A 57,671-nucleotide genomic window follows, 5' to 3' on the forward strand; every position below is an offset into this window, starting at 1 on the left:
TCCGGCTCGATGGCCAGCGCCCGGGCCAGCGCCACGCGCTGCTGCTGGCCGCCGGAGAGCTGCGCCGGGTACTTGTCCATGTGCGCGCTCAGCCCGACCAGCTCGAGCAGCTCCTGGGCGCGGGTGGTGCGGGCGGAGCGGTCCCGGCCCCGGATCTTCAGGCCGTAGGCCACGTTCTCGGTGGCGGTCAGGTGCGGGAACAGCGAGTACGCCTGGAAGACGATGCCCATGTTGCGCTCCCGGGTCGGCCTGGCGGAGACGTCCCGGCCGTCGATGAGGATCTGCCCGCCGTCGGCGGACTCGAGTCCCGCCAGCACGCGCAGCGCCGTGGACTTGCCGCCGCCGGAGGGGCCGAGCAGGGAGACCAGCTCGCCCTGGTCGATGGTGAGGTTCATGCGGTCCAGGACGGTGTTCTCGCCGTAGATCTTGGTGATGTCACGCAGTTGTACGTGGGGTGTGGACATTAGTTGTTCCTCTTCCCGGTGCGGCTGGTCTGGGCACGTCCCAGCTGGGAAATGACCACGAGCAACAGCCAGGTGATGATGGTGACGATGAAGGACAGGGCTGCGACGCCCTTCGGGGAGGCCGAGGAGACCTCGACCATGTACACGGGGAACGTGTAATGGAGCAGGAGAGAGGCCATGGCGAACTCGCCCAGGACCCCGGCGACGCACAGCAGCGAGGCCGAGAGCATGCCCACGCGCAGGTTCGGCAGGATGACCTCCCTCAGCGTGGTCCAGGTGCTGGCGCCCAGCGAAGAGGACGCCGCGAACAGGGTGTTGAGGTCGAGCGCCTTGACGCCGGCGTCGATGGCCCGGTAGCACAGCGGCATGACCAGCACGACGTACATCGGGACCAGCGACCAGATGGAGGTGAGGAAGGACGGGACGATGGCCCGGTAGAACTCGGAGACGCCGGAGACCAGCGCGACGGCCGGGACGACCATCGGCAGGATGGACAGCAGCTCCGCGATCTTCGCCAGCTGGGGCGCCCGCAGGTTGAGGAAGACGATCGTCGGCACCAGCAGCACGAGCATGAGGATGGTCGTGGCGAAGGTGAGCAGCAGCGTGTTGAGGATCGCCTCCCCGGCGCGGCCCTTGGCGAGGACCTCGATCAGGGGGTCGAGGGTGAAGGGCTGATCCGGGCGGGAGAAGCCGTACTGGGCGGCGGCCAGCCACGGCACCAGGAAGTACACCAGGGCGACGCCGAGGATCGCGACGGAGGCCCAGGGGGTGCCGCTCTTCCGGGTGGCCGGGGCGGTTGCGCCCGGGACCGGGGTCGGGGGAGTGGTCAGTTGTTGAGCCATCGGTCACTCTTTCGCGTCAGGTAGAAGCGGATGCCCATGGCGGCCAGGATGATGATCATCATCCAGGTCACCAGCGCCGCCGCGAGACCCGGGTTGAGCAGGACGTTGCCCGAGATGTAGAAGCCGATGAGGATCGGCACGAGGTTCAGCGACCCGCCGGCCAGGGCGTAGGCGGTGGCGTAGGCGGCGAAGGCGTTGGCGAACAGCAGCAGGAAGGAACCGATGATCGACGGCCACAGCACCGGGACGACCACGTCGCGCACGTACTGCAGGCGGGTGGCGCCGAGCGAGGAGGCGGCCTCCAGCCAGGAGCGCTTCAGTCCGCCCATCGCAGGCAGCATGAGCACGGCCATCAGCGGAATCTGGAAGTACAGGTAGACGATGACCACGCCCCAGAAACCGGTGATGGAGAAGCCGTCGAGCATGCCCGGGAACAGGCGGTTGAGCAGCTGGGTGAGAATCCCCTGCACGCCCAGCAGCGCGATGAAGGCGTAGGCCAGGTTGACGCCGCCGGACTGGGAGGCCAGCGCCGCGAAGCTGCCGACCAGGTTGTTGAGCCAGGCGGGCTTGCGCGCGCTCTCCAGCGCCCAGGCCACGAACACCCCGAAGAAGGCGCCGACGGCCGCGGTCAGGAAGGACAGCCAGGCGGTGAGCAGGAAGGCGTCCCGGTTGGCGGAGTCCATGGCCTCGGCCATGGTGGCGAAGGAGAATCCCCCGCGTGGGCCGGTGAACGCGGTCACCAGGTTGGCCAGGATGGGCAGGACGAGGAACAGGGCGACAAACACGAAAAAGGGCAAAGCGCCCAACCACGAGCCGGTGGACACCGACCGGAGGTTCAGACGCTTCCTCTTCGGTTCCGTCGCCTCAGCCTGGCCGGCAGGATGAGCGACAGTCATGCTTAACCGACCTTCTTGGCCCATTCAGCGGCGATGACCTTGTTGGCGGCGTCGCCCTGCTCCGGGGTCGGCAGCTCGACCTTGGCCACGACCTCCGGATCCGGCAGGGAGGCCAGGGCCTTGTCGGAGAGCTTGCCCTCCTCGACCAGCTGGGTGAAGCGCGCCGGGATGGCGCCGCCGAGCGCGTACTGCTCGGCGCCCTCGTCGGAGGTCAGCCAGTCGACCCACAGGCGGGCGGCGTTGGGCTGCGGGGAGCCGGCGGTGACCGGCTGGGCGTAGTAGTTGCCGAACACGCCGTCCTCGAGGGTGACGTACTCGAAGTCAACGCCGTCGGCCTTGAGCTGCTCGGCGCGGCCGAGCCAGTTGTAGTTCCAGTCGAAGATGATCGCGGCCTCGCCGGTGGTCATGCCGGAGGCGGCGTCGGAGACGGTGGTGAGGTTGCCCAGTTCCTTCAGCTCCGCGAAGTAGTCGATGCCCGGCTGGATGTCGTCGAGGCTGCCGCCGTTGGCCAGCGACGCGGCGAAGACGGTGCCGATGGAGGAGGCGCCCTGGCGCGGGTCACCCGGCAGGGCGATCTTGCCGGCGTACTCCGGCTTCTTCAGGTCCTCGAAGGTGGTCGGGATGTTGTCGACCAGGTCCTTGTTCACGCCGATGGTGATGACGCCGTAGTAGGCGCCGACCCAGTTGCCCTCGGGATCCTTGAGGTTGTCCGGGATGTCCTCGAAGGTGGTCGGCTTGTAGGGCTCGATCAGGCCCTGGTTGATGGCGGTGTTGGTGAAGGAGTAGCCGATGTCGAGGACGTCCGGCTGGGTGTCCTGGCCCTTGAGGTTCTGGACGGCCTGGAGTTCCTCGGCGGAGGAGGCGTCCGGGGAGTCGACGACGACGTCGACGCCGTACTTCTCCTCGAAACCGGCGAAGTGGCCGGCGTAGTTGGCCCAGGTCTCGGGGTAGGCGATGAGGCGGACCTGGCCCTCCTCCTTGGCGTTGGCGGCGATCTCCTCGATGGTGGAGCCGATGGCCGACGGGTCGGTCTCGCCGGCGCCGGTGCTGCCGCAGGCGGCGGCGAGGGGGACGATCAGCGCCATGACGGCGCTGAGGCCGGCGGCCTTGAGGCCGGTGCGGCGGGAGAAACGGGCGGTGGAGGTCATGATGTCCTTTCAGGGGGATTCCCGGACGAAGCGAACGGGGCTCCGAGTGCCGACTGGTCCGGACCGGGTGTCCGGGCCGGCGGTCGACGCCGGGAGGGAACTGCAGAGCAACTGCCGCTAGTAGATTCCCAGGCCGGGGTATTTCCCGGGTTTACCCTGTGTGAACTATTGCGGAATAGTGCCGTAGACCTTTAGGAAAATCCCTGGTCCACCAGTTTTCGGGGGCTACGTTGGGGTTTCAACCGACCGAACCCCGAGCACAGTGAGGTACGCACCCATGCAGACGACGGACACTATTCTGGCGGGCCGAACCGCCATCCTCTTCGACTACAACGGCACACTCGCCGATGACGAGAACCTCCTGGAAATCGCCTACGGCCAGTCACTGGTCAAGCTCGGCCTCGCGCCGCTCGCGGAGGGGGAGTACTGGGCCCTGCTGGGCAAGTCCGACCCGGACATCTCCGCCGCGCTCCTGGCGGCCCGCTCGGCGGCGGTCAGCGTGGACGAGCTGCTGGCCGTCGTCAGCGAGGTCTACCTTGAGGCCTACCGCCGGGATCCGCGGATCGGGGAATCGACGGTGGAAATGGTGGAGAAGCTGCACGCCGAGGGCGTGCGCATGGGCGTGGTCACCGGCACGCTGCGCGCGCTGATCGAGCCGGCGCTGGTGGAGGCCGGCATCCGCCACCTCCTCGACCCGATCGTCACCATCGAGGACGTCAGCGTCGGCAAGCCGGATCCGGCCGGATTCCTCCTCGGCGCTGAACTCATGGGCCGGGACCCGGCGGGAATCCTCGTCTTCGAGGATTCCCGGGCCGGGGTCGCCGCGGCGCACGCCGCCGGCATGACCCCGCGGGGCGTGGGGGCCGCCACCGGTCTTGACGACGCCTTTACCTCGATGGAGCAGGTGGCGACCCTGGTTCTCGGGCGAGAGTCCTAGGGGAGATCAGCCCCGGCGGGTCCCCGGCGACGTCGCCCGAGGACACGATGACCCGGGCCGTGTCGGAACGGAGGACGTCCCGGGAATACTCCACCACCGTGCCCGACCGGTCCTCGGCGATCCGCGTCAGCTGCAGCAGCAGGGTGGCGCGGGTGACGCCGAGGAGATCCTGCTGCTCCTCCGTCGGCGTCACCGGCGTGATGAGATCCCATTTCCGGACCGGGCGGCGGTGGTACGCGTCCAGGAGCTCGTAGAGCGACTGGGTGAGGTCCTGCTCGACCAGGAAGGGAAGACCCTCCCGCGGGAAATAGGAGTTCTCGATCAGCGTGGGCAGGCCCCCGATGAGGCGGAGCCGGGAGATGTTGAAGACCGGATCCCCCTCCCCGATCCGCAGCGCCTGGGCCACCTCCGGATCAGCGGCGATTTCGCCGGCGGCCAGGATGCGGGACTGGATGTCCCACCCCCGTTCCCGGAGCTGGGGCAGGTACCCGTCCATGCGGGTGACCTCCACGGTCGGAGGAATGTGGCGGACGAAGGTGCCGCCCGCGCGGCCGCGCCGTCGCTCGATGACCCCCTCGGCGTGGAGAATGTCCAGGGCCTTGCGCACGGTCATCCGGGCGACGCCGAACTGCTCGCACAATTCGCGCTCGCTGGGCAGACGGTCACCCGGAAGGAACTGCCCGGCGGCGAGGCTCTCGCGGAGCTGGTTGGCGATCGTCACGTAGACGAAGGCGTGCGGGGGAGTGGGTTTGGCGGGCACGGTCATGCGGTTACCTGCTTTCGGCAGTCTCAGGGCGGCCCATCCGGTGGGCGCCTGGCATGCCTTGACGACGCCAAGATTAGCACCGCACGCCCCCCGCCCCGGCACCGGAAAGGTCGCCGCCGCTGACGGGCGGCGGCCTCCCGGGAAACGTCGGAACCCGCCTCCTCGGCGGAGGCGGGTTCCCCAATGCGGCTAGGCGGTGACCTTCGCCTTTTCGTGATTCGGCGTGGACTTCCGACGAACGAACCAGCCGAGGCCGACGATCACGGCGAGGATGGCGCCGGCGCCGACCACGACGGTGTTCCACGGCGCAGGCAGCTCCTGGAAGAGGACGATGAAGCCCATCACCAGGACGAAGACGCCGAATCCCTTGCGCAGCGCCTTCTCCGGCACCACCGAGGTCAGGCGGGCGCCGATCACGGCGCCGACCAGGGCGGCGGCGGTGACGCCGAGCACCAGCGGCCAGTCCAGGCTGACGGTGGTCAGGTAGCCGGCCAGCCCGGCGAAGGACTTCATGGTGATGACCACCAGGGAGGTGCCCACCGCGGCCGGCATCGACAGGCCGCCGAGCAGCGCCAGCGCCGGGACCACCAGGAATCCGCCGCCCGCGCCGACCAGACCGGTGACCAGGCCGACGACCAGGCCCTCGAGGAGGATCTTGCCTAGGGGAAGTTTCCTGGGTTCGCCGGCGCCCCCCTTGTTGGAGCGGCCCCGCAGCATGGCCGCGGCCGTGGCGATCATCATGACGGCGAAGGCAACCATGAGAATCATGCCGGGGATGTGGCCACCGGCCAGGCCGCCGAGGAAGGCGCCGACCATCGAGGCGGCGCCGAAGGTCAGGCCGGTGCGCCAGCGGACGTTGCCCTGCCGGGCATGCGCCAGGGCGCTGACCGCGGAGGTGGCGCCGACCACGAAGAGGGAGGCCGCGATGGCTTCCTTCGGGTCCATCCCGGCGACGTAGGTCAGCAGTGGGACGGTGAGGATGGATCCGCCGCCGCCCATCAGCCCCAGGCTGAGGCCGACCACGACGGACAGAAGGACTACTGCGACGAGAGTGACGCTCATTGTTTCTGCCTCAGGGCTGGTGGGTGGTTAGGAGACGGTGACGGAGCCGGTGGCGGTCGGAATGTTGCGGACGGTGGCCTCGAGGGTCGGGTTCACGCTCGCCTTGTTCCAGGGGGCCTTGGACAGGACGGTCGCCATCATGCAGGAGTTGCTGACGGCGGACCAGACCAGGCCCGCGCCGACGGCGGCGGAGAGGAATCCGACCGGGCGGGAGACCACGCGGGAGCCGACGAAACCTGCCAGCACCAGGGATCCCGCGCCCATGCGGACCTGCCGGTTCATGTCCCACCGCTGGTTGCCGCGGACGACGTCGCCGCCGGCCTTCTCGTAGGCGTCGGTGCCGCCGGCGAGGATGGTGGTGGTTTCCAGGCCGACCGCGGCGAGGCGCTCGCGGGCCTGCTCGGCGCGGGCGCCGGACTGGCAGACCAGGACGGCGCCGTCGGCGAAGCGGCCGGCGAACTCCTTGGTGTGCTCGGAGAGCATCGAGAGCGGGACGTTGTAGGCGCCCTTGATGTGGACGGTCTCGAACTCGGCCGGCGTACGGACGTCGATCACCATGATCTTTTCGTCGTTGGCGAGACGCTCCTTGAGGTCGGCGGGCTGCAGTGCGGTGATGGCCGGGTTAGTCATGTAGCGGAAAATCCTTCAGCGTTGGTTGGTTGGTTGATCGATTGGTTACTTGTTGTTGTGGTTGAGCCAGCCGAGGTAGCTGCCCTCGAGCTCGACGACGTCGTAGCCCTTGCGGCGCAGCGCGGAGGCGGCGACGGAGTTGCGGACACCGGACTGGCAGTAGCTGACGATGGTCTCGTCCTTGGCGGGCAGTTCGCCCAGGTTCCACAGGACGCGGCCGCCGGAGAGCTGGTGGGCGCCCGGGATGTGGCCGTCGGCGAACTCGGTCTTGTTGCGCAGGTCCAGGAGCATCGCGCGCTCGTGGCCCTCGAGCTCGTCCTGGGAGATGACGGCGGGCTGGTAGGTCGGCAGGCCGTCGAAGGAGGTGACGAAGCCGACGGTCTCGTCGACCCCGACGCGGATGAAGTGGTCGCGGTACTGCGCGGCCTCCGCCTCGTCGCGGGCCAGGACGACCAGGCCGGCGTCGGCGTCAGTGGTCTCCGGGTCGAAGACCCAGGCGACGTAGCTGGCGGCCTTGCCCAGGCCCGGGACGTTGACGGAGCCGACGACGGTGCCCTGGTGGACCTCGCTGTGGTGGCGGGTGTCGACGATGATCTTCTCGCCGGACTCGACCTCGGCGGCGATGTCGGCGCCGGTGAACTCCGGCAGCGGGGCCAGCGGGTAGCCGAGCACGGCCGGGCCGGTCTTGTTCTGGCGCTTCATGCGGCCGAAGTAGGCGTGGGCGTCCGGCTGGCCGTCGAGAAGCTCGTCGACGAAGCCCTGCTCGTCGTCGTTCTTCAGGTACTCCGCCCACCAGGCGTAGGCGCGCTCGTAGCCGACGGTGGTCGAGGGCAGTGCGCCCAGCGCCTTGCCGCAGGCGGAACCGGCGCCGTGGGCGGGGTAGACCTGGACGTGATCCGGGAGCTCGAGGAAGACCTCCTTGAGGCTCCGGAAGATCTGCTTCGCGCCGCCGAAGCGGGTGTCGACGCCGCCGGCGGCCTCGTCGAGCAGGTCCGGGCGGCCGAGGTCACCGGAGAAGACGAAATCGCCGGAGAGCATGTAGCCCGGCTCGTCCGCGAAGGCGCCGTCGGTGATGAGGAAGGAGAGGTGCTCCGGGGTATGGCCCGGGGTGTGGCGCGCCTGGATGGTGATGTTGCCGATGGTGATGGTGTCACGGTCGTGGAGGCGCTCACCCTCGAAGCCGTACTGCCAGTCCTCGTCGCCCTCGCCGGAGACGTAGATCGTGGCGCCGGTGGCGGCGGCCAGCTCGCGGGTGCCGGAGAGGTAGTCCGCGTGAATGTGGGTCTCGGTGACGGCGACGATCTTCATGCCGTGGTGCTCCGCGAGCTCCAGGTAGTCGGTGATGTCGCGCCGGGGGTCGACGACGACGGCGGTGTTCTGGGCCTGGCAGCCAATGAAGTAGCTGGCCTGGGCAAGGTCCTCGTCATAGAAACGGTGCAGCAGCAAGGTCTTCTCCTCGTTGGTGTGTGCGGTGTGGAACCGACACTACACATACCCCAGGGGGTATGCAAGTAATCCCCCAGGGGTATTGCGCGGGGGCCGAAATGCCTGCTCCAGGACGTGCCCGCTTGCCGACGTCCACAGCCGGCGGGGGCTTTTCCGTGGGAGTGAGGTTCCGCCGAAAAACCCCCCGGAGTTAGGTGGGTCACTCACGAAAGGTGATACCGTCGGCTATAGTTTTGGTAATCCCAAATTTAAGACTGGTGAGCGGCTGTGCGCCGGTGCGTGCCCTCCGGCCGCCTCGGCCCTCTCCCGGACCGACCCAAGGACGGATGACACATGTGGACCATTTCCGGATTTGCCGATGAAATCTCCCGCGACCTCGACGAACAGATCGCCCTCCTGAATGCGCTGAACATCAGGTTCGTCGAGTTCCGCAGCGCCTGGGGGACCAAGGTTCTCGACCTCTCCGAGGAGCAGCTCGCCACCGCCAAGGCCAAGCTCGACGAGGCCGGGATCCGGCTCTCCTCCGTCGGCTCCGACCTGGGCAAGATCCAGATCACCGACCCCTTCGAGGGGCACCTGGAGCGCACCCGTCACGGCGTGAAGGTGGCCAAGTTCTTCGGCGCGAAGTACATCCGCCTGTTCTCCTTCTTCATCCCGGAAGGGGAGGACGCCGACCAGTACCGCGACGAGGTGCTGCGCCGCACCCGCGAGATGGTCGCCCTGGCCGAGGCCGGTGGCGTCACCCTCCTGCACGAGAACGAGAAGGGCATCTACGGCGACATTCCGCGCCGCGTCGCCGACCTCATGTCCTCCGTCGACTCCCCGCACTACCGCGCGATCTTCGATCCGGCCAACTACGTCCAGTCCGGAGCCAAGCCGGTCGACGAGGCCTACCCGCTGGTCAAGGAGTACGTCGACTACATCCACGTCAAGGACGCCACCACCCCCACCGCCGAACACCCGATCGGCCTGATCACCCCGGCCGGCCAGGGCGACGGCCAGTTCCAGGAACTCTTCGCCACGCTCAAGGAGGACGGCTTCGACGGCTTCTTCTCCATCGAGCCACACCTCGGCGACTTCGACGAGTTCGGCGGCCTGTGCGGCCCGGATCTGTGGACCGACGCCCACACCGCGCTGATCGACCTGTTCACCCAGACCGACGTCGAGTGGGCGTAACCCCATGACCAGAGCAGCCATCGTCGGATGCGGCGACGTCTCCGTCGTCCATGTTGAAGCGCTCGAAGCACTGTCCGAGCCGCTGGGCATCGAGCTCGTCGCCGTCGCCGACACCGACCCGGCCGCGGCGCAGAAGCTCGCCGAGCGCGCCGGGGTTCCGGCCTACGCCAGCCTGACCGAACTTCTTGAGCGGGCCCGACCGGACGTCGTCCACATCACCACCCCCCATGACCGGCACATCGACCTCGCCCTCGAGGCCCTGGCCGCCGGCGTCCACGTCGTGCTGGAGAAGCCGCTGGCCAACGAGATCGCCGAGGCCGAGCGCCTGATCGAGTGGCTGGACGCGCACCCCGGACACCCGAAGATCGCGGTCTGCTACCAGAACCGCTACAACGCCTCCGCGCAGGCGCTGCGCGGCCTCCTCGATTCCGGCGAGCTCGGCGACGTCCACGGCGCCTACGCCTCGGTGGTGTGGACCCGCACCCCCGGCTACTACACCGACAAACCCTGGCGCGGGCAGCAGGTCCGCTCCGGCGGCGGACTGCTAATGAACCAGGCCATCCACACCCTGGACCTCATTCAGTGGTTCCTCGGCGAGGTCACCGCCGTGCAGGGCCGGGTCAGCACCGACAAGTACGGCGACGTCGTCGACGTGGAGGACACCGCGCACGCCTACCTCACCCACGGCACCGGGCCGACCACCACGTTCTACGGCACGCTGACCGCGCCGCGCCATCGCCCGGTGGAGCTCGAGCTGGAATGCGAGAACGCCCGCGTCATCCTGTGCGACGGGTTGCAGGTGCTGTGGCCCGACGGACGGGTCGACACGTACCCCGAGCGCACCGCCGCCTCCGGGGGGCGCAGCTACTGGGGAGTGAGCCACGAGCTGCTCATCCGCGACTTCTACGAACGCCTCGGGGAGCCGGAACCCTTCTGGATTTCGCCCCGGGAGGCGATGGCCTCGTTGTCCATCGCGAAATCGATCTACGACTCCTCTGCCCTGGCCATGGCGCCGGGGCGGGGCACAACTGCATAAACACCCCATTCAGCCGTCAACAGCGCAAGGAGCAACATGAGCGACAAGGTTCGTCTCGGAATCATCGGCCTCGGTGCGGAGGGCACCATGTACGCGGACTTCCTCAAGGAGGAGCGCGTCGGGAACATGGAGATCGGCGCCATCTGCGACATCCTCCCGGAGAAGAAGACCGCCGCCGAGGAGTACGGCGTCCCCTTCTACGAGGACTACCAGGAGATGATCACCTCCGGTGACGTCGACGCGATCGTCACCACCGTCCCGCACTATCTCCACCCGGAGATGGGCATCTACGCCCTGGACAACGGCGTCCACGCCCTCGTCGAGAAGCCCGTCGGCGTCTACACGAAGCAGGCCACTGAACTCATCGAGTTCGCCAAGTCCACGCCGGAGCTGAAGTTCGGCGTCTTCTTCAACCAGCGCACCAACCAGCTCTACAAGGACATCAAGGCCATCATGGACTCCGGCGAGCTGGGCAAGCTGCGCCACACCTCCTGGCTCATCACCAACTGGTGGCGCCCCCAGGGCTACTACAACCAGTCCGACTGGCGCGCCACCTGGGGCGGCGAGGGCGGCGGCGTCCTGGTCAACCAGGCCCCGCACCAGCTCGACCTGTGGCAGTGGATCTGCGGCGTCCCGGAGTCCGTCTTCGCCAAGGCGCAGTACGGCTTCCGCCGCGACATCGTCGTCGAGGACGAGGTCAACGCCCTGGTCTCCTTCGCCGACGGCGCCACCGGCACCTTCATCACCGCCACCCATGACATGGTCGGCACCGACCGTCTCGAGATCCTCTGCGACAAGGGCAAGATCGTCGTCGAGAACTCCAAGGACGTCACCATCTGGCGCCTCCACGAGGACGAGCAGGTGCTGTCCAATGACATGGACATGGACATGGTCAAGAAGCTGTTCACCGGCAAGGTCGACCTCAACGACTACATGAGCACCGAGACCAAGAGCTACGAATCCGTCTGGGGCGAGCAGCACTGCGAAGTCATGCGCAACTTCGCGGCCGCCGTCCAGGGCGAGGAGGAGCTGCTGGCTCCGGGCGGCGACGGCATCAACGGCGTCCGCCTGGCCAACGGCATCCACCTGTCCTCCTGGACCGGCCAGGAAGTCTCGCTGAGCGATTTCGACGAGGAGACCTACCTCGCGGAGCTGAACAAGCGCATCCGTGAAGAGGGCAAGTTTGAGGAGCGTAACTAATGGCTGACATCGGCGTGCAGTTGATGATGCTCAAGGACCAGGTCGCCGCCGACGGCATGTACCCGGTTCTGGAGAAGCTCAAGGACATGAACATCGCCTCCGTCGAGGTGTCCCAGATCCCGATGACCGAGGAGAACACGGCCGCCCTCGAGCGCGGCGTCACGGAGTTGGGCATCAAGGTCGGCGCCCTCTCCGTCGCCCTGGAAGCCGGCGCCCTCAGCGGCGCAGACTCCTTGGAGGCGGACTACGACAAGATCCTCGCCGATTGCCGACGCCTCGACGTCCGCTTCCTGCGCATCGGCATGATGCCCTTCGAGGCGATGGTCTCCCAGGAAGCCACCGAAGCCTGGGCCGCCAAGGTCGAGCCCTACGCCGCCCGCCTCAAGGAGGACGGCGTCACCCTGTGCTACCACAACCACCACGTCGACCTGCACAAGTATGACAACGGCGAGCGGATCTTCGACGTCGTCCGCCGGGTGGCCCCCAACCTCCACTTCGAGGTCGACCTCCATTGGGTCCAGCGCGGCGGGATGGCCCCGCTGGACATGCTCAAAGCCTATGCGGGCGTGTGCAAGCTCATCCACGTGAAGGACTATCGCGTGACCTCCCTGCCGCAGGAGGCCATCGACCTGATGACCGCCGGCAAGATCATGGAAGGTTACGAGAAGTTCGTCAACATCATCGAATTCGCCGAGGTCGGCCAGGGCAACATGAACTGGCCCGATCTGCTGCCCGCCTCCGTCGAGGCCGGCGCCGAGTTCTTCTTCATCGAGCAGGACATGACCTACGGCCGCGACCCCTACGACTGCATCCGCGACTCCCGCGAGTACCTGACGTCGATCGGCTGGTAATCCCCGGCTGAACCCCTGACGGCCCCGCCTCTTCCCGGAGAGGCGGGGCCGTTGTGGTGCCCGGCCACCCCGACGATGCCCGGTCGGCGGCCGCCGGAGCATCGTCGGGGGGCAGGAAACAGGCCCCACGCTCAAGAGCCGGTGGTCCGCTCTTCCCGAGGGAGCGGACCACCGGTTCTGGGCGGTGGGTGGCGTCCTAGCGGACTGACTCCGGGACCTCTTCGCCACGGCGGGCGGCGAGGAGGGCGACGTTCTTCTCGACCAGACCCTTCTTCAGCGGGTACAGGAAGATCAGGGACAGGGCGACGAGGATGCAGCCGACGCCGGGAAGGACGTTGACCAGCATGTAGATTCCGTCGATGGCCTCCTGCGGCTGGGCGCCTCCGTCGGCGGCGATCGCGGAGTCGAAGCCGATCCAGCCCAGGGCGACGCCGATCAGGCCGCCGGCCGCTGCCTGGCCGAGCTTGCGGGCCCAGGAGTAGACCGCGTAGACGGTGCCGTCATCGCGGGTGCCGGTGCGGACTTCCTGGTAGTCGATGACGTCGGTGATGAATGCCCAGACCAGGTAGTTGAAGACGCTGATGGCGAACATGGCGACCGCGTAGAAACCGATCCACACCCACGGGTTCTCGATCTTCAGGAAGTAGGCGACCAGCAGGACGGCGCCGCCGATGAACATGGCGACGGCGGCTGTCTCGGCCTTGCCGAAACGCTTGGCCAGCCACGGGGCCAGCACGATCAGGGTCAGCGCGGGCAGCATGCCGGCCAGGGAGGCGGGGGACTGGAGGCGGCCCTCACCGAACCAGGTGAGGAAGACGTAGCCCAGCATTCCCATGAGGAACATCATCGACAACAGCAGCAGCAGGGCGGCGGCGATGAGGCCGAGCAGGGCACGGTTGGAGAACACGGACTGGAGCATCTTGCCCAGGCCGACGGTTTCCTTCTGCACCTTCGGGTCTTCCACGATGCGCTCCTCGACGCTGACGTAGAGGATGGCGTAGCAGATGACGGCCAGGACGGAGCAGACGACCGCCGCGATGGTCATGCGGGGGCCGGAGAGAATGGAGACGCCGGCCTCGTTGGTGACGTAGACGAACAGGGGCAGAAGCGTGGAAATGGCCAGGTTGGCGAGGGTGCCGCCGGTGGAGCGCCAGACGGAGAGCTGGGAACGCTCGGTCGGGTCGTTGGAGATGACCGAGGCCATGGAGCCGTAGGGGATGTTGATCGCGGTGTAGCAGAGGGAGCCCCACAGGAAGTAGGTGGCGATCATCCAGGCCATCTTCGCGCCGTAGCTGTCGAAGTCGGAGACGAAGGACATGTACATCAGGGCGGAGGCGACGGCGACGGGGATGGCGATCCACTTCACCCAGCGCTTGAACTTCTGACCGACCTTGTTGTTGGGCAGACGGTCGACCAGGATGCCCATGCCCACGTCCGTGAAACCGTCGATGACGCGCGCGCCGAGGAGGAGGGCGCCGACGTGAGCGGGCTGGATGCCCACCACGTTGGTGTAGAAGATCATGAAGAAGCTGGACTGCAGGATGAAGGTGAAGTCGTTGCCGAAGTCACCGAACATGTAGCCGACGCGGTCGCGCATGCCGAATGGCCGCACGCTGCGGGGGGAGGTCGTCGGGGACTCCGGGCTCTTGATGGACATGGCGTTTCCTTAGGGTGTGATGGTCGTCTCAAAGGATCGAAAAGTGTGATCTATCACCTAGGTAAAAAATATACGGTATGACCTTTGTTGGGAAGGGCTTCCCCAAATCCGGGGGTGGAGAATATCCCGTCTTAAATACGGCGTTGCGCCAGCCACTTATTCCGTTTCCGCGGGTAAATCTGCTGATCAGGAGGGGTCCCGGGCGGTTCGTGACAATTCCGCCGTCCCGCCGGTATGGGCTGGTGGGCGCTAGGCTGGGCATGAATGTCACCCCACCTTGCAAAAGTCACACCATTTTGGGTTTCCGTGTCCGGGTGGGGTGGGTCGCCGGCCGGCCGACGAACCCGGCCCTCCCCCGGGCGGTCGCGGTGGCGGGATCGCCACCGCTGCGGGCGACGTTCCGTCTCGCTGGCAAACGCCGTAGGATGCTGATGTCTGGTAATCACCGCAGCAATCAAGGAGACATCGCGGCAACATGGCTGGTAAACGGCGTAACGAAGAAGAAAATCTCATCGAGGCCGTCGCCTACGCAGACACCGCCCACGACAAACTCCGGGCTGCGGAGGAGGTGTTGGCCCAGCGCATCGACGCGGTCGAGGGGGAGACCGTCAGCCTCGTCGAGCTGGAACTCATCGATGAGGAGATCAAGTGGATCGACCTCCAGGTCGGTCACGCCCTGACCGGAACGAGCGTCGAGGAGCTCCTTGCCGCCCACCCGCGGATGGTGCTGGCCTCCCTGGCCGGCGCCGCCATGCGCGCCGACACCGACGCCACCTTCTGGGCCGACTGGCTGCGCCGGACCGGCATCACGGATCCGGACTTTGACACCGACAAGGTCGACCGGCAGATTCCGGCGATGATGCGGGCCGCCCGCCTCAAGGCCTACGGCGTCGCCGACACCGCCGACAGCAACGTCAACCAGATCCGCCTGCACGTGGGCATCACCGCCTCCGGCATGCAGGCGCTGGTGGAGGCCTACCTGGACGAGGAGGTCAGCGCGACCCGCCTGGCCCTGGCCATCCAGAAGGACGAGACCGCGCCGTGGACGCTGCGCGAGTTCCTTCGTCTGGAACCGACGCTGGCCGCGTACCTCATCACGAGCGTCACCGAGTTCATCGACTACACCCTCGACACCCCGGACTGGTACGCCGCCGAGCGCCGGGACGTCTTCGAGGGCCACGCCGACCTGCCCTCGCTGATGTTCGCCGAGCTCGTCCACGTCCTGGCCCACCGCGACGAATATGGCCGCGAGGGCACCCCGACCGAGCGCGTCTTCACCCGTCCCCGCATCTGGCTGGACGACGCCCTGGGCACCGTCCACCTGCGCCTCACCCTCCCCACCGGCGAGCACGAGGCCGACTGGGTCCTGTCCTCGCCCTCGGGCGTGCGTCGGGTCCGCCAGGCCGCCGACGAGACGACGGTCGACCAGCCCGCCCACGACGTCGCGCTCCAGGAATCCGCGCCCGCGTTCACGGTGTCGCTGCCCGCCCACGGCCGTGAATGGGACATGGATCTGTTCCACCCGGACAAGCCGGTCATCTTCTTCAACGTCGACACCGGCCGCCGCGTCGGCCGCATCCGCCGACTGCGCGCCACCGAGGTCCTGGCCGTGGCCCCGGCCCAGACCACCTTCACCGGCGATGACGGCGTGCCCGTGCACGACCCGGCCCAGGCCACGGAGCTGCGCTCCTGGGCGGGATGGCAGATGTACCGGCTGGATTTGTCGTCGACAAGCTCCGTCGACGTCGCTTTCGACCAGATCTCCACCAGGCTCAACGTCCAGCTTGACCGCCGATCCAAGATGCGCTTCGGCACCTCCGACCCGATCCCGGGCATGGTCGGACCCGACGGGCGCCCCGTCTTCGGCTCTTCGCCGACCATCACCGTCCCCGCCAGCGAGACCGGCGAGTGGACCCGTCGCATCTTCTTCATCGACGGGGAGGAGCGCCAGGACGTCTTCGGCGTGCCGCTGATCTGCGAGATCGGCGCCACCACCCCGATCTTCGGCGACTCCTCCGACGTGTGGATCGGCCGCTTCGACGTGCATGTCTTCCACAACGGGCGGTTCGTCGCCAGCCGCATCTACAACATGGCCGAGTCCATGGCCGTGACCTTCGAGTACGAGGCCTCCTACCCGCTGGACTTCCGCTACCCGGAGGCCACCCCCACCGCCGCCGGCCTGACGGTCGCGCACTACCAGCTCAACTATGTCGGCGAGAAGGACTTCGAGGTCTCCGACGAGTGGGGCGAACTGGATTCGGACCATCTCACCTCCCCCGAGGTCCTCGAATCTGGCGAAGGCTACACCCTCGAGCCGATCATCGTGCCCCAGCGCCTCACTTTCCGCATCGACCGCGTCGACCGCGCCGGCACCTGGCGCAGTTTCCCCGAGGCCATCGACACCGACGTCCTCGACCCCGACGGCGACGTCGTCATCCGCCTCCCGGAGAAGGCCAACTCCGCCGAGCTCACCCTCGTAGACCTGGGCCGACCCCAGGAGGGCGGCCGTACCGTCGCGCTCGACCCCGTCGACGGGCGGACCTTCCGGGCCGCCATCTCCGCGCTCGCCCGGTTCTACCACGGCGCCGAGACCGTCATGCTCAGTCTGACGTGGAACTCCGACGCCATGCTCGCCGAGGTCTCCACCAAACGCTCCCGCACCCGGGCCGCCAAGAAGGGCAGGACCGCCAACCTCGGCCTGCTCACCCGCCAGCCCCTGCTGGTCTCCGCGGCGGTCGAGGACGGCGTCCTGACCCTGGAGCCCGCCCAGACCGCCGCCCGCTTCCACGTCTGGGCTTGGCCGCTGTCCGACCTCTCCGGCGACCCGGTCGAACTCGACGTCGACCCGGTGACCTACACCGCCGAACTGCCCCCCGAGCTTGCCGACGCCGACGCACTGGTCATCGACGCCGCCGAGACCGGATTCGTCCTCGACCCCGTCGCACCGACCGTGCCCTCGGCCCGTGCCCTCCTCGTCGGCGCCGCCGAGGAGAAGGACGTCGACCTTGAGCAGGCCTGGGCGGGGGAGAACCTGCTGGCCGCGCTCAACCACCCCAGCGCCGCGGCCCGCTCCGCACTGCAGGAACACCCCCGCGCCGCGCTCTGCGCCCTGAGCGAGAGCCCGCTGGGCAAGGAAAGGCGCGTCGCCGCGTTCATCAGCTCCGGTCTCGTGGCCAGGCCCTTCACCGCGGCTCCCGACGCCGACACCGACACCGACACCGACACCGACCCGCAGTTCTGGGCCAGCGCCCTCGCCGACGTCAGCGACCTGCTGACCCTGGCCGCCGCCGGCGCCGCCGACTCGGCCGAGGCCACCGCAAAGCTGACCCACCTGCGCCAGCTCGGTGGCCCGGGCCTCGTCGACACCCTGCGCTCCGGCTGGGCCGTCGGCGACACCTTCGCCTCCATCAACAAGGCCGAACGCGCCTTCCTCGACATGTACGAGGGCGCCCTGCTCAACGGCGTCCCGCCCGTGCCGCAGCCCTGGGCCTCGGAGAACCGCCGCCGTCAGGCGCTCACCGAGCTCTACTCCCGCCGCCACCTCATCGCCCACCTCGGGGTCGTCCCGGGGCTGGTCGAGCAGGTCATCCGCCTGGAGAACCGCGTCCTCAAGAACGCCCAGACCACGGTGCTGGCCATGCAGGCCACCCAGCGCTCCGAGGCCCAGGACCAGGGCGATCCGATGACCGAACCTTGGGCCTGGGTGCCCTACATCAGCACCACCCTGTCCTTCCTCGCGCGCCAGCGCGCCCACGACGTCATCGGCCCCATCCGCGGCGGCGACGCCGTGTTCCACGCCTGGGCGAAGCTGGCCGCCGTCGTCCCGCAGCTGACCATCACCGACATCCTGCTTGCCGACGCCACCGTCGCCAGCACCCGCCACAACGTCGTCCCCGAGATCGCCGTAGAACCGGCCCCGGTGGTCGCCGTGAGCACGCCGGCCCCGCCGACTCCGGTGGCGGAGGAACCCGAGGTGCAGACTCCCGTCGAGCCGGAGCCGGAGGTGGAGGCTGAGGTCGAGCCGGAGCCTGAGGTAGAGCCGGAGGTCCACGCTCCCGCCCCTGCCCCCTCCTTCGAGGAGCTTGCCGCCGCCGTCATCGCTGATCCGGAGTTCGTCGAAGAACCTGAAGCGGAGGCCGCGCCGAAGCCGAAGACTGAGCCGACGCCAGTCGTCGAGAAGCCCGTGAAGGTTGAACCGGAGAAGACGGTGTCGGCGCCAGCCCCGGCGAAGGAAGTGCCGGCGGCGAAGTCGCCGGAACCACGCGTCGAGAAGCCTGCGGAACCAGCCGAAGAAGCGGTGCCGATCTCGCCGACGCAGGCACGCAACCGCGCGGTCATCGACATCCACCGCGCGCTGATCGGGGCGATCTCCTCGTTCGTCGGTGCCGCATTGCCCGAGGACGCGACACCGGAGGAGCTCATGCTGCGCGCCGGGTTCGTCGGGGACATCGTCGGCAGGATTCGGGCGTACCCGCTCAACGTCGACAAGGATTCCAGGGCGGACCTGGCCGAACTGCTCAAGCAGGCCGAGGTCCATGCGAAGACCACCGGGTCGACCGCGAAGCTGGAGGCCTTCCTCAAGGAGGAGCTGCAGGTGCTCAAGGAGCAGTAGGGATCAGATGTCCTGGGTGTCGCGGACTAGCACCGAGAAAATCGGCTGGCCGGGTTCCCCATTGCGAACGTAGGTGGGCTCCTCCGGCATGGGCAGCCACACGTTTCCACTGGCCCATGCCCCGGGGCTCAGCGTGGCGAGGTTGAGGTAGCTGTCGTCCCCGTCGCAGTCGAGGCAAGGCTCCTCGGTCCGGTCGGCAGCGCCCAGGGGGTCCCGAGCCGCGGCGGTCGACCACCGTTCCTCCCGGAATGGGCCCGGAAAATCCGGGTCGGCGTCGTCGGGCATGGTCACGAAGAAGTTCAGGACCGCATGGGGTGTCTGGTCCCCGGTGCCGTTCTCGCAGGTCATTAATGACGGAGTCTCCATGAGGGTGAGGACCATGCACGAGCTGCTGGCCGGGTCGGTGTCCGAGCACGGCACAATCAGGGAATCACCGACCTGCAGGGTTACCGGTGATTCAGGGGTGGCGAATTTAAAGGTGCCCTCCTCATGCGGTTCACTCCCCGTGAGAAAATCGACGACGGCGTCCGTGGCGCGGGTCCGCGCGGTGTTGAACTCCAGGGGAGGGGCCGCCTCGATGACCGCGGTACCGGCCGCGACGACGCCGAGCGCAACGAGCAGCCGGCGGCCCCACGGTTTCCGCGGTTCCGGAGTGATATACGGCTCGTGGTTCCCGTAGTACGTGGTGGTGGTGTGTTTGCTCACTGAAGACCCCCGTCTCGTCAGTTTGGCCGTCTCCGCCAGGTTGAACTCTAGGGGGACTTCGTGTGTGGCGCAGGGCGGGGGACGCTAACCGCTTACGCGTTCACGGCTTCCGGCGCTTCCGGCCCGGATGCGTAAGCACTTAGCGTTCCGTTTGGGCACAACCACTGCCAATGAGGCGGAAAACGCTCGTGTGTCGGCGTCATTGGCAATGGTTATGCCCACGCCCTACTCCACCGCGGCCAGCGGTTCGACCCGGGCGGCGCGCCGGGCCGGGGCGATCCCGGAGAGCGTGCCCACCAGCGCCGCGCCGACGGCGATGGCGAGCAGCTGCAGCCAGGGGACTTCGACCTCGGTGATGCCGACGTCGGACATGGAGCGGGACAGGACCGCGCCAACGCCGGTTCCGAGGGCCGTCCCGAGCACCGCGCCGAACAGCGTGATCTGGGCGGATTCCGCCAGGATCATGCGCCGGACCTGGCCGCGCTGCATGCCGACTGCGCGCAGGGAGCCGATCTCGCGGGTGCGCTCGATGATCGACAGCGCCAGGGTGTTGGCCACGCCGAGGATGGCGATGATCACCGAGAGCGCGAGCAGGGCGTAGACGATGGCGAGGAGCTGCTGCGCCTGGGAAACGCTGCTCTGGATGAACTCCTGGCGGTCCATGGTCTGCAGGACGCCGTAGGTGTTGACTAGGTCGACGACCTCCGCGTGGACATCGTCTTTACCGCCGGTGCCCTCTCCGGCGTAGGACAGGTGGACACGGTCGAGGAACCACATCGACTTGTCGGGAAGCAGCTGCTCGGCGACGGGGGCGGTGACCGACACGGACAGCCCGGCGGCGTTGTCGGTCAGCACGGCCAGCACCGGCGCCGCCACGGAGACGCCCGCGTCCGGGATGGCCACGGTGAGTTCGTCCCCGACGGACCAGCCCCGGCTCTCGGCGGTGGTCTGGTCGATGACGACGCCGGTCTCGGTGGCGGGGTCGGCGACGGCGCCGTCGACGTAGGACAGGCTGAACATGGTGCGCGGGTCGCTGGTCAGGACGGGGGTGAGCCCGCCACCGAGACCTGCGGAGGCGGTGCGGCCGTCGACGGTCAGCGGCACCTTGGCCATGGGGAAGACCTCCTCGACGCCGTCGATCGCCCGCAGTTCGTCGACGAGTTGGAGGGGGATGCTCTGGCTGGAGATCATGCTCGTGGAGATCACCCCGTCACCCCGGTACTCGTCCTGGACCGCGCCGTAGATGGACTGCGTCATCGAGGCGCCGAGGACGGTGACCGCGCTGACCAGGCTGACGCCGAGGGTTAGGGCGAAGATGGTGCCTGCCGTGCGGTTGGGGTTGCGGCTGAGGCTGCTCTCGGCCAGGCGCAGGACCGGCCCACCCGCCCGGGAGGTCGAGAACACCCGCCGGGACGCGCCCGCCAGCAGGCCCAGCACGCCGACGAGCAGCAGCACCGCCCCGAGCCCGGTGAGGATCATTCGGGGGGTGGTGGCCCAGTCCCCGAGAGCGGCCGCGGCGACCAGCGCCGCGGCCCCCGGGGCCGCCAGCAGGGCGCCGGCGATGGTCCGGGCACGTACCGGTGTCCCGGTCTGCGCCTCCCCGCCGCGCATCGCCTGCACAGGGTGGGTGCGCCCGGCGCGAAGGGCGGGGACGTAGGCGCTGACGAGGGTGACCAGCACGCCGATGAGGATCGGGAAGCCGACGGAGGCCTGCGTCAGGGCGAGGCCGTTGTCCGGGAAACCGAACCCGGCGGCGTCCATGGCCCACCGGATGAGACGCACCAGCCCGAGGCCGGCGCCGATTCCGATGGTGGAGCCGATCAGCCCGGTGAACAGGGCCTCCACCAGCACCGACCCGGTGAGCTGGCGTCGCGACATGCCGATGGCCCGCAGCAGGGCGAAGTCGCGGGTGCGCTGGCCGACGGTCATGGAGAAGGTGTTGGCGATTATGAACGTGCCCACCAGCAGGGCGATGAGTCCGAAGGCGCCGAGGATGTAGGTGAAGAAGGCCAGCTGCTCTTTGATCTCGCCGTTCTGCTCTTCGGCGGCCTCCTGGCCCGTCTGCACTCGGGTTCCGTCGAGCAGGGCGGCGACCTCGTCACGCAGCTGCGGCGGGGAGGTGGAGTCGGTTCCCCGGACGTTTATGGCGAAGTAGCCGCCGCCGCGGTCGAAGTTCTCGCGGTAGTAGTCCCGGGTCACGGCGATTCCGGCCCAGCCGCCGGTGGAGATGGGGAAGTTGCTCAGACCCACGATCTCCATCTCCGTGCGGCCCATCGTGTCGATGACGGTGACGGTGTCGCCGACCCCGATGCCGGCGGATTCGGCGGCGCTGTCGTTGAGCACGGCTTCGCCGTGGGCGCCCGGGGCGCGACCCTCCACGACGGTGGCGGGGGCGGTCAGCGCCTGCTCGGGCGGCAGGTAGCTCATCAGCCAGGCGCCGGCCCCGCCCGTCTGGAGAGGATCCCCGTCCGGGGCGAGGATGGCGACGCCGGTGAAATAATCGCCGATCGCCTTGTCGACGCCCGCGAGGTCCCGAACCGCGGCCAGATCCGCGTCCGTCAGGGGACGGTTGTCTCCTGCGGTGACGACGACGTCGATGCCCCGGTACGCGGTCTCGGTGATGTCGGTGAACGCCTTGTTCAGCGAGGCGCTGAGCAGGAACCCGCCGGCGACGAAGGCGGTGCCGAGGACGACGGCCAGGACGGACAGGGCCAGTCGGGCGGCGTGGGCGCGGACGGCCCGCCAGGACAGGCGGATCAGCGTGTGCAGGGAATGGAGCGACGACGTCATTTCTGCCCGGGACCCGCCGTCGAACCGTGGGGCCTGCGACGTTCGCCTGCCCCGGTTTCCGGCAGGGGTGCTGCGGGGGTCATGGAACTCCTTGGTGATGTGGCGGGACTGCCGCGTGCGGGAAGCACGTGTCAACGCCCGGGATCGCGGCGAAGGAAAAGTCCGTGCCGCCGCAACCCGGGGGTGGGGCAGGGTGCTCCTGAATCTTAGTCGCCGGGTGGAGCCGGCAGTCATCAAGCTGCACCCCCGGCGCTGGTCGCGGCCGGAAATGTGGGGCGGATCTCACCAGCTACTAGACACATGTCTAGTAGGCGTGGTTGAATCATTCGCACAGTGATCGGCAACCCCCAAGGAGTCCCACCATGACCACCGTCACTAGCGGAAAGTGCCCCTTCGCCCACGGTTTCGACGCCATGGGCGACGACTACTACGCAGACCCCGCTGCGCACTTCGCGTCCGTGCGCGACGAGACCCCCACCTTCTTCTACCCGCACCTCAACGCCTGGATCGTCACCAGGCGCGAGGACGCGCTGAGGGTTCTGGCCGACTGGAAGAAGTTCTCCTCGGCCGCGAACTCGGCGCTCATCCCGGTGCCGGAGGAGCACCGGCACATCATCTCCCCGGAGCTGATGTCACGCGTTCTCGTCGGTTCGGATCCGGAAGGCCACACGGTGGCGCGTGGCGTCGCCCAGCTGGGGTTCCTCCAGGACGACATGGATGCGCTGGAGCCGGAGATCGAGGCCCGGGCGCACCGCATCATCGACGGTTTCGAAAACAACGGCCAGGGCAACCTGCTCGAGGACTACTGCCTGGAGCTGACCACGCAGACCCTGCTGGCGCACATGGGGCTGGGCTACGAGTACGCGGACTTCATCAAGCAGCTGCGTGACGATTTCTTCCAGATCCTCGCCTCCGCGCAGGAGCCCTTCGAGGAGCCCCTGCGCGGCCAGGTCTGGGCCCGTTACATCGAGTCGAATCTCCGGCTCCGCGAGATCATCGAATCCCGTCGTGAATCCGACGCCCGCGACCTGATCTCCATCATGGCCTCCCAGAAGAACACCGACGGCGACTACGTTCTCGGCGCCGACCAGATCGCCATCCATCTGACGGAGTTCGCCGCCGCCGGCACCGACACCACCGCCCAGGCCATGGTGAACGCGATTCTCTTCCTGGACCAGAACCCGGAGGCCAGGGAGGACGCGCTGTACGAGCCGGAGCTGTGGGCCCGGGTCTTCGAGGAGACCGTCCGCCGCCGCCCCTCGTCCACCTTCGCCTCGCGCCAGTCGATGATCGACATCGAGCTCTCCGGCGCCCAGATCAGGAAGGGGGACATGGTCTGGATCGCGCTGGCCTCGGTCAACACCGATCCGGGCTACGTGGAGAACCCCTTCGATTTCGACATTCACCGCCCGGACCCGCAGGACCATCTGGCCTTCTCCACCGGTCGGCACAAGTGCCTGGGCAACCCGCTCGCGCGCGTGCAGGGCGCCGCCGGCCTCAAGGTGCTGTACGAGCGCCTGCCCTCGATCACGGTCGACGATCCGGACGCCCTCGACTTCGTCCGCTTCGCCCTGCTCCCGGCACGGCGCTCCTTCTGGGTGCGGTGGGATCTCGCCGACGTCGAGGCGTCGAAGAAGTCCGTCGTGCGCACGATGTCCCTGAGGATCGCTTCTCGACGCGAGGAATCCGACGGCGTCGTTTCACTCACCCTCGTTCACCCCGACGGCGGCGAGCTGCCCAGGTGGAAGCCGGGCGCCCACATCGACCTGCACATTCCTGTCGCCGGGGAGGACGTCGTCCGGCAGTACTCGCTGTCGGGGGATCCGGAGGATCGCTCCTCCTACCGCATCGGCGTTCTCCGCGAGGAGGCCGGCCGGGGCGGCTCCCGCGCCGTCCACGACACTCTCCGGGAAGGTGACGCCGTCACCGTCTCCTGGCCCCGCAACAATTTCCGTTTCGCCGACGCCGGCGCCTACCTCTTCATCGCCGGCGGCATCGGCATCACCCCGATTCTCCCGATGGTCCGCCAGGCGCAGGCCGCCGGCAAGCCGTGGAAACTCGTCTACGGCGGCCGCTCGCTGTCGTCGATGGCCTTCCTCGAGGAAGTCGCACCCTACGGCGACCGGGTCGACCTGGTCCCGCAGGACGAACTCGGACACATCGATCTCGCCGCGCTGCTGGGGCAGGCCCGGGAGAACACCCTCATCTACTGCTGCGGCCCGGAGTCACTGCTCAACGCCGTCGAGCAGGGCAGCGGCCACTGGGCGAAGAACTCGCTGCGGCTGGAGCGTTTCGCCCCGAAGGAGATCGTGCGCGACTACGCGGACGCCGCCTTCGAGGTCGAATTCGCCGATTCCGAGGTGACCGTCACCGTCGGGGCGGAGGAAACCATCCTCGACGCGGCCGCCCGCGCGGGCCTGCCGGTCATCTCCTCCTGCAAGGAGGGGACGTGCGGCACCTGCGAGACCCCGGTCCTCTCCGGCGACGTCGACCACCGGGACTCCATCCTCACCCCGGACGAGCAGGCCGCCAACGACACCATGATGATCTGCGTCTCGCGCGCGGCGCAGGGCTGCCCCAAGCTGGTGCTGCAGCGGTAGCGGTCGGCGTCGGCAAGCATCCTCCACCCCCTGCGGCTCAGGCCGCGGGGGTTTCGCCGTGGAAGGACACCCTAGGATGAAGAACATGCACAAAGCCCAGCGTGATCCGGAGAAGACGCGTCAGTCATTCATCGACGCGGCATTCGAGCTTTTCGCGGAGAAAGGTTATCCGGGCACGAGCATGAACCAGATCGCCGTCCGGGGCGGCGGTTCCCGAGCTAATCTCTACCTGCATTTCCACGGCAAGGCGGAGATCGTCCTGGCCTACATGTACGGCATCGAGAAGCGGCTGGGGGCGCCCTTCCTCGAGCTGTTCGCGACCCAGCCGCACGATGCGGAGAGCATTAGTCGGTGGCTCCAGACGATCAAGGACCTGTGGATCGAGAAGCGCACCGTGTTCATGGCCATCGAGATGGCGATGACGGAGAACGAGGAGGTTGCGGGGGCCTGGCTGGACATCATGCACAGCATCGCGGACTCCATCCCGGAACTGGAGGGGGACAAGCAGCTCAAGCAGAATTTCATCGCGCTGTGGATGGGGCTGGACCGTAATTTCTACTTCCTGTACGGACGCCAACGCCTCGAGAACGAGGAGTTCGTTCTCGAGGCGTTGACCCGGCAGTGGTTGGCGCTGTTTCAGCCGGACGCGCTCAGCTAGCGGTCGAGCACCAGCCTGGGGCAGCCCTGGGCCGCGCGCGAGACGCAGATCATCATGGTGTCGTTGGCCGCCTGCTCGTCCGGGGTGAGGATGGAGTCCCGGTGGTCCGCCTCCCCGGAGATCAGCCGGGTCTCGCAGGTGCCGCAGGTGCCGGTGCGGCAGGAGGAGATCGTCGTCAAGCCCGCCTTCTCGGCGGCGTCGAGGATGGTTTCCTCCGCCCCGACGGTGACGGTCACCTCGGAATCGGCGAATTCGACCTCGAAGGCGGCGTCCGCGTAGTCGCGCACGATCTCCTTCGGGGTGAAACGCTCGAGGCGCAGGCTGTTGGCCGGCCAGTGCGCGGCGTTGGCTTCGGCGGCGTCGAGAAGCCCGGCCGGACCGCAGGCGTAGATTAGCACATCGTCCTGCACCCGCTCCAGGATTCCCGGCAGATCGATGTGGCCGAGTTCGTCCTGCGGGATCAGCTCCACGTTCTCACCGTACGGCGCCAGCTCCTGGCGGAAGGCCATGCTGCCCCGGGTGCGGCCACCGTAGACGAGTTTCCACGGCTTGCCGGCGGCCTGCGCCTGCCGGACCATCGGGAGAATCGGGGTGATGCCGATGCCGCCGGCGATGAAGAGGTAGGCGCCGGCGTCGGCGAAACGGAAATTGTTGCGGGGCCAGGAGACGGTGATCGTGTCGCCCTCGTGGACGCGGTCGTGGACGGCGACGGAACCGCCCTTGCCGTCGGCTTCGCGCAGCACGCCGACGCGGTAGGTCTGGCGATCCTCCGGGTCCCCCGACAGGGAGTACTGCCGGACGATGTCCTCGCCGTTGGCGTCCTTGCCCGGCAGGTGCAGGTCGATGTGGGCGCCCGGCTTCCACCTGGGCAGCTCGCCGCCGTCCGGATGCGCAAGCGTCAGGGACACCACGCCGTCGGATTCGACGGTGCGCCTGGCGACGGTGAGGTTCAACGTCCGGATGGACTGCTTCGAGGTGCGCTCCACGTCGGCGACGTCCCATGACACGGGCAGGGAGCGGCGGGCGGGAAGGAGGGCGAACTTGACGAAGTCGACTGCCTCCGGGTCATCGACCCGCAGGGAGGGAAGGCGCTCGAAAAGGACCCGCAGCCCGGCCGGGGCCTGGACCTTGGCCAGGGGGTTGCCGAGGCACTTGTGGCGACCGGTCGAAAAGCTCAGGTGCTCGTCCAGGTTCGGGCGGTGGATGTCGAAGTCGAGCGGCCTGGCGAAGAAGCTTTCGTCGGTGTTGGCCGAGGTCAGCGAGATGAGAACGCGGTCGCCGGCCTTGATCGGCACCCCCGAGATCTCAGTGTCCACCTTCGCCAGGCGGCCGGTGAAGGTCGAGGAGTTGCGACGACGGATCGTCTCGATGAACACGCGCGGCCACAGCTCAGGCTCCGCCAGCGCCTCCTCCCGGGCTTCCGGGTTGGCCTGCAGGAAGATGATGGCGTTGGCCATGGCCTGGGCGGTGGTGTCGGTGCCGGCGGCGGCGAACTCGGTGAGGTGAAGCGCAATCTCGTCGGCTCCGAGCGCCCAGGACCCGTCCGGGTTCTTCTGCGAGGCCATGATGGAGATCAGGTCCCGGTCGGCGGACTCGCGGCGCTGCTCGACAAGCTCGCGCAGAAGCAGGTTGGACTCGATGTAGCGGTTCCACACCTGGCTGCGCAGCGGCTCCTCGAAAGGTTCGTGCGCGGAGGACAGCACCATGAAGAAATCGTCGCGCAGCTGCTTGATGAAGTCCGCGTACTCGTAGCCCAGCCCCATGTGCGCCAGCAGGGTCTGCGTGGTCAGTTCCAGGCAGTAGGCGCCGATGAGCTCGGCCCGGCCGTCGTTTTCGAAGGTGTCGATGATCCGGTGCGCGCGGGCCTCGATCTCCGGTGCGAGCGCGTCCATGTCCTCGGCGAGGAAGCCCATCTGCGACACGGCGCGATGGCGGGTGTGCCCGTCCGGATCGGAACCCAGCAGCATCGTCTGCATCAGTTCCGGGGAAATGACGTGGCGGTGCTCCGCCGGGATCTCGATTTCCGCCGAGTTCGCGGTGGAGGAGTACCTCTGCCAGTCCGACAGGACCTCGAGGGCGTCCTCGCGGCGGGTGACGATCCAGGCGTTCATGTGCTCGTAGAAGAACACCGGGTGCTCATCGGAGAAGGGCTTCAGGTACTTGGCGGGGTCGACGTAGTAGGGATCGGCCATGGCGTCGAAGCCGTGGGCGACCGGGCACTTTCCGGTGGTGGCGGTGGTCATGTTGGAGGTTCCTTAGGAGACGATGGCCGCGGAGACCATGGAGGAGATCTTGAGGAAGCGTTCGACGTTGTCGCCCTCGTCCAGGACGCCGGCGGACAGGAAGGTGAAGGTCACGTCGTTGTCCGGGTCGATCCAGTAGAGGGTGGAGCCGGCGCCGTTGTTGCCGTAGGCGTTCGGGCTGGTGAAGGGGCCGAAGAAGTTGGGGGCGATGCCGTCGCCGTTGACGATGACGCCGAGGCCGATGTTTCCCTTCGGCAGCTCCCAGCCGCGCTCGTGGTTGACCATGCCGTAGAGATCGTTCATCAGCTCGCCGGTGTGAATCCTGCCCGCCCGCTCGATGACCTTCGGGGAGATCAGGTAGTCGCCGTCGAGCTCGCCCTTGCGGCGCAGCAGTTCGACCCAGGCGAAGACGTCGCGGGCGGTGGTGGTGGAGCCGACCCACGGCATCTCGGCGTTCTCGTCGATGAGGTCGTTGAAGACCTCGATGTCCTCCGGGCGAAGGAAGCCGCCCTCGAGGTAGACCTTGATGGGAACTGCGCGATCCCGCTTGTCGACGGGAAGACCGAACGCGGTGTCCCTCATGCCCAGCGGCTCGAAGATGAGATCCTGCGCGAGCTTGGCGAAGGAGTCGTAGCCGTAGACGCGGCGGGCCATTTCACCCATGAGCGCGTGGTTGATGGCGGGGGAGTAGTTCACGCGCGTGCCCGGGTCGTGGATGACGTCGACGGAACCGAGCCCTGCGATGACCGCGGAGAGATCGGCCATCTGGTCCTGGCCCACGCCGGGCAGGGGCGTGGCCGGCATTCCCGAGCGGTGGGTCAGGAGGTGGCCCAGGTTGATCTGATCCTTGCGCAGCATGTGGAACTGGTTGGTGCCCAGGAACTCCGGGATGACGTCGATGACGCGGGTGGCCAGGGTCAGCTTTCCCTCGCTCAGGGCCCGGTAGATGAGGCCGTTGGTGTAGCCCTTGGACAGGGACAGCGGGCGGAAGATGTCGTCGTCCTTGAGCGGGCGTTCGGTGGCGCGCTCGGCGTAGCCGTACACGGTCTCCAGCTCGATCTCGCCGTGCTGGGCGACGATCATGTGGACGCCGTCGTAGTCGCCGCGGTCGATGTCGGCCTTGATCTCGTCCTCGACGCGCTTGAGCTGCTTCTGGTTCAGTGCCATGGGTGATGTCCTTTGCGGGGGTGTCGGTGAGAGGAGTTAGCTGGCCAGGTAGGCGCCGCCGGAGGGGGAGAACACCTGCCCGGTGTAGTGCCTGGAGTCGTCGCTGGCCAGGAAAAGCAGGGTCTGGGCCACCTCTTCGGGCTCGGCCAGGCGCTTGAGGGGCTGCAGGGACAGCAGGGCCTGGACGTGGTCGTCGCCGGACTGGTTGAGCATCGCGGTGTTGATGCCGGCCGGCGCGAGTGCGTTGACGCGAATGCCGAAGGGGGCGAGCTCACCGGCGGCGGACTTGGTCATGCCGATGACGGCGGCCTTCGACGCCGGGTAGTAGGCCGGCATGGGAAGCGAGACGAGCCCCGCGATGGAGGCGAAATTGGTGATGGAGCCGCCACCCGCCGCCTTGAGCAGGGGAACGGCGGCGCGGATGGTGTAGAAGCTGCCGTAGAGATTGATCTTCAGGACCCGGTCGAAGTCCTCGTCCGGGATTGCCGTCATGAACTCCGGGTTGAAGGGTTCACCGGCTTTCATGGCGGCGATCATGCGGTGGTTGATGTCGTCCATCCACTCGGTGGCCCGACGTCCCGGAGTGCTGATTCCGGCGGCGTTGACCAGCGTGTCGAGCTTGCCCTCCTGCTCGGTGATCTCCTCGAAGACGGCGTTGACCGCTGCCGAATCCGAGATGTCGCAGGCGCGGGCGACGACGTTGTCGTTGCCCTCGTACTCGCGAGCGAGCGTGTCCTGGGAAATGTCGAGGGCGTAGACCTTCGCGCCCTGCTCGACGAAGGTGCGGACGGTTGCCCGGCCCATTCCGGATGCGGCGCCGGTGACGACGGCGACCTTGCCGGCGAGCTTCTGTGTTGGCTGAGTCATGGACGACCTTTCTCGATTACTTGTGGGGTGGGTCATATTCAAGCAAACTACTAGACACCTGTCTAGTAGTTGGGGGTGAAAACTTTCCCGGCCCCGCACGTCCACCTGCCGAACCGGCGTCGTTGCGTCCCTCAGCGCGGTGTTCGCGCCGTGCTCAGGGCGAGGATCGGCAGCCGCCGCCGGTTCGTCCGTGAGAACCTTCACGATCTGAAGCGTGGGCAGAATTGGGTGGCTCAGGTGCGCGCCCGAGGGGCTCGCTGCCCCCGTCCGGCCCAACGTCGCGGCTCAACTGCGCTGCTGGGCGCGGTGTTTGAGCGGGTGGCCGACCCCGGAAAACGGGAGAGGGGGCTGGGACTGTGCCCGGGCCCCCTCACTTCTCATGCGTGTCTGCGGCTACCGCTGGGACAGCTCCAGAATGTGGGTGCCGGCCACCGCTCCGACAAAGACCTTCTCTCCGACGGGAAGCGCGGTGGTGGGGTTGCCGAACCCGGCGACGGAACCCTCCGCGAACACCGTGGTGGTGAAGCTCTCCGGATCCAGTTCCAGGATGTCGTAGCGGTCCTCGGGCTGCACGCCCCCGAATTCGTAGCCCACGAAAGTGTCGAAACTGTCGATGACCTGACCGGTCACCAGGACGGCTCCCGAGTCGGTGAAGCGCAGGTTGTCCGGCATGATGTCGACGGGGGTCTCGCGAAGAACGGCGCCGGAGGAGGGGTCGAGCTCGACAAGTTTCCTGCCGCCCCAGGACGCCACGTAGAGGCTTTCCCCGTCCTCCGAGACCGCGATTCCGTTGGGGGTGGACATCGTGGACTGGGGCAGCTGGGTCCACCCGGACTCCGGAGTCCAGTGCAGCACGTGCCCGGTGTCCTCGCCCGCGAAAGCCCGCTGGAATTCATTTTCCATGTCGGCCGGGTTGAGGAAATGGGTGACGAAGAATCCGTCGCTGTTCGGGTCTGCCGCCACCCCGTTGCCGAAGCTTCCCTCCGGGAGTTCGACGCACCCGATCCAGGTGAGCCCGGGTTGCCCGCCGTCGTCCAAAACGTCGAAAACCTCGATGCTCTCCCGGCCGCCGTGGTTGACGACGTAGAGGCGTTCGGCTCCGTCGTCAGCGGATTCCACGGTGATTCCATGCGGGGAGGTCTCCTCCTCGCCGAGCGGACCCGAGCACTCCCCGAAAAGCTCAGCGTCCAGCTCGCTGGCGACGGACTGGCTGGGCCATGCCGGCGAGATCTCCGTCGTGTCCGGGTCCATGTAGTACAGCGAACCGGAGGAGCCGCTCTCACCCGGGTTCTCCGCCATGGCGCTGACGATGACCGCACCCGACGACGTCTCCACGAGGTCCTCCGGCTTGTACGGGGCGTCGATGAGCCTCTCGGACCAACCGGCGGCAGGGGCTGGCTTAGTGCGCTCCGAAGAACTCCCCGCCGCCGACGCGGACGACGAGGAGGACTCGACGGTTTCTGCGGAGGCGTTGTCGGCGGGCGGGGTGCACGACACCACAGTGAACAGCAGTGCGCCTGCCGCGAGGGCGCTCGTAATCTTCGGCGGGTTTTTCAGCATGGGAATCAGGGGCCTTTCGGGGAGTCGAACAGGGGATACGGGGGATTAGCGCTCTTCAGAGACCACGGTGACGGGTCGGCGACCGCCGTCGCGTCGGGCGAGAACCCGTGGTGAGGTCTCGCGGAGGAACAGGGCCGCCAGGGTCGCGATGAGACCGCCGCCGGCGGCCACGAGCAGGGAGGCGGACAGGCCGTGTGAATCGGCGAGGGCGCCGGCGAGGATCGGGGCGAGGAAGCCGCCGAGGATTTCACCGAAACCGACCGGAATACCGACGGCGAGACCCGCCATCGTCGGAGACACGGCCTCCACCGGGATGACGCTCAGGGCCATGCCGAGAACACCCATAGCCGCGGCGGAGACGAACATCGACAGGGCAAGAAGCGCCATATTGTCGACGTAGATCACGGCGAACGGGGCGATCACCGTGAAAGGAGCGAACATTATCGCCACCGGCTTACGGCCGAGATGATCGGAGACCATCGGAATCACGAATCCCCAGAGCGCGGTGCCCACACCGAAGGCGGACATGATCACGGACATCTGGGTCGGCGTGTAGCCGCGCTCATTGGTCATCATCAAGGGCCCGAAGACCTGCAGGACGATGGCGAAGACCATGATTCCACCGAACATCAGGACCGACATCAGGACGTTGCGGTTCCGCAGGACCTGGCCGATCTCACCCGTGGAGCGCCCTTCCCGGGGCTCCTTCCCCCGATCCTCCGCCCCACCGGCCTGTGCCTCCGGTTCCCGCATGATGCGCCACACGAAGAACGCGATGACCAGGCCCGGAAGCATCGTGAAGTAGAACGCGGAGCGCCAATCGAAGGCCTCGGCCAGGGCGACAATGGCGATCGGGGCAAGGATGGAACCGAACAGGCCCTGGGCGGTGTTCATGGCGAACCCCAGGTTGAGGCCACGACGATGCGGCGATGATTCAATCGCCAGCACCGACTGGGTGACCGGAATGGCCGGGCCTTCGAACAGACCCATGATCAAACGCAGGATGAGAAGCTGGATGAATCCGCCGACCAGGCCCTGCATCATCGACGCCACGGAGAACATGATGATGAGGAAGACCAGGAACATCCGCTTCGACGGGACCTTGTCCGAGAGCCTCCCGCCAATGACGGAGGCGATGGCCCAGGTCAGGGCGGCGGCGGCGGACAGCATGCCGACCTGCGTGTTGTTGATCCCAAGATCCTGCTGGATGTACGGCATCAGGAAGTTGATCGCGAGCCGGTCGAAACAGATGAGTCCGACGGCGAAGAAGAACAGCAGGACCAGCTTGTTCTCGTAGCTCCACAGGCTCTTCCTGGCGGAAGATTCTGGCGGGGTGACGCCAGGGGCGGGTGGGGCGAGGGTGGGACGTGACATGGCAACTCCTCAGTGAGTTACGGATGTGCAGCCGCAAGAAGACTGGAACCGGCGAGCTGTTCCGGGCATCGTGTTTCTGCGCTGGGGACGGGGAGGGGGGACGCAGGTGAGAAACGGAGGGGCAGGTCTACCGGTGGTGGTGAGGCGGCGGACCCGTCAGGCGGTCTGGTCCGCCAGCCTCGTGCATCGGCGGGGCCGTTTTCTCGGTTTCATCGACGGCGGCCTTATCGTGATCAGCCACGATGACCGCGACGCCCTCGGTGGGGTGCCGGAGGAAGTCGGAACGGTCTGTTCCGCAGTCGCGACCGGTGGTGTGGGCACCTTTTATTTTCAGGCTCATCATGTGATCACCTTTCGGAGGAGGCGCCCCAAGTGTCGACTTTGGATGTGGCTTGTTGTGATTAAGGCTGGGATTAACCCTAAAACGTGATCAGTGTTACGTCAAGATGTCGACATGATTGGCGTCCCGAGGGTGTCGAAGCGGGTCATCTCCAGGCGAGGATCTTCACTGCCGTCGCTGGAACGCGCCGCCCGGGGCGCCGGCCGAGTACCGCCTTGCCCGCGACTCGGGCGGGAATGTGGAGGCCGCAGAGGATAGGGCGAGGAAGGTCTCTCGGGAGTGTGGCCCCCGGTTCTTCTCAGCCGGGTAAGCCGCGCAGATGGCGGGGGCTGGCCCGGCGGCCCCGGATGTGAAGTGGCCGCCCGCATCCTCCTCCTGGACCGCGGGCGGGTCGTCGGCCTCAGGGAAAATCCATGCCCCTTCACCCGGTGAAGACCCTTGCCGCCACGAGGGTTCCCGGCCGACAGGGCGGCAAGCACCGCCCTCATCTGGCATGGGTGGAGCACTGATCAGGCGATATCTCGTGCCCGGCCAGAAGGAGGAATCGTGCAGAGCTGCGAGGGGGAATCCGGCAGGACCCAGACGCGCAGGGGGCAACGCCGGGCGGTGGCCTACCGGAAAGGCCACTCCCGTTCGGGCGCGTGGGTGGCCTTGGCCAACGCGATATACGCGTCGTGGGTGATGCTCATGGTCAGGGCCCGGGCGAGGCTGGTGTCCCGGCTTCTGATCGCCTCCAGCAGGCGGACGTGGTCTCTTGTGGACGCCTCCATCCGGCCGGGCCGCGACATCGACTGGCGACGCAGGCTGAGGTTGGCCAGCCCGAGGGAGTCGAAGATTTTCACCACGACCTCGTTGTTTGCTATCCGGGTGGCTTCTTCCCCGAAGTAGATGTTCGCCCAGAAAAACGACGTAAGATCATTGTCCGCGCAGGCCTTCTCCATGGAGGCGACGAGTTCCGCCATCCGATCCAGATCATTGCCCTGCCATTTATCGCAGACAAGGGTCACCGTATAGCCCGTCATCAGGGCGCGGACCTCGTAGATGTCCCCGATCGGGGAGGCCAGGAGATTGACCACGGTCGGACGCCGCCGAGGGGGGATGTCCACCAGCCCGTTCTTCTCCAAGATGAGCAGCGCTTCGCGTACCGGGGTGCGACTGGTCCCGTACTGCTTGGCCAGGTCGACTGAGTTCAAATCCGCGTTGGGCCTCAGTGTCCCGTCCACGATGGCGGCGCCCACGTCCAGGGCGATGCGGCCGACCTGGGAGTCTTCGCGTCCCGCAAGATCGAGCTTGGCGACGAGCAATTGCTCCATCGCCTTGTCGTCGTTGGTGAACGGTGCATCTGAAGCGTTCATGGGGGCCTGCGCTTTGCGGTAGGGGTAAAGAAGATTCGGGAAATCTCACCCAAATGATAGTGATCACACCGGGTTTCGGGTGGAGTCGGGCGAGGTGTCGTCGGCGAGCGTCCCTGGGGCGGGGTGGGTCGCCCCCGTGTCCTGTCCGTCACCCCGTATTGCTGCCCTGCCTCTTCCGGGGTGCGGCGGGGGCAGCGCGCCAGTGGGTGATGTCAAAAACTTTAAACGTCAGAAGTGATTGCGCTCTCAATTCATATGTGTCACACTTCACTTTAATGAACCAAGGTTCATTCAATATGAACTACAGTTCATTAATGGGCCGGAAGACGCCCTGAAAGACGACACGAAAGGACGGCCATGCCGACCTCTGACATCTCCACGAAGGCCCCCGAGACGGCCGACGAAGCCGCCAAGGCGGCGCGCTCGGACGCTCGGACCACGCAGCTGCTTCGTGCTGCGACGGAAGTCATGCAGGAGAGGGGGGCGCATGCAACCTCGATGAAGCTGGTGGCGGAACGGGCCGGCGTCTCGGTTGGTCTGATCTACCGCTATTACGCGAACAAGGATGAGCTGGTCCAGGCGGTCATCACGGGGGTGCTCGACCAGATGGCCATCGAAGTGCCGGCGTCCATCGCCCCGGTCGAGGATCCGGTTCGGCGCGTCGCCGCCGGATTCACGGCGTACGCCGAGGTCATCCGCGATAACCGTGCCGCGACGCTGCTGACCTACCGGGAAACGGGCCAGCTCGGTCCCCAGGCCCGGGAGACCGTCAAGCAGTTGGAGCTCAAGACCGGACAGCCGATGCTTCAGGCCACCCGGGAAGCGATCGCAGCCGGGTACTTCCGGCCCATGGACGCCCGCACGTACTCCTACGACCTGCTCATCGCCGCCCACTCCTGGGCCCTGAAGCACTGGTACTACACCACGCGCATGTCCTTCGAGACATTCGTGAAAACCCAGATTTCCATCCATCTCTACGCAGGCTTGAAACCGGCGTATTACGAGGCCTACTCCGACCTGCTGCTCACCGACACCATCGCCGACTAAGCCGACCCATCGGAGATCCCGAGGAGAAACACCATGACCGCACCGAACTTTGAAGACATCCTGTACGAGCGTCGCGACGCCGCCGCCCTGATCACCATCAACCGCGAGCACCGTTACAACGCCTTCCGCGCGCAGACCGTCGAGGAACTCATCAAGGCCTTCAAGATGGCCTGGGCCGACCACGGCGTACAGTCCGTCATCCTCACCGGCGCCGGCGAAAAGGCGTTCTGCTCCGGCGGCGACGTCAAGCAGCGCGCGGAAACCGGCGACTACGGACCCTCGGAGTCCGGCCTGTTCGAGATCGGCCTGCTGCACAAGACCATCCGCGACATCCCGAAGCCGGTCATCGCCGCGGTCAACGGCATCGCCATCGGCGGCGGCCACGTCCTGCACGTCCTTTGCGACCTGACCATCGCCTCCTCCACCGCCCGTTTCGGCCAGTCCGGTCCGAAGGTCGGCTCCTTCGACGCCGGCTTCGGCTCCGCGTTCCTCGCCCGCATCGTCGGCGAGAAGCGCGCCCGCGAGATCTGGTACCTCTGCCGCCAGTACGACGCAGAGACAGCCAAGAGTTGGGGCCTGGTCAATGAGGTCGTGGAGCCGGACCAGCTCATCGACGAGGCGCTGTCCTGGGCGGCTGAGATCGCCGAGAAGTCCCCGACCGCCATCCGCTTCCTCAAACAGTCCTTCAACGCGGACACCGACCATCAGGCGGGCCTGTCGAACATGGCCATGAGCGCACTGGACCTGTACGCGGTGTCGGAGGAGGGCATGGAGGGCGCCAACGCATTCGCGGAGAAGCGCCAGCCGGACTTCGCCTCCAAGGTCGTCCACCACTAGGCCGTCCACCACCAGGCCCCGGAAGGAAAACCATGGACTTCACCATCAACCCCACCACCCAGGCGCTCGTCGACGACGCCCGCGCGTTCGCCGAAGAGATCATGCCCACCGCGCAGCAGCGCGAGGATGAGCGGATCATCCGGACCGAACTGCGCCAGGAGATGGGCCGCCGCGGCTTCATCGCCCCGGAGCTGCCGAAGGAGCTCGGTGGCCAGGGACTCGACGCGCTGACCTCCGGCATGGTCATCGAGGAAATCTCCCGCGCGGACATCAACGTCTCCTACGTCCAGGTCGTCGGGTCACTGGTGGCCCAGGTCATCGTGCGTAACGCCGTCGACGAGATCAAGAACACCTGGGTGCCGAAGATCGCCAGCGGCGACGACATCGTCGCCATCGGCCTCTCCGAGCCGGAGGGCGGCTCCGATGCCGGCAACCCCCGCACGACCGCCCACAAGGACGGTGACGAGTGGGTGATCAACGGTAAGAAGTCCATGTCGTTCGCCATGCACGCCGGGGCGACCGTCATCTTCGCCCGCACCTCGGAGGACCGGCGCGGAAAAGGCATCAGCGCCTTCATCGTCGAGCTCGACCGCGACGGCGTGAGCAGGACCCCGACCAACGACATGGGCACCCTCGCCGTCGGCCGCGGCTTCGTCACCTTCGACAACGTCCGCGTCCCGGAGATCAACCTGCTGGGGGAGGAGGGTGCTGCCTTCACCCAAGTGATGCAGGGCTTCGACTTCTCCCGCGCCCTCATTGGCCTGCAGGTCATCGGCGCCGCCCAGCAGACGCTCGACGAGACCTGGAAGTACACCTCCGAGCGCATCGCCTTCGACCAGCCCATCAGCAAGTTCCAGGGCGTGTCCTTCCCCCTGGCGGAGGCGGACACCCTGCTGACCGCCGCGCGGGTCCTGTGCCAGAAGACCCTCTGGTCGAAGGACGCTGGCCGGGACCACACCAGGGAGGCCGCCATGTGCAAGTGGTGGGCGCCGAAGACCGCCTACGACGTCATCAACCAGTGCCTGCTCTCCCACGGTCAGTTCGGCTACCTGCGTGACCTGCCCGTCGAAAAGCGCCTGCGCGACGTCCTCGGACTGCAGATCGGCGACGGCACCGCGCAGATCATGAAGCTGATCATCGCCCGTCAGAACCTCGGTCGCCAGGCCGCCCCCTAAGACCACCAAAGCACCCAGCAACCCACACCCCAGGAGACACCACCATGACCACCGACACCACCATGACCGACCGCGTGTGCATCGTCACCGGAGCGGCCCAGGGCATCGGCAAGGCGATCGCCGAGCGTCTCGCCGACGAGGGCGCCCGCGTCGTCGTCGCCGACCTCAACGGCGAACTCGCCGCCACCACCGCCGCCGAGCTGCCGGGTGACGCCCTCGGCGTAGCCGTCGACGTCACCGACCGCGCCGCCGTGGACCAGATGGCCGCCGACGTGGTCGAGAAGTACGGCCGCATCGACGTGCTCATCAACAACGCCGGCTGGGACAAGATCAGCCCCTTCCTCGAGCTGGAGCCAGAGGTTTGGGACCGCATCATCGCCATCAACCTCTACGGCCCGTTGCACACCTGCCAGTCCGTCGGCAAGCGGATGGTCGAGCAGGGCGGCGGCACCATCATCAACATCGGCTCCGACGCCGCCCGCGTCGGTTCCTCCGGTGAGGCCGTGTACTCCGCCTGCAAGGGCGGCGTCGTCTCCTTCACCAAGACCATCGCCCGCGAGTTCGCCCGCTACGGCGTCACCGCCAACGCCGTGTGCCCGGGGCCGGCCGACACCCCGCTGTTCGCCAGCATCTCCGAGGAGAACCCGAAGCTGCGCACCGCCCTGGAGAAGGCCATCCCCCTGCGTCGCCTGGCGGACCCGGCGGACCTGGCCAACGCCGTCGCTTTCCTGGCCAACCCGGCCTCCTCCTACATCACCGGCCAGACACTGTCCGTCTCCGGTGGCCTGACGATGATCTGATCCCCAGACACTTCCCTTCTGACAACGGAGACACACCATGCCTACCCAGTTTGAGATGCTGCTCGACGCTGACGACCTCACCCGCTACACGGAGTCGGGACACTGGAAGAACAAGATCCTCCTCGACTACTTCGACGAGGCGGTGGCGGCCCACCCGCACAAGCTGTGCATCGTCGAGCCGAACAACCGGCACCCGTACAACCGCCTGGCCGACGACGTCGACCTCGCCGCCCACGCCCTCCTGGAGCTGGGGGTGGAACCCGCCGACGTCATCGGCATCCAGCTGCCCAACTGGTATGAGTGGCTCGTCATCCACCTGGCGGCCCAGCGCGTCGGCGCGATCACCAACCCGCTGATTCCGATCTACCGGGACAAGGAGATCGGGCACATGGCCAAGACCGCCAAGGTCTCGGTGCTGTTCATCCCGGAAACGTTCCGCCACTTCAACTACATGGACATGGTCGACCGTCTCCGTGACGATCTCCCGGATCTGAAGCACACCATCGTCCTGCGCGGCACCCACACCCGCAAGGGGTTCGACAACTTCGAGAACTTCCTGGAAATCGGGCGCGCGCGTCGGGAAGCGAACCCGGCGGACTTCTCCCCCCTGCGCCCGGACCCGAACGAGATCGCGCTGATCATGTTCACCTCGGGCACCACGGGCAAGCCCAAGGGGGTCATGCACACCCACAACACGGTCCTGGCCGGCGCCCTGCCCTGGCCGGACAAGCTGGGCCTCAACGAGGAATCAGTCATCCACATGGCCTCGACCTTCGGCCACCTCACCGGCTACCTTTACGGCGTCTCGTTGCCGCTCATGCTGGGCGCGACCGGTGTGTTCCAGGACGTGTGGAACGTCGACTACTTCGTCTACCTGGTGGAGAAGTACCGCATCAACCACACCTCCGGGGCGGCGACCTTCCTGCACGATCTCCTCTACGCCGAGAACCTAGAGCACTACGACCTCAGCAGCCTCAAGCACTTCTGCTGCATGGGCGCCCCGATCCCGCGCAGCTTCATCACCGAGGCGAAGGAGAAGCTGCCGGAGATGAGCGTCTTCGGCGGCTGGGGCATGACCGAGTGCTGCCTGTCGACGATGGGGCATCCCTCCGACCCGCCCGAGAAGATCGCCAACACCGACGGCCGCCCGCTCGACGGCATGAAGGTGCGCACGGTCGACGAGGACGGCACCGAGGTCCCGCCCAACCAGATCGGGCGCTTGCAGGTCCAGGGCCCGTTCCTGTTCCGCGGTTACCTGGGGCAGCTCGACGTGACCCGCGAGGAGATGGACGGCGACTGGTACGACACCGGTGACCTCGCCGTCATCGACGAGGACGGCTACGTCTCCCTGTCCGGCCGCAGCAAGGACGTCATTATCCGCGGCGGTGAGAACGTCCCGGTCGCCAAGATTGAGGACGTCATCATCCAGCACCCGGACGTCCGGGATCTCGTGGTCGTCGGCATGCCGCACGACCGGCTCCAGGAGATCGCCGCCGCCGTCGTCGTCATGGAACCGCACCGGGAGCCCCTGACGATGGATGCGCTCAAGAAGCACCTGGACGCCAAGTCGGTGCCGAAGCAGTACTGGCCGGAGTACCTTGAGGTCACCGACAGCATTCCGCGCACCCCCTCCGGTAAGCCGCAGAAGTTCATCGTGCGCGAGCACCTGGCGAAGGTCGCCCAGCAGCTCAAGGATGACCAGGCCGCCGAGACCTCGACCGTGACGCCGGGCCAGGTCACAGCGTCGCCGGTGCTTAAGAGCAGGAACGGCTCCTGGTGGGGCCCGGTCGACGTCACCGGCCTGGACGGCATGTTCAGCACGGAGGAGAAGACCACGGCGCTGCAGGTGCGCAAGTTCGTCGACCAGAACATCCGGCCCAACATTGCACAGTGGTACAACGACGCCCACTTCCCGCGCGAGATCATCCCGGAGCTCGGCAAACTGGGGGTGCTGGGCATGCACATCCATGGCTACGGCTGCCCCGGCAAGTCCTCGGTGCAGTACGGCCTGGCCGCCCAGGAGCTGGAGGCGGGCGACTCGGGACTGCGCACCTTCGTCTCGGTGCAGGGCTCGCTGGCGATGTCCGCCATCGCCAAGCACGGTTCCCTGGACCAGAAGCTGGAGTGGCTGCCGAAGATGGCCACGGGCGAGGCGGTCGGCTGCTTCGGCCTGACGGAGCCGACGGCCGGCTCGGACCCTGCCTCCATGCTGACCACCGCGAAGCAGGAGCCGAGCGGCGACTGGGTCCTCAACGGGGCCAAGCGCTGGATTGGTCTGGCCAGCATCGCCGACGTCGCCATCATCTGGGCCCAGACCGAGGAGATCGGCAACGGCCGGGGCGTGCGCGGTTTCGTGGTTCCGACCGACACCCCGGGCTTCAGCACCGAGGTGATCGAACCGAAACTGTCGATGCGCGCGTCCATCCAGTGCGAGATTCACCTGGACAACGTCCGCCTGCCGTCCACGGCGATGCTGCCGAAGGACTCGGCGGTCGGTCTGAAGGGGCCGTTCGCCTGCCTCAACGAGGCCCGCTACGGCATCATCTGGGGCGTCATGGGTGCGGCCCGGGACTCCTTCAACGCGGCCCTTGAGTACGGCAACCACCGCACCCAGTTCGGCACCCCGCTGACCCACTTCCAGCTGACCCAGGCGAAGCTGGCGGACATGGCGGTGGCGATCAACAAGGGCTACCACACCGCGGTGCACATCGGCCGGATGAAGGACACCGTCGGCCTGCGCCCGGAGACCATCTCCATGGGCAAGCTCGACAACACCCGCGTCGCCATCGAGATCGCGCGCGACGCCCGCGCCATGCTCGGTGGCAACGGCATCTCGCTGGACTACTCGCCGCTGCGCCACGCCGCGAACCTCGAGTCCGTCCGCACCTACGAGGGCACCGACGAAATCCACCAGCTGACCATCGGCCGCGCCATCACCGGCGCCGCCGCCTTCCACGCGGCGTCTTAGGAGAGGATGACCATGAGCACTTTCGAACAGATCACCACCTCCGTCGAGGAGGGGGTCGGGCTGATCACAATCAACCGCCCGGACAAGCGCAACGCCCTGTCCACGGTCGTCCTCGCCGAGATCGACGAGGCACTGAGCGACTGGGAGCGCAGCGACGAGGTCGCTGTCGTCATGTTCACCGGGGCCGGTGAGAAGGCCTTCGTCGCCGGCGCCGATATCAACCAGCTGAAGAACTACGACCTGGCCTACGGCTTGGCCGGCACCATGCAGAAGCTGTTCAACCGCATCGCGGACTATCCGAAGCCGACCATCGCCGCCATCAACGGCATCGCGCTCGGCGGGGGACTGGAACTGGCCATGGCCTGCGACATCCGCGTCGCCGCCGAGACCGCGAAGATGGGACTGCCGGAGACGACGCTGGGCGTGCTGCCCGGCGCGGGCGGAACCCAGCGCCTCCCGCGGCTGGTGGGCAAGGGGCGGGCCACGGAGATGATTCTCACCAGCCGCGTCATCACCGCGGCCGAGGCGCTCGACTACGGGCTGGTGACCTCCGTCGTCGCCCCCGGGGAGCTGCTTGCCGACGCCCGTGCCACCGCCGAGCTCATCCAGACCAAGGGGCCGCTGGCCATCCAGCTGGCGAAGTTCGCCATCGCCAACGGCTCCGAGGTGGACGAGCGCACCGGCGTCCTCATCGAGCGCCTGGCACAGACGCTCCTGTACACCACCGACGACAAGGCGGAGGGGGCGGCGGCGTTCCTGGAGAAGCGCCCCCCGTCCTTCCGCGGGAAGTAGGACTCATGCAGGTCAACACGATAAGTGTCATCGGCGCCGGCGCCATGGGCCGGCAGATCGCCATGGTCGCAGCGCTCGCCGGGTACACCACCCATGTCCAGGACGTCTCCCCGGCGGCGGTCTGCGCCGCCGACGAGGACATGCGCGCCTGGGCGAAGGGGCGCGTCGAGAAGGGCAGGCTCAGCCAGGAGGAGATCGACGCCGCCCTGGCGCGGCTGCACTACACCACCGACCTCAAGGAGGCCGTCGCCGACGCCGACCTCGTCATCGAGGCCGCCACCGAGAAGCTGGACATCAAGCGCAGCATCTTCGCGGACATCGACCGCCACGCCCCGGCGCACGCGATTCTGGCGACGAACTCGTCGACCTACGGCTCCTCCGCGGTCGCCGACGCCACCGGGCGGCCGGGCAAGGTGTGCAACATCCACTTTTTCAACCCCGCGCTGGTGATGAAGGCCGTCGAGGTCGTCCGCCACCCGGGCACCGACGACGACACCATCGCGACCGCGGTGGAGGTCGTCGAAAAGCTGGGCAAGGAGCCGGTCGTGCTCAACCAGGAGATCCCCGGCTTTGTCGCCAACCGCCTCATGGGCGCCATCCGCAGCGAGGCGCTCGCACTCTACGACGCCGGCATCGCCTCCTTCGAGGACATCGACACGGCCGCCAAATCCGCGCTCGGCCACCCGATGGGCCCCTTCGAGCTCATGGACCTGGTCGGCATCGACGTCACCTACCTCATCCGCGAGGCGACCTACTCGCTGACCGGCGACGAGGCGGACCAGCCGCACCCGCTGCTGACCGAGAAGTACGAGTCCGGCGATCACGGACGCAAGACCGGAAAGGGCTGGTACAGCTATGACGACTGACTGGAAAGACGCCACCGAGCAGTACCTGGACGAGCTTCGGGCCGACCTCACCGTCGCCCAGGACACCGACTTCTATCTGCTGGAGAGCACTCTGCCGGAGGAGGCCCGGGAGATACGCACACGTGTGCGTGGATTCGTCGACAAGCATGTCCTACCCGTCATCAACGAGTACTGGGAGCGCGCCGAGTTCCCCTACGAACTGCTGGAGCCGCTGGCCAAGCTCGGCGTCGTCGGCTCCTTCATCGAGGGCTACGGCTGCCCGGGCCTGTCCCGGCTGGCGCAGGGCATGATCACCCAGGAGATGTCCCGCGGCGACGGGTCCGTGAACACCTTCCTCGGCGTGCAGGCGAACCTGTCGATGGGCACGATCTACCTGCTCGGCTCCGAGGAGCAGAAGCAGCGCTGGCTACCGGCCATGGCCCGGCTGGAGCAGATCGGCTGCTTCGCGCTGACCGAACCGCGCCACGGCTCCGACTCCGTCGACCTGCAGACCTCGGCGCGCCGGGAGGGCGACACCTGGGTGATCAACGGCGCGAAACGCTGGATCGGCAACGGGTCGATGGCGCACAACGTCATCATCTTCGCCCGCGACGAGGCAGACGGCCAGGTCAAGGCCTTCGTCATGGAGCGCGAGGACCCGCGGGATCCGGAGTCCCGCCCGGAGGGCTTCTCCTACGAGGTCATCACCGCCAAGGCCGGCAAACGCGCGATTCTGCAGGCCAACCTCTACTTCCAGGACCTGCGCATCGACGAGGCGAACCGCCTGCCCGGCTGCGACAGTTTCCGGGACGTCTCCCGGGTCCTGGCCTCCACCCGCGGCGGCGCCTCCTGGGAGTCGCTCGGCCACGCCATCGCCTGCTTCGAGGCCGCGGCCGCCTACGCCGGCAGTCGCGAACAGTTCGGGCGGCCGATCGGGGGCACCCAGCTGGTGCAGAACACCCTGGCCAAGATGGCCACGGATCTGACTTCCATCCAGCTCATGTGCCACCGCATGGCGCAGCTGCAGGAGGAGGGCAGCTGGTCGGGGACGATGGCGTCGATCGCCAAGATGCACACCGCCGACCGTGCCCGCGAGGTCGCCCGGCAGGCCCGCGACCTGCTCGGGGGCAACGGCCTGCTCCTCGACTTCCACGTGATGCGCCACCTGACCGACATGGAGGTCGTCCACACCTACGAGGGCACCGAGTTCATCCAGTCGCTGCTCATCGGCCGCAAGATCACGAGTCTGAACGCGATGACGTCATGACCACGCTGATTGTCGGCAGCGGCGGCATCGGGCTGGCCGCAGCACGCCGGATCGGGGGCGAGCCCGTCCTGACCTACCGGCGCAACGAACCCGCCGACCCCCCGCCGGGGGCGACCCTGCGTCGCCTCGACGTCACGGACCCCGTCGCCGTCGCCGAGCTGGTGGCCTCCGTCCCGGGGCTGGACGCCGTGGTCGTCACCAGCGGGCACCGCCACGACTTCGAGTTCTTCGCGAAGCAGGATCCGGCGGTGGCCGAGGAGATCGTCGCCACCGAACTGCTCGGGCCGATGAACGTCGTCCGCGCGGCGCTGGGCGCCCTCGGCGACCGGGGGCGCATCGTCCTCGTCGGCTCCGACTCCGGCAAGGCCGGCACACTCGGCGACGCCGCCAGCTCCGCCGCCCGCGCCGGGCTGCTGGGTTTCGTCCGGTCCATCGCCCGCGAGACCGCGCGCACCGACGTCACGGTCAACGTCGTCAGTCCGGGGCCGACCGACACCGGACTGCTCGGCGAGCTTCTCGACGGCGACGATCTCGCCGCCAAGGTCATGCGCGGGACGGTGGCGGCGATACCGAAACGCCGCACCGCCCAACCCGAGGAGATCGCCGAGGCGATCGCGTACTTCCTCGGCCCCAACTCAGGTTTCACCACCGGTCAGGTGCTGTCGGTGTCCGGCGGCCTGACCATGACATGAGGACATGAGGACTGATCATGAACACTTACGAGACCATCCTGGTCGAGCACGCCGAGCGCGTGGTCACCATCACCCTGAACCGCCCGAAAGCACTCAACGCCCTGAACTCCACAGTGATGAGGGAGGTCGTCTCTGTGATCCGGGAGTTGGACGACTCCGACGAGGTCGGCTGCTTCGTCCTCGCTGGGTCGGAGAAGGCCTTCGCTGCCGGTGCCGACATCACCGAGATGGCGAAGATGAGCGCCACCGACATGTACACCACGGACTTCTTTTCGGGCTGGGATGAACTCGCCGGGGCCCGCACCCCGCTCATCGCCGCGGTGGCCGGTTACGCGCTCGGCGGCGGCTGCGAGGTCGCGATGACGTGCGACTTCATCATCGCCGCTGAGAACGCCCGCTTCGGCCAGCCCGAGGTCGGCCTGGGCACCCTGCCCGGCATGGGCGGCTCCCAGCGCCTGGCCCGCGCGGTGGGCAAGGCCAAGGCCATGGATATGTGCCTGACCGGCCGCCACATCACCGCGGAGGAGGCGGAACGCGCCGGCCTGGTCGCGCGGGTGGTGCCCACCGAGGAGCTGGCCACGGTGGCCGCGGAGACCGCCGCCACCGTCGCCGGCTACTCGAAGGTGGCGACCAGCATGACCAAGAAGGCGGTGAACATGGCCTTCGAGACCCCGCTGACCCAGGGCGTGGCGAACGAGCGCCAGCTGTTCAACCTCTCCTTCGCCTCCGAGGACAGGCGGGAGGGGATGGCCGCCTTCGTCGAGAAGCGGGAGGCCGAGTTCCGGCACCGCTGACGGCGCCGGCCTCTCTACGCGGGAAGCCCCGGCGAGCCTTCACGGCTCGCAGGGGCTTCCTGCTGTGCCCGGCAGCCTTCCTCTACACCGCCTCGACGATCAGTGCGATACCCTGACCGCCACCGATGCACATGGTGACCAGTCCGTACCGGCGGCCCAGCGCGTGCAGGCGGTGGATGATCTTCACCATCAGGATCGCTCCGGTGGCCCCGATCGGGTGACCGAGCGCGACCGCACCGCCGTCGATGTTGGTGATCCCGGGATCGAAGCCGAGCTGTTGCTGGACTGCCAGGGCCTGGGCGGCGAAGGCCTCGTTGGATTCGATGAGTTCGATGTCGTCGAGGCTCAGCCCCGCCTTCTTCAGCGCCCGTGGCACGGCGTCGACCGGCCCCAGGCCCATGACCTCCGGGGCGCAGCCGGCCAGCCCCCAGCTGACGACGCGCGCGGTCGGGGTGAGCGACTGGTCCTTGAGCGTCTGTTCACCGGCGAGGACCAGGCTGGCGGCGGCGTCGTTCATGCCGGAGGCGTTGCCGGCGGTGACGGTGCCGCCCTCCTTGAACACCGGCTTGAGCGCCCCGAGTTTCTCGAGCGTGGTTGCGCGGGGGTGCTCGTCGGTGTCGAAGGTGATGGTCTCCTTGCGGCCGGGGACCTCGACCGGGACGATCTGCTCGGTGAAACGTCCCTCGGCGATGGCCTCCTGCGCGCGCCGCTGGGACTCGAGCGAGAACTCGTCCTGCTGCTCGCGGGTGATGCCGAAGCGCTCGACGATGTTCTCCGCGGTGACGCCCATGTGCCCGTGACCGAAGGGATCGACGAGCGCGCCGTTAATCCAGTCCAGCACCTTGCCTTCGCCCAGGCGCTTGCCGAAGCGCAGGTCAGGGACGCTGTACGGGGCCCGGCTCATAGATTCCGCGCCACCCGCCAGTGCGACGGAGGCGTCACCCTCCCGGATGGACTGGGTCGCGGAGACGATGGCCTGCGCGCCGGAGCCGCAGAGTCGGTTGACGTTCATGGCGTGGCTGCGGTCCGGGGCACCGGCGCCGACCGCCACTTGGCGGGACAGGTAGGCGTCGCTGGGGACCGTGTTGGTGACGTGCCCGTACACCGCGGCGTCGATGGAGGAGGGGTCGACGCCGCCGCGCTCCACGGCGGCCCTGGCGGAGGCGATACCGAGGTCGACCGGCGTGACGTCGGCCAGTGTCCCGCCGAAGCTGCCGATGGCGGTGCGGGCGGAGGAAACGATGTACACGTCCTGCATGGTGCTCAGTCCTTGGGAGTTCGGCGGGCGCGACGGCGCTTGTCGACGCCAGAAATGAACCGCGGTTCATTATGGGTGCCGCTTCAGATTAGGTCGTGACTTATATCACTGTCAATGTCGTGGTGTTTATTGGGTAACCAATGAAAGGAGGTGCGACGGCTATCGTCGGCCCGGGCAGGATCCGATCCCCAACCATCGTGGAACCTCGTCCCGGTAGTGCTCGTACTCCGCCCCGAACATCTCTGTCAGGGCGGATTCCTCGGCGCGGATCTGGAAGCGGTCGATGTACGCGATGAACGCCGCCACCGGCAGTAGCGACGACCCCGAACGTCGCAGGCAAGCGTGGGCGACGAGCACTCCTGCCAGTCCGGTGTACATCGGGTTTCTGCTCAGGCGGTTCGGTCCGGTCCGCACGAGGGTCCGGGCGGAGGACACCTTGACGGGATCAACACTGGTTCGCTGCCGGAAGAACTCCAGGAGACTTCCGCTGACCAGCCATCCCGAGGCCAGGAACGGCGGCAGCGCCAGGAGCGCCGACTGCCGGGTCGGTGACCGCCTTCGGCTCAGCACGTGCTGGGCGCCGGCCGCCGCGCCGAAGATTATCGCCGGCGGTATTCGCAGATCAGCCATGGCAGCTCCCGTCGATGTCGCGTGCGGATATCCTGCGCCGATCCTGCCACAGAATGGTGGCACAGGTCACCGGTCGTCGCTAGGTTGGGTGGCAGCCATTGCTCGGGCACATCGACCGACCTGAAGGGGGCCCACCGTGACCGCACACACCGAGGAGCTGATCGTGGAGATCCGGGGGCGCGCCGGGGTGATCACGCTCAACCGCCCCCGCGCGCTGAATTCTCTGAACACCGGCATGATCGAGGGGATGATCGACGCGCTGGAGACGTGGCGGGAGGACGACGCCGTCGCCCTGGTCATCGTGCAGGGGGCGGGGGATCGGGCGTTCTGCGCGGGCGGGGACGTCGCCTCGGTCTACCGTCTCAACCAGGCGGACCGGCAGGGGGAGAGCGACCACTTCTTCGAGGTGGAGTACACCCTCAACCAGATGATCCACGATTACCCGAAGCCCTACGTTGCGCTGATGGACGGAATCGTCCTCGGCGGCGGACTTGGCGTCTCGGCGCACGGCTCGCACTGCATCGTCACCGAGACCTCGCGCATCGGCATGCCGGAGACGGGGATCGGGCTCTTCCCGGACGTCGGAATCTCCTGGATTCTGGCCCGCGCCCCGCAGAAGCTGGGGATGCACCTGGCGCTGACCGGGGTTCACGTGGGGGCGCCTGAAGCCATCGAGGTCGGGCTCGCAGATACCTTTGTGGAATCCGGTCGCCTGGTCGAACTCGTCGGCAAGCTCTGCGAAGACGGCGACACCGGGCATATCGAGAACTTCTCTTCTGAACCCCCGGCACCGACCGACTCCGACCGGCAGCTGATGGAGCAGGCCTACAGCGGCGAAACCGTCGAGGAGATCCTGGCTGCGCTGCAGGGCATCGACGCCGAATGGGCGGAGAAGGCGGTCACCGCCATGGAACGGGCCTGCCCGACCTCCCTGAAAGTGGCGCACGAGGCGCAGCGACGTGCCGCAGCCATGGACCTGGCCGGGGTCCTCGCCCAGGACAGGGTTCTGGCGCGCAACATGCACCGCCGCCACGATTTCATGGAAGGTGTCCGCGCGCAGCTCATCGACAAGGACCGGAACCCGTCGTGGAACCCGGCATCGTTGAGCGGGGTGCATGACGAGGACGTCGCGAGGTTGTTCGTCTGAAGGAATCGCGTTCCACGCACATGTGCGCGCCTGCCGTATTCTCCCGCGCGGGCGACGGGTTCGGGCTCTCACAACCCCCCGGTGGCGGTGGCTGTCCTCGGCGTCGTCGCCACCGGCGTGACCCTGTCCGAAGACAACACTGCCGCCGACGCCTTCTACCACGCCACCGGCGTGATCGGTCTGCGCATGTTCGGCATCGTCCTCGGGGCGGCTGGTCTGAGTTCGGTCATCGACGCCTCCTACACCTCGATCTCCTTCATCACCACGCAGAAGACCGCCCCGAAGCTCCGCGCCGGGCTGACCGTCACCTTCATCGTCGCCTGCGCGACCGCATACCTGGCGCTCAACCAGGCCCCGCAGGCCATGCTCATCTTCGCCGGCGCCTTCAACGGCTTCATCCTGCCCATCGGCTTCGCCGTGGTCATGTGGATCACCGTCTGCCGCCCGGCTACAAGTACCCGAAGTGGCTGATCGTCATCGACGTCCTCGTGTGAGTGCTGACCATCTTCCTGGGTTACAAGTCCTTCTCCGGTCTTGCGGTCCTCTGGGTCTAAGCGCAAGAAGACCCGGGCACACCGCATGTGCCCGGGTTCTCTCATGCCGTCACCAGTGCGTGTCGCGGGTGAGGACGCGGCTGCGGTCGGCGCCGGCGGTGTCGGCGAAGGTGACATCGCGGAGGGCGTCGAGAAGCTCCGCGGCGGGGTCGCCGGAGTCGTTCTGCACGCGGTAGGCGACGTGCAGGTCGGGACGGACCAGCACCATGCCGGAGTCCTCGACGCCGCGCTGCCCGGCCCAGTCGCCGTAGAGGTCGTCGTACTCCTGGCCGGCACCGATCCGGTGCACGGCCAGATCCAGACCCAGCTCCGCGGCGACACGCTCGGCGGCGTCGACCCAGGCGGTGCCGTTGACGCCGGTCAGCACCGTGAAGCGGCCGCGGCCGCACAGGTCGAAGGTGGACAGGCGGGAGGCGGCGGGGTTGCCGGTGTCGGCGAGCCAGGCGTGCGGTATCTTCGCGCCCGGCCAGGTGGTCGGCTGGTAGTAGAGCTGCGGGTCGCGGTCCTGCGTCGGCTCCGGGGTGCCGTCGGGCTTGACTGCGCCGGAGCGGTAGCGCTGGCCCAGCTCCACGCCGTGGGCATTGAACTCGTAGTTCTTGAGCTTCATGGCCTCGCGCAGCTTGCGGCGAGATTCCTCGCCCCGGGCGGAGTGCTCCTTGCGCACGTCCATCGCCTCGCGCAGCTGCTCGTCGCTGGCGCCCTCCTCGAAGCCGAGGGCGTCGAAGATGGCCCCGAACTCCTCGATGGACTTGTTGGCGCGGCGCACGATCTGCCTGGCGACGGGCACCCGTTCCTCGTCGTAGGTGTCCAGCAGTTCCGGACCGGCCTGACCGCGCAGCACCATGGCCAGCTTCCACGCCAGGTTGTAGGAGTCCGCGACTGAGGTGTTGGAGCCCAGGCCGTTGCCGGGCGGGTGGCGGTGGACGGCGTCGCCGACGCAGAAGACGCGACCCTCCATGTTCTTCGTGGCGTAGAGCTCGTTGACGGTCCACAGCGAATGGTCGCGGACCTTGACGTCCAGGTCGGGGATGCCGACAAGGTCGCGGACGATGTCGGCCGCGGAGGCGTCGTCAAGCACGGGCGGCTCACCGTTGATGTCGTAGCCCCAGGTCACCAGCCACTGCGTCCACGGCTCGACCATGCGCACCAGGCCCAGGCCGATGCCGCCGACCGAGGCGCCGGGCTGGAGGACCCAGTAGAGGGAGGACTGGCGGTTCTCGCAGTACTCGGACAGATCCATGTCGCACCAGATGTTCATGGAGCCGGACTTGCCCATCTCGCCCTCGAGTGGCAGGCCAATGGTCTCGGCGACCTGGGAGCGGCCGCCGTCGGCGCCGATGACGTAGCGGGAGTGGATGGTGTATGTCGCCCCGGAGAGACGGTCGCGGACCTCGGTGTGCACGCCCTCGTCGTCCTGGACCAGGGTGAGGAACTCCGTGGACCAGCGGAACTTGGAACCGCGCGCCATCGCGGTGCGCACGACCAGCGGCTCGAAGCGGGTCTGCGGGACGTCGCCGTTCATCGAGGGCGAGGCCATCTCGTAGTCGCCGTGGCGGGCCGGGTGCGTGCCCCAGGAGCGTAGGCGACCGAACTCCTCGCCGGCGATGGCGGTGCAGAACACGGTTTCGCCGATCATCTCGTGCGGGGTGGCGATGCCCTTAAGCTCCTCCTCGATGCCCATGTCACGCATGATCTCGAAGGTGCGCTGGTTGGTGATGTGGGCGCGCGGGGTGTTCGCGGTGTTGGAGTACTTGCTGACCACCATGTGGTTGATGCCGTAGGAGGCCAGGAAAAGGGCGGCCGAGGAGCCGGCCGGGCCGGAGCCGACGACGAGGACGTCGGTGGTGATGTCGCCCGGCTGTGGTGTGGTGTTGACCATGATGATGTCTCCTTAGTTGGCTGCGGGGGCGAGGACGATGTCGAAGCGGGCGCGGGTCCAGTCACGGTCCAACTCCCGCCCGTCCGGGGTAGGCGTACCGGCGGACTGGAGCTCGAAGGTCTTGATCAGGGAATCCTTGACGCCGAAGACGGAGTCACCGATCTCGAGCTGCGGGTCCCCCTCGACGAAGATGTGGGTGACCAGGCGGCGCAGCCCTTCGGCGGCGACCATGAAATGCAGGTGCGCGGCACGCACCGGGGACCGCCCGGTGGACTGGAGCATCCTGCCGACCGGGCCGTCGTGCGGAATCGGGTACGGGGTCGGGGTCAGACCCCAGAAGCCGTACTCGCCGTTCTCGTCGGCGTGGAGGTACGCGCGCCCGGCGATGCCCTGGCCCTGGTACTGCACGTCGTAGAAGCCCTCGTCGTCGGCCTCCCACACATCGATGCGCGCGCCCGGCACCGGGTTGCCCTCGGTGTCGCGGACGGTGCCCTCCACCCAGCAGGGCTGGCCGGACATACCGCCGGAAATGTCCCCGCCGAACTCGATCTGCGGGGCCTCGTCGACGTAGAAGGGTCCGAAGACCGTGGCCTCGGTGGCGTCGCCGTGGGCCTCGTTGTTCACCGCGATGGTCAGCATCGACGCGCCCAGCACGTCGGAAAGCAGCACGAACTCCTGGCGTTTGTCGTCGGTGATGTGACCGGCGTCGGTGAGGAAAGCGATGCCGGCCTCCCATTCCTCCTCGGTCAGGCGCACGTCGCGGATGAAGGCGTGCAGATGGGTGGTCAGCGACTCCATGATCTGCTTCAGGCGCGGGTTCTCAGTGTCTGCGAAGGAGGCGAGCACCTGCTCGGTGACGGTGTCCTCGATCTGCTGCTGGGTCTGGGACGTGGTTTGGGACGTGGTTTGGGCCGTGGTTTGGGTCGTCATTGGTGTGCTCCTTGGGGTGTTTTACGGCTAAAGGGCGCCGCGCAGCAGCTCGGTCATGTTCTCTTCGGTGACGGTCACCGGGTTACTCACCGGGGTGGCGGCAAGGATGCGCTCCACCGCCTCCGGGATGTCGGCCTCGGTGAAACCGATTGCCGCCAGGCTGTTCGGGGCGTCGATGGCCTCGTACAGGGCGCTCAGCCCCTCCGCAGCGCTGGCGGTGCCGAAGACCTCGGCCAGGCGGTCAACGTGGGCGTCGGCGCCGGCGGCGACGTTGAAGGCCAGCACGTGTGGCAGCACGGTGGCGTGGGTCTCGGCGTGGGGCAGGTCGAAGGTGCCGCCGAGGACGTGGCAGATCTTGTGGTGCAGGCCCGAGCCGGCGGAGGAAAAGCTCAAGGCGGCCAGGTAGCAGCCGGCCAACGTCAGCTCGCGCGATTGCGGTGTGGAGTCGGTACGGATGCCGGCCAGGCCGTCGCGGAGCAGGCGGGCCCCCTCCAGGGCGTGCGCGCGGTTGATGGGGTCGGCCTTCGGCGCCCACAGCGAGTCGACGCAGTGCGCCATCGCGTTGAGCCCGGAGGCAATGGCCATGTCCGCGGGCAGGGTGGCCAGCAGGCCGGGGTCGTAGACGACGGCGCGCGGCAGGACCTTCCCGTCGCTGCCGGTGGTCTTGGTGCGGTTTTCCGTCATGCCCCAGACGGCGGTGGCTTCGGAGCCAGCGTAGGTCGTCGGCACGGCGACGATCGGCAGTCCGGTGGTCAGGGCGACGGCCTTGGCCAGGCCGGTAGTGGAGCCGCCGCCGACGGAGATCAGCGAGTCGACGCCTTCGGCTGCTTTGCGGGCGCGTTCGGCGACCTCGACGGGCACGTGCATGACGACCTCATCAACATGCGCGGCGACGTTGACGTCCGCGGTGACCGCCGCGGCGAGTTCGGCTTCATGCTCGGAGGCGATGAGCATGGGATTGTCGACACCGAGATCGGCCAGAGCCTGCGCGACGTTCCCGGCGGCCCGGCCGGCCCCGAACAACACGCGCTGCGCCCTGAGATCGTGATCGAAATTGAGTTCTGTCACGGGACTCTCCTCCATGTGATGTGTGTCATGAGGAATACGCTATCGGCGCCCGGGCTATTAATCGAATACCAATTTTCTCGGCCGGGTATAAAAGATAGCTATGGATACCCGCAAGCTGCAGTATTTCCGGACCGTCGTCGAGGCCGGCTCCTTCACCGCCGCCGCAAAGCAGCTGCACATGGCGCAGCCCTCGCTCAGCGTCGCCGTTCGGGAGCTGGAGAAGAGCTTCGGCTCGACCCTGCTGGAACGCACCCCGCAGGGGGTGCACACGACCCCGGAGGGGGACGTCGTCTTCGCCCTCGCCCGCTCCGTGGATGACCAGCTCGAGCAGGCGCAACGGGAGGTCCGGGCCCTGACGGAGGGGACCACCGGCGCCATCCGCCTGACCGTCGCCCCGGAGTTCAACTGGATCGGACTCGCCGAGGTCATCGCCCGCGCCCGCGACAACGCCCCCGACCTGGACATCACCGTCCTGGACCCGGAACCGGCCCAGTCAATCGCCAACGTCTATGCCGGACACGCGGACATCGGCGTCATCCCCAACTCCAACCTCGCGGGTTTCCTCAGCCGTCACGAACAGACGCTGGCGGCCTTCCCGCTGATGAAACTGGACATGGCCATGGCCGTCCCGAGGGCGTGGCAATTCGCGCCGGGCCCGGTGGTGCTGGAGGACATGGTCGACCGGCCGCTCATCATGCCGATCCGGGACAGCTGGTTCGAGGGGCTGCCGGAAAGCATGCTCAAGGTGTGGCTGTCGAACCCGGCCACCCGGCCGCACTCGATGATCCGGGTGTCGACCCTGCAGACGGCCCTGCCGTTGGTCGCGGCGGGCACCGGGGTGGCCATCGTGCCGGAGCTGGCGAGATCCGTCGCCCCGGCGGGCGTCGAGATCCGCCCCATCCGCAACCGGATCGAGCCGCTGGAGCTGGTCGTCATCTGGAACAAACTGCGGCCGGTGTCCGGACCGATGCGCCGGGGCCTGGCGATTCTGCGCGAGTTCGTGCCCGCAGCCGGGAACTAGAGCCAGCCGGAGCGCGACTCGTCCCCGAAGGGCGGCAGCAGGCTGACCCGTTCGCGCGTCGCGCCCAGCGACTTCCGGAGGGTCTCCGCTGCCGCGGCCCGATCGCTGGCTCGGAGCAGTTCGGTCACCGTTTCGTTGACGTCGAGGTAGGGGTCGTGGGAATCCGGCTGATGCTGCAGCACCCGCAGGAAGACCAGCCGCATGCGAGCCAGCAGCTGGTCCATGATCTCGGAGAGGCTGGGGGAGCCTGCCGACGCGACGAGCAGGCGGTAGAACTGCTGGTTGGCGTCGGCGACGACGTCGGCCAGGACATCGACGTTGAGTTGCTCGGCCCCCAGCATGACAGCTGGCTCGATCATCTCGCGGGCGGCGTAGAGGTCGCGGATGCCGTGGGCGTTAGGGGAGATGATGAACACGCCCCGGTAGAGGACGCGGGTGACGAGCTGTTCACCCTCCAGCGTGCCGAAGGCCTCCCGCAGAGTGTTGCGGGAGACGTGTACTCGGCGCTGAGCACTTCCTCGTTGAGCTTCTGGCCGGGGGCGTACCTGCCCGCGGAGATAGCCTTGCGGAGGGAGGCCACGATGTTGTGGGCGCGCCTGACGATCAATTCTATCGATCGTGCTAGGGCATGTCTCCTAAAGACTTGAGCCAGGTGATCACGGCTCACACTACGATGGCCCCGCGGTAAACCGCCGCGAGTTTGTCATGCCGAGTAGCCGGACCACGCCACTGCTTGGCTAGGGCAAACGCCCGCTTGATAACATTGCGCCCCTTGTAGGCAGGGGCGTCAAAGACAGGCGGGCGCCCGCCTGTGCTGCCCTTACGTTTCAGGGCCGCGATACTGTCACGTTCTTCGGGAATAACCGCCACGATCCCCCTCTTGCGTAGATCACGCCGGATCACCGTCGTCGCATAACCCCGGTCAGCCAGGACCGCATCCGGACGCGGCCGTCCCCGTCCCGGGTCCACGCGCGGGACGTGGATGTCATCAAGCACGGCCTGGAGCATCGGTGTCGCCGCCGAAAGACCAGATATTCCTTTCGCGGCGGTGAATTCGTTCAGACCTCACCTTCAGCAGAACTGTTTCTGACTACGACAAATCACTACCCTGGGGAAAAATCCCCACGCCCAAGGAGTGAACCCTTGTCCATCAACGTTGACGAACTCATCGGCAAAGTAGAAAAACGTCTCTACATCGGCGGAGAGTGGGTCGAGGGGTCCGCCCGCGGCTCCCTCGAGGTCGAGAATCCGGCGACGGGCGAGGTGCTGGCCACGATGGCGTCGGCAAGCTCGGAGGACGCGCTCAAGGCACTCGACGCCGCGGACAGGGTCCAGCGGGAGTGGGGGCGCACGGCCCCGCGCGAACGCGCCGAGATCCTGCGCCGCGGTTTTGAGCTCGTGGCCGAACGGGCGGAGGAGTTCGCCACGCTCATGACCCTCGAGATGGGCAAACCACTGGTCGAGGCCCGTGGCGAGGTCCGCTACGCCAACGAGTTCCTGCGCTGGTTCTCTGAGGAGACCGTGCGCCATTACGGCCGCTACAGCCAGGTGCCGGAGGGGACGCTGCGGATGATCACGACGCACAAGCCGGTGGGGCCGAGCCTGCTGATCACGCCGTGGAACTTTCCGCTCGCGATGGCGACGCGCAAGATCGGACCGGCGATCGCGGCGGGCTGTACGATGATCGTGAAACCCGCGCAGTTGACGCCGCTGACCATGCACTACTTCGTCCAGACGATGATCGAGGCCGGCGTCCCCGGCGGCGTGCTCAACCTGGTGACCTCGAAGTCGGCCTCGGGAATCTCCACGCCGCTCCTGGCTGACCGACGCCTGCGCAAGCTGTCCTTCACCGGTTCCACGGCCGTCGGAAAGCAGCTGCTTGCCGACGCCGCCCCCAACGTCCTGCGCACCTCCATGGAGCTCGGCGGCAATGCCCCGCTGATCGTGTTTGAGGACGCCGACCTCGACGTCGCCGTCGACGGCGCCGTCGACGCGAAGATGCGCAACATCGGCGAGGCCTGCACCGCCGCCAACCGCATCCTCGTGCAGGAGCCGGTGGCGGAGGAGTTCGGGCGCCGACTGGCCGAGAAGCTCGGCGCGATGACGGTCGGCAACGGGTTGGACGGTGATACTCAGGTCGGCCCGCTCATCCAGTCGACGGCCGTCGACAACGTCGAGGAGCTGGTCAACGACGCCGTCTCCGGCGGCGCGGAGGTGCTGACCGGTGGTGCTCGCATCGAAGGGGCAGGCCATTTCTACGCGCCGACGGTGCTTGTCGACGTCGCCCGCGACTCCCGCGTCGCCCGGGAGGAGATCTTCGGCCCGGTCGCCCCGGTCATCACCTTCACCGATGAGGAGGACGCCTGGCGACTGGCCAACGCCACCGAGTACGGGCTGGCCTCCTACGTGTTCTCCTCCGACCTGTCCCGCCTGTTCCGCGCCTCGGACAAGCTGGAGTTCGGCCTGGTCGGCTTCAACTCCGGCGTCATCTCCAATGCGGGCGCACCCTTCGGCGGTGTGAAGCACTCCGGTCTTGGCCGGGAGGGCGGTGCCGAGGGCATCGCGGAGTACACCTATACCCAGTACGTGGGCGTCCGGGACCCGTACGCGAAGTAGGGGTTCGGCACCGGCATTGTCGGGGCGTTGCTGGCGCCCCAGGAGCCTGCCCCTTCGTTTCGAAAGGCCTCACCCTCAGAGGACTCGCAGATCCGGTCTTCGTCTCGAAAGGACTCGCAAGTTCGGGGTGAGGCCTTTCGAAACGAAGCAACCGACACCTACCCCTTGACGCCACCGGCCGTCAGTCCGGACACGATCCGGCGCTGGAACACCAGCACCATGATGATCAGCGGAACGGTGACCAGCGCGCCGGCGGCCATGGTGGCGGCGTAAGGGTACTGGAACGAGCTCGGCCCAGTGAAGCGCGCGATCGCCACCGTGACGGGCTCGGTCGCTCCGGTGGAGAGCTGCTGGGCGAGCATGTATTCGTTCCAGGCAGCGATGAACGCCAGGATGGCGGTGGTGAACAGGGCTGGTGTGGCCAGGGGGAGCATCACCTTGCGGAAGGCCTGGGCGCGGGAGGCGCCGTCGACGCGGGCGGCCTCCTCCAGCTCCCAGGGCAGCTGCTTGAAGAAGCTGATCAGGGTGTAGATCGTCAGGGGTAGCGCAAAGGAGATGTTGGGGACGATCATCGCCTGGTATGTGCCGATCCAGCCGATCTGGCTGAAGAGCTGGAATAGCGGGGTGACCAGCGCGATGCCGGGGAACATGGAGGCGGCGAGGATGATGCCGACGACGAGGCCCTTGCCGCGGAAGTTCAACCGGGCCAGCGCGTAACCGGCGCCGACGCCGACGATGACCGCGACGATGGTGGTCGTGAGCGAGATGATCAGCGAGTTGCCGATCGCGCGCAGGAAGTTGTTGCCGCGGTCGGTGGCGATGGCCTCCCGGAAGTTGCCGAGGGTGACGTGCGAGGGCCAGGGGGTGGTGTCGAAGGTGAAGGTCGGGTCGCGAAGCGCCACGACGAGCATCCAGTAGAACGGCGCCAGTCCCCACACCAGGATGAATGCGACGCCGAGGTAGTGGACG

General features: G+C 67.4%; 46 protein-coding genes and 2 pseudogenes (2 of these 48 cut by a window edge). 23 read left to right on the top strand and 25 right to left on the bottom strand.

Going from position 1 to position 57,671, the window contains the following annotated elements:
- The 4 genes in view from CGUA_RS01665 to CGUA_RS01680 are tightly spaced (at most 2 nt apart) and all read right to left on the bottom strand, a layout consistent with a single transcriptional unit that may run on beyond the window.
- Nucleotides 1-464, bottom strand: the beginning of a protein-coding gene (locus CGUA_RS01665) for an ABC transporter ATP-binding protein (RefSeq protein WP_290197093.1). Its footprint begins 637 nt before the window's first position; 464 of the gene's 1,101 nt are visible here — the first part of the coding sequence; it begins with the start codon at nt 462-464; its stop codon lies beyond the left edge, outside the window.
- Nucleotides 464-1,306 (bottom strand): ABC transporter permease, encoded by an 843-nt coding sequence (locus tag CGUA_RS01670; protein WP_290197094.1) that lies wholly within the window; start codon nt 1,304-1,306, stop codon nt 464-466. Before CGUA_RS01670 ends, CGUA_RS01665 begins: the two co-directional genes overlap by 1 nt.
- The gene (locus CGUA_RS01675; protein WP_290197095.1) at nt 1,291-2,202 is read right to left on the bottom strand and encodes an ABC transporter permease; all 912 of its coding nucleotides are present in this window, start codon (nt 2,200-2,202) and stop codon (nt 1,291-1,293) included. The genes CGUA_RS01670 and CGUA_RS01675 overlap by 16 nt, the downstream gene beginning before the upstream one ends.
- A gap of 2 nt (nt 2,203-2,204) precedes the next feature.
- On the bottom strand, nt 2,205-3,350 hold the full coding sequence (locus CGUA_RS01680) for an ABC transporter substrate-binding protein (RefSeq protein WP_290197096.1): 1,146 nt from the start codon (nt 3,348-3,350) through the stop codon (nt 2,205-2,207).
- 277 nt (nt 3,351-3,627) lie between these two features.
- On the opposite strand from CGUA_RS01680, the gene CGUA_RS01685 reads away from it, so the two are divergent.
- Nucleotides 3,628-4,287, top strand: a complete 660-nt coding sequence (locus CGUA_RS01685; RefSeq protein WP_290197097.1) for an HAD family hydrolase — start codon at nt 3,628-3,630, stop codon at nt 4,285-4,287.
- Here CGUA_RS01685 and CGUA_RS01690 read toward each other — a convergent pair.
- From CGUA_RS01690 to CGUA_RS01705, 4 genes are all read right to left on the bottom strand, one after another.
- A complete protein-coding gene (locus CGUA_RS01690; protein WP_290197098.1) occupies nt 4,238-5,053 on the bottom strand; it encodes a GntR family transcriptional regulator in 816 nt (271 codons plus the stop codon). The genes CGUA_RS01685 and CGUA_RS01690 overlap by 50 nt on opposite strands.
- Before the next feature lie 189 nt (nt 5,054-5,242).
- Nucleotides 5,243-6,115 carry a sulfite exporter TauE/SafE family protein gene (locus CGUA_RS01695; RefSeq protein ID WP_290197099.1) on the bottom strand — a complete coding sequence of 291 codons (873 nt, stop codon included), beginning with the start codon at nt 6,113-6,115 and terminating at the stop codon, nt 5,243-5,245.
- 27 nt (nt 6,116-6,142) lie between these two features.
- Complete coding sequence (locus CGUA_RS01700; RefSeq protein ID WP_290197100.1) at nt 6,143-6,745, bottom strand: rhodanese-like domain-containing protein; 603 nt, start codon at nt 6,743-6,745, stop codon at nt 6,143-6,145.
- Nucleotides 6,746-6,790: 45 nt separating this feature from the next.
- Entirely contained in the window at nt 6,791-8,191 is a 1,401-nt protein-coding gene (locus CGUA_RS01705) for an MBL fold metallo-hydrolase (RefSeq protein ID WP_290197101.1), read from the bottom strand.
- Between the two features lie 333 nt (nt 8,192-8,524).
- On the opposite strand from CGUA_RS01705, the gene CGUA_RS01710 reads away from it, so the two are divergent.
- From CGUA_RS01710 to CGUA_RS01725, 4 genes are read left to right on the top strand one after another with little or no spacing between them, the layout of a single operon-like run.
- A complete protein-coding gene (locus CGUA_RS01710) occupies nt 8,525-9,367 on the top strand; it encodes a sugar phosphate isomerase/epimerase family protein (protein WP_290197102.1) in 843 nt (280 codons plus the stop codon).
- 4 nt (nt 9,368-9,371) lie between these two features.
- Complete coding sequence (locus CGUA_RS01715) at nt 9,372-10,403, top strand: Gfo/Idh/MocA family protein (RefSeq protein ID WP_290197103.1); 1,032 nt, start codon at nt 9,372-9,374, stop codon at nt 10,401-10,403.
- 36 nt (nt 10,404-10,439) lie between these two features.
- Entirely contained in the window at nt 10,440-11,603 is a 1,164-nt protein-coding gene (locus CGUA_RS01720) for a Gfo/Idh/MocA family protein (RefSeq protein WP_290197104.1), read from the top strand.
- A complete protein-coding gene (locus CGUA_RS01725) occupies nt 11,603-12,454 on the top strand; it encodes a sugar phosphate isomerase/epimerase family protein (RefSeq protein WP_290197105.1) in 852 nt (283 codons plus the stop codon). Before CGUA_RS01720 ends, CGUA_RS01725 begins: the two co-directional genes overlap by 1 nt.
- Nucleotides 12,455-12,650: 196 nt before the next feature.
- On the opposite strand, the gene CGUA_RS01730 is transcribed toward CGUA_RS01725, so the two are convergent.
- On the bottom strand, nt 12,651-14,111 hold the full coding sequence (locus tag CGUA_RS01730; protein ID WP_290197106.1) for an MFS transporter: 1,461 nt from the start codon (nt 14,109-14,111) through the stop codon (nt 12,651-12,653).
- 475 nt (nt 14,112-14,586) lie between these two features.
- Between CGUA_RS01730 and CGUA_RS01735 the strand changes: the two genes are divergently transcribed.
- A complete protein-coding gene (locus tag CGUA_RS01735; protein ID WP_290197107.1) occupies nt 14,587-18,723 on the top strand; it encodes a hypothetical protein in 4,137 nt (1,378 codons plus the stop codon).
- A 3-nt stretch (nt 18,724-18,726) separates the two neighbouring features.
- Here the strand turns inward: CGUA_RS01735 and CGUA_RS01740 are convergent, their stop codons facing one another.
- Both CGUA_RS01740 and CGUA_RS01745 read right to left on the bottom strand, forming a co-directional pair.
- The gene (locus tag CGUA_RS01740; RefSeq protein ID WP_290197108.1) at nt 18,727-19,428 is read right to left on the bottom strand and encodes a hypothetical protein; all 702 of its coding nucleotides are present in this window, start codon (nt 19,426-19,428) and stop codon (nt 18,727-18,729) included.
- 225 nt (nt 19,429-19,653) lie between these two features.
- Entirely contained in the window at nt 19,654-22,218 is a 2,565-nt protein-coding gene (locus tag CGUA_RS01745; protein ID WP_290197110.1) for an ABC transporter permease, read from the bottom strand.
- Between the two features lie 362 nt (nt 22,219-22,580).
- Here CGUA_RS01745 and CGUA_RS01750 point away from each other — a divergent pair, with 362 nt between their 5' ends.
- Both CGUA_RS01750 and CGUA_RS01755 read left to right on the top strand, forming a co-directional pair.
- On the top strand, nt 22,581-24,818 hold the full coding sequence (locus CGUA_RS01750; RefSeq protein WP_290197113.1) for a cytochrome P450: 2,238 nt from the start codon (nt 22,581-22,583) through the stop codon (nt 24,816-24,818).
- Between the two features lie 76 nt (nt 24,819-24,894).
- A complete protein-coding gene (locus CGUA_RS01755; protein ID WP_290197115.1) occupies nt 24,895-25,476 on the top strand; it encodes a TetR/AcrR family transcriptional regulator in 582 nt (193 codons plus the stop codon).
- Here the strand turns inward: CGUA_RS01755 and CGUA_RS01760 are convergent.
- The 6 genes from CGUA_RS01760 to CGUA_RS01785 all read right to left on the bottom strand — a co-directional run bounded on the left by CGUA_RS01760 (nt 25,473) and on the right by CGUA_RS01785 (nt 34,382).
- Nucleotides 25,473-27,719 (bottom strand): cytochrome P450, encoded by a 2,247-nt coding sequence (locus CGUA_RS01760; RefSeq protein ID WP_290197116.1) that lies wholly within the window; start codon nt 27,717-27,719, stop codon nt 25,473-25,475. The two genes, CGUA_RS01755 and CGUA_RS01760, sit on opposite strands and share 4 nt — an antisense overlap.
- A 12-nt stretch (nt 27,720-27,731) precedes the next feature.
- Entirely contained in the window at nt 27,732-28,886 is a 1,155-nt protein-coding gene (locus CGUA_RS01765) for a serine hydrolase domain-containing protein (RefSeq protein WP_290197119.1), read from the bottom strand.
- Between the two features lie 36 nt (nt 28,887-28,922).
- Complete coding sequence (locus tag CGUA_RS01770; RefSeq protein WP_290197121.1) at nt 28,923-29,753, bottom strand: SDR family NAD(P)-dependent oxidoreductase; 831 nt, start codon at nt 29,751-29,753, stop codon at nt 28,923-28,925.
- Between the two features lie 393 nt (nt 29,754-30,146).
- The gene (locus CGUA_RS01775; RefSeq protein WP_290197123.1) at nt 30,147-31,313 is read right to left on the bottom strand and encodes an SMP-30/gluconolactonase/LRE family protein; all 1,167 of its coding nucleotides are present in this window, start codon (nt 31,311-31,313) and stop codon (nt 30,147-30,149) included.
- 45 nt (nt 31,314-31,358) lie between these two features.
- Complete coding sequence (locus CGUA_RS01780; protein WP_290197125.1) at nt 31,359-32,687, bottom strand: MFS transporter; 1,329 nt, start codon at nt 32,685-32,687, stop codon at nt 31,359-31,361.
- Between the two features lie 951 nt (nt 32,688-33,638).
- On the bottom strand, nt 33,639-34,382 hold the full coding sequence (locus tag CGUA_RS01785; protein ID WP_290197128.1) for a GntR family transcriptional regulator: 744 nt from the start codon (nt 34,380-34,382) through the stop codon (nt 33,639-33,641).
- Nucleotides 34,383-34,739: 357 nt separating this feature from the next.
- Here CGUA_RS01785 and CGUA_RS01790 point away from each other — a divergent pair, with 357 nt between their 5' ends.
- From CGUA_RS01790 to CGUA_RS01840, 11 genes and pseudogenes are all read left to right on the top strand, one after another.
- Nucleotides 34,740-35,429, top strand: coding sequence for a TetR/AcrR family transcriptional regulator (locus CGUA_RS01790; RefSeq protein ID WP_290197130.1), 690 nt, complete (start codon nt 34,740-34,742; stop codon nt 35,427-35,429).
- 33 nt (nt 35,430-35,462) lie between these two features.
- Complete coding sequence (locus CGUA_RS01795) at nt 35,463-36,266, top strand: enoyl-CoA hydratase-related protein (protein WP_290197132.1); 804 nt, start codon at nt 35,463-35,465, stop codon at nt 36,264-36,266.
- A 32-nt stretch (nt 36,267-36,298) separates the two neighbouring features.
- A complete protein-coding gene (locus CGUA_RS01800) occupies nt 36,299-37,441 on the top strand; it encodes an acyl-CoA dehydrogenase family protein (protein ID WP_290197134.1) in 1,143 nt (380 codons plus the stop codon).
- A gap of 44 nt (nt 37,442-37,485) precedes the next feature.
- Nucleotides 37,486-38,241, top strand: a complete 756-nt coding sequence (locus CGUA_RS01805) for an SDR family NAD(P)-dependent oxidoreductase (protein ID WP_290197136.1) — start codon at nt 37,486-37,488, stop codon at nt 38,239-38,241.
- A 55-nt stretch (nt 38,242-38,296) separates the two neighbouring features.
- Nucleotides 38,297-39,868 (top strand): annotated as a pseudogene (locus CGUA_RS01810) (AMP-binding protein); the annotation flags it as partial.
- Nucleotides 39,869-40,051: 183 nt separating this feature from the next.
- Nucleotides 40,052-41,209 carry an acyl-CoA dehydrogenase family protein gene (locus CGUA_RS01815; RefSeq protein WP_290198289.1) on the top strand — a complete coding sequence of 386 codons (1,158 nt, stop codon included), beginning with the start codon at nt 40,052-40,054 and terminating at the stop codon, nt 41,207-41,209.
- Nucleotides 41,210-41,221: 12 nt separating this feature from the next.
- Nucleotides 41,222-42,001, top strand: coding sequence for an enoyl-CoA hydratase/isomerase family protein (locus tag CGUA_RS01820; RefSeq protein ID WP_290197138.1), 780 nt, complete (start codon nt 41,222-41,224; stop codon nt 41,999-42,001).
- A gap of 5 nt (nt 42,002-42,006) precedes the next feature.
- Complete coding sequence (locus CGUA_RS01825) at nt 42,007-42,867, top strand: 3-hydroxyacyl-CoA dehydrogenase family protein (protein WP_290197140.1); 861 nt, start codon at nt 42,007-42,009, stop codon at nt 42,865-42,867.
- A complete protein-coding gene (locus CGUA_RS01830; RefSeq protein WP_290197141.1) occupies nt 42,857-44,113 on the top strand; it encodes an acyl-CoA dehydrogenase family protein in 1,257 nt (418 codons plus the stop codon). The genes CGUA_RS01825 and CGUA_RS01830 overlap by 11 nt, the downstream gene beginning before the upstream one ends.
- Entirely contained in the window at nt 44,110-44,805 is a 696-nt protein-coding gene (locus CGUA_RS01835; protein ID WP_290197144.1) for an SDR family NAD(P)-dependent oxidoreductase, read from the top strand. Before CGUA_RS01830 ends, CGUA_RS01835 begins: the two co-directional genes overlap by 4 nt.
- Nucleotides 44,806-44,822: 17 nt before the next feature.
- Nucleotides 44,823-45,599 (top strand): enoyl-CoA hydratase-related protein, encoded by a 777-nt coding sequence (locus CGUA_RS01840; RefSeq protein ID WP_290197146.1) that lies wholly within the window; start codon nt 44,823-44,825, stop codon nt 45,597-45,599.
- A gap of 82 nt (nt 45,600-45,681) precedes the next feature.
- Here CGUA_RS01840 and bktB read toward each other — a convergent pair whose 3' ends face one another.
- On the bottom strand, nt 45,682-46,857 hold the full coding sequence (gene bktB, locus CGUA_RS01845) for a beta-ketothiolase BktB (protein ID WP_290197148.1): 1,176 nt from the start codon (nt 46,855-46,857) through the stop codon (nt 45,682-45,684).
- A 159-nt stretch (nt 46,858-47,016) separates the two neighbouring features.
- On the bottom strand, nt 47,017-47,487 hold the full coding sequence (locus tag CGUA_RS01850) for a methyltransferase family protein (protein WP_290197150.1): 471 nt from the start codon (nt 47,485-47,487) through the stop codon (nt 47,017-47,019).
- Nucleotides 47,488-47,623: 136 nt separating this feature from the next.
- On the opposite strand from CGUA_RS01850, the gene CGUA_RS01855 reads away from it, so the two are divergent.
- Nucleotides 47,624-48,634, top strand: coding sequence for an enoyl-CoA hydratase/isomerase family protein (locus CGUA_RS01855; RefSeq protein ID WP_290197152.1), 1,011 nt, complete (start codon nt 47,624-47,626; stop codon nt 48,632-48,634).
- Nucleotides 48,635-48,721: 87 nt separating this feature from the next.
- Nucleotides 48,722-49,128: pseudogene (locus CGUA_RS01860) on the top strand (hypothetical protein); the annotation flags it as partial.
- Between the two features lie 109 nt (nt 49,129-49,237).
- Here CGUA_RS01860 and CGUA_RS01865 read toward each other — a convergent pair.
- Genes CGUA_RS01865 through CGUA_RS01875 form a run of 3 tightly spaced genes read right to left on the bottom strand, consistent with a single transcriptional unit; the run spans nt 49,238 to nt 53,080 of the window.
- Nucleotides 49,238-51,067, bottom strand: coding sequence for an FAD-dependent oxidoreductase (locus CGUA_RS01865; RefSeq protein WP_290197154.1), 1,830 nt, complete (start codon nt 51,065-51,067; stop codon nt 49,238-49,240).
- A gap of 12 nt (nt 51,068-51,079) precedes the next feature.
- On the bottom strand, nt 51,080-51,997 hold the full coding sequence (locus CGUA_RS01870) for an intradiol ring-cleavage dioxygenase (protein ID WP_290197156.1): 918 nt from the start codon (nt 51,995-51,997) through the stop codon (nt 51,080-51,082).
- 27 nt (nt 51,998-52,024) lie between these two features.
- A complete protein-coding gene (locus CGUA_RS01875; RefSeq protein ID WP_374725017.1) occupies nt 52,025-53,080 on the bottom strand; it encodes a maleylacetate reductase in 1,056 nt (351 codons plus the stop codon).
- Nucleotides 53,081-53,165: 85 nt separating this feature from the next.
- Here CGUA_RS01875 and CGUA_RS01880 point away from each other — a divergent pair, with 85 nt between their 5' ends.
- On the top strand, nt 53,166-54,086 hold the full coding sequence (locus CGUA_RS01880; protein ID WP_290197161.1) for a LysR family transcriptional regulator: 921 nt from the start codon (nt 53,166-53,168) through the stop codon (nt 54,084-54,086).
- Here CGUA_RS01880 and CGUA_RS01885 read toward each other — a convergent pair.
- Complete coding sequence (locus tag CGUA_RS01885; RefSeq protein WP_290197163.1) at nt 54,083-54,502, bottom strand: FCD domain-containing protein; 420 nt, start codon at nt 54,500-54,502, stop codon at nt 54,083-54,085. The genes CGUA_RS01880 and CGUA_RS01885 overlap by 4 nt on opposite strands.
- Before the next feature lie 247 nt (nt 54,503-54,749).
- A complete protein-coding gene (locus CGUA_RS13190) occupies nt 54,750-55,094 on the bottom strand; it encodes a transposase (protein WP_353959857.1) in 345 nt (114 codons plus the stop codon).
- A 135-nt stretch (nt 55,095-55,229) separates the two neighbouring features.
- Here CGUA_RS13190 and CGUA_RS01895 point away from each other — a divergent pair, with 135 nt between their 5' ends.
- Complete coding sequence (locus CGUA_RS01895; RefSeq protein WP_290197165.1) at nt 55,230-56,702, top strand: NAD-dependent succinate-semialdehyde dehydrogenase; 1,473 nt, start codon at nt 55,230-55,232, stop codon at nt 56,700-56,702.
- 158 nt (nt 56,703-56,860) lie between these two features.
- Here CGUA_RS01895 and CGUA_RS01900 read toward each other — a convergent pair whose 3' ends face one another.
- On the bottom strand, nt 56,861-57,671 hold the 3' portion of the coding sequence (locus tag CGUA_RS01900) for a carbohydrate ABC transporter permease (protein ID WP_290197167.1). The gene runs 23 nt beyond the window's last position; the window shows 811 of its 834 coding nt (coding positions 24-834); its start codon lies beyond the right edge, outside the window — the gene reads right to left on this strand; it ends in the stop codon at nt 56,861-56,863.

It is taken from the genome of Corynebacterium guangdongense, from assembly GCF_030408915.1.
Classification (GTDB): domain Bacteria; phylum Actinomycetota; class Actinomycetes; order Mycobacteriales; family Mycobacteriaceae; genus Corynebacterium; species Corynebacterium guangdongense.

Bases quoted from the DNA above. Each gene is read 5' to 3' on its own strand.
- CGUA_RS01715 (WP_290197103.1), top strand. From the start codon at position 9,372: ATGACCAGAGCAGCCATCGTCGGATGCGGCGACGTCTCCGTCGTCCAT.
- CGUA_RS01795 (WP_290197132.1), top strand. From the start codon at position 35,463: ATGACCGCACCGAACTTTGAAGACATCCTGTACGAGCGTCGCGACGCC.
- CGUA_RS01880 (WP_290197161.1), top strand. From the start codon at position 53,166: ATGGATACCCGCAAGCTGCAGTATTTCCGGACCGTCGTCGAGGCCGGC.
- CGUA_RS01850 (WP_290197150.1), bottom strand. From the start codon at position 47,487: ATGGCTGATCTGCGAATACCGCCGGCGATAATCTTCGGCGCGGCGGCC.
- CGUA_RS13190 (WP_353959857.1), bottom strand. From the start codon at position 55,094: ATGCTCCAGGCCGTGCTTGATGACATCCACGTCCCGCGCGTGGACCCG.
- CGUA_RS01830 (WP_290197141.1), top strand. From the start codon at position 42,857: ATGACGACTGACTGGAAAGACGCCACCGAGCAGTACCTGGACGAGCTT.
- CGUA_RS01745 (WP_290197110.1), bottom strand. From the start codon at position 22,218: ATGACGTCGTCGCTCCATTCCCTGCACACGCTGATCCGCCTGTCCTGG.
- CGUA_RS01670 (WP_290197094.1), bottom strand. From the start codon at position 1,306: ATGGCTCAACAACTGACCACTCCCCCGACCCCGGTCCCGGGCGCAACC.
- CGUA_RS01765 (WP_290197119.1), bottom strand. From the start codon at position 28,886: ATGGCACTGAACCAGAAGCAGCTCAAGCGCGTCGAGGACGAGATCAAG.
- CGUA_RS01735 (WP_290197107.1), top strand. From the start codon at position 14,587: ATGGCTGGTAAACGGCGTAACGAAGAAGAAAATCTCATCGAGGCCGTC.
- CGUA_RS01815 (WP_290198289.1), top strand. From the start codon at position 40,052: ATGTTCAGCACGGAGGAGAAGACCACGGCGCTGCAGGTGCGCAAGTTC.
- CGUA_RS01750 (WP_290197113.1), top strand. From the start codon at position 22,581: ATGACCACCGTCACTAGCGGAAAGTGCCCCTTCGCCCACGGTTTCGAC.
- CGUA_RS01780 (WP_290197125.1), bottom strand. From the start codon at position 32,687: ATGTCACGTCCCACCCTCGCCCCACCCGCCCCTGGCGTCACCCCGCCA.
- CGUA_RS01870 (WP_290197156.1), bottom strand. From the start codon at position 51,997: ATGACGACCCAAACCACGGCCCAAACCACGTCCCAAACCACGTCCCAG.
- CGUA_RS01710 (WP_290197102.1), top strand. From the start codon at position 8,525: ATGTGGACCATTTCCGGATTTGCCGATGAAATCTCCCGCGACCTCGAC.
- CGUA_RS01755 (WP_290197115.1), top strand. From the start codon at position 24,895: ATGAAGAACATGCACAAAGCCCAGCGTGATCCGGAGAAGACGCGTCAG.
- CGUA_RS01820 (WP_290197138.1), top strand. From the start codon at position 41,222: ATGAGCACTTTCGAACAGATCACCACCTCCGTCGAGGAGGGGGTCGGG.
- CGUA_RS01725 (WP_290197105.1), top strand. From the start codon at position 11,603: ATGGCTGACATCGGCGTGCAGTTGATGATGCTCAAGGACCAGGTCGCC.
- CGUA_RS01865 (WP_290197154.1), bottom strand. From the start codon at position 51,067: ATGGTCAACACCACACCACAGCCGGGCGACATCACCACCGACGTCCTC.
- CGUA_RS01775 (WP_290197123.1), bottom strand. From the start codon at position 31,313: ATGCTGAAAAACCCGCCGAAGATTACGAGCGCCCTCGCGGCAGGCGCA.
- CGUA_RS01790 (WP_290197130.1), top strand. From the start codon at position 34,740: ATGCCGACCTCTGACATCTCCACGAAGGCCCCCGAGACGGCCGACGAA.
- CGUA_RS01690 (WP_290197098.1), bottom strand. From the start codon at position 5,053: ATGACCGTGCCCGCCAAACCCACTCCCCCGCACGCCTTCGTCTACGTG.
- CGUA_RS01835 (WP_290197144.1), top strand. From the start codon at position 44,110: ATGACCACGCTGATTGTCGGCAGCGGCGGCATCGGGCTGGCCGCAGCA.
- bktB (WP_290197148.1), bottom strand. From the start codon at position 46,857: ATGCAGGACGTGTACATCGTTTCCTCCGCCCGCACCGCCATCGGCAGC.
- CGUA_RS01675 (WP_290197095.1), bottom strand. From the start codon at position 2,202: ATGACTGTCGCTCATCCTGCCGGCCAGGCTGAGGCGACGGAACCGAAG.
- CGUA_RS01825 (WP_290197140.1), top strand. From the start codon at position 42,007: ATGCAGGTCAACACGATAAGTGTCATCGGCGCCGGCGCCATGGGCCGG.
- CGUA_RS01785 (WP_290197128.1), bottom strand. From the start codon at position 34,382: ATGAACGCTTCAGATGCACCGTTCACCAACGACGACAAGGCGATGGAG.
- CGUA_RS01760 (WP_290197116.1), bottom strand. From the start codon at position 27,719: ATGACCACCGCCACCACCGGAAAGTGCCCGGTCGCCCACGGCTTCGAC.
- CGUA_RS01680 (WP_290197096.1), bottom strand. From the start codon at position 3,350: ATGACCTCCACCGCCCGTTTCTCCCGCCGCACCGGCCTCAAGGCCGCC.
- CGUA_RS01875 (WP_374725017.1), bottom strand. From the start codon at position 53,080: ATGGAGGAGAGTCCCGTGACAGAACTCAATTTCGATCACGATCTCAGG.
- CGUA_RS01695 (WP_290197099.1), bottom strand. From the start codon at position 6,115: ATGAGCGTCACTCTCGTCGCAGTAGTCCTTCTGTCCGTCGTGGTCGGC.
- CGUA_RS01840 (WP_290197146.1), top strand. From the start codon at position 44,823: ATGAACACTTACGAGACCATCCTGGTCGAGCACGCCGAGCGCGTGGTC.
- CGUA_RS01720 (WP_290197104.1), top strand. From the start codon at position 10,440: ATGAGCGACAAGGTTCGTCTCGGAATCATCGGCCTCGGTGCGGAGGGC.
- CGUA_RS01770 (WP_290197121.1), bottom strand. From the start codon at position 29,753: ATGACTCAGCCAACACAGAAGCTCGCCGGCAAGGTCGCCGTCGTCACC.
- CGUA_RS01800 (WP_290197134.1), top strand. From the start codon at position 36,299: ATGGACTTCACCATCAACCCCACCACCCAGGCGCTCGTCGACGACGCC.
- CGUA_RS01730 (WP_290197106.1), bottom strand. From the start codon at position 14,111: ATGTCCATCAAGAGCCCGGAGTCCCCGACGACCTCCCCCCGCAGCGTG.
- CGUA_RS01700 (WP_290197100.1), bottom strand. From the start codon at position 6,745: ATGACTAACCCGGCCATCACCGCACTGCAGCCCGCCGACCTCAAGGAG.
- CGUA_RS01805 (WP_290197136.1), top strand. From the start codon at position 37,486: ATGACCACCGACACCACCATGACCGACCGCGTGTGCATCGTCACCGGA.
- CGUA_RS01685 (WP_290197097.1), top strand. From the start codon at position 3,628: ATGCAGACGACGGACACTATTCTGGCGGGCCGAACCGCCATCCTCTTC.